The sequence below is a fragment of the Kocuria sediminis genome, assembly GCF_009735315.1.
In the GTDB taxonomy this organism is placed as follows: domain Bacteria; phylum Actinomycetota; class Actinomycetes; order Actinomycetales; family Micrococcaceae; genus Kocuria; species Kocuria turfanensis.
This window is the reverse complement of sequence record NZ_WOGU01000006.1, coordinates 54,480-110,834: the sequence shown is the minus strand read 5'-3', so window position 1 is coordinate 110,834 and position 56,355 is coordinate 54,480. Positions and strand designations below refer to the sequence as shown.

The following is a 56,355-nucleotide window of genomic DNA, read 5'->3' as shown; positions in this document are numbered from 1 at the left end:
GCGAGGCGGACCCGTGCAGATGCGTGGAGGTGTCCAGGCTGTGCCCCCCGAGGGCGTGCCTGGCCGGCAGCTGATTGATCACGGTGAGCTCGACCTTCGTACCCTGGTAGACGTCGATCGTGGGTCCGGGGAAGATGCCGTTGTAGCCGAGGATGGGCGTGAGCAGACCCGCCTTCGGCAGGATCTGCGCCGAGGCGGCCTTCTCCACCACCGTGTAGTGGCGCACGGTCTTGCCGTCAGCGGGATCGACGGTGTCCGGCGACGAGGGCGCGAGTACCGGCGCCTGGATGAAGTCCGTCCGGAACGGCCGGGGCATCAAGGAGTCGTCGAGCGCGCTCGCCGACTTGGCGTTGACCGCCGTGGTCGGCACGCCCAGGGCCGCACCCGCGACCCCCAGCCCCCCCAGCAGCAGGACGTTTCTTCTCGAGACAGCCATGATGTCGTTCCCCCTTGGACCGGGGCCGCTGCGCTGAGCGTGACCCCGTGTGCTTGGACAGTGCGTGTGGGGGACGGCCCGGCCCCCGGACGGGCCGTCCCCTGCGGTCTGCGTCCTCAGCCGCCGCTGTGGTGATCGGTGCCCATCGAGAGACGGACGTCGCCGGCGCCTTCGAGGGTCAGCTCGAGGGCCTTGTCGGGCACCTCGAAGACCAGCTCCGTCTGCATCGTCTCGCCCTGCGCGAGCGAGGCCGCCGCCGACGACGCCCAGACCACCGGCGCGCGGCGGCCTCCGAGCCGGTCCACCGCGTAGTCGTCCGCGGTGAACTCGAGCCCGTCCGGATCCATGGCGGTGAGCTCCAGCAGTACGACCACCTGGTGGGCGCCGCGCGGGACGTCGCCGGCGAGCTCCGCGGGAACCTCGCGGCCCTCCAGAGCGGCGAACTCCGTGTACGGCATCACACCGTGCAGGCGTGCGAGCCCGCCCGGCACGGTGCCGGAGGCGCCGAGCATCGTGCTCGGCTCGTCCTCCGCGGAGAGGAGACCTCGCCCCAGCACCAGGAGGAGCGCCAGCAGGAACAGTGCCGGCGGCATCCACCGCCGGCGGCGCCGCCGGGCCGGCGGCGCCGCCGTGGTGGTCGATGCTTCCTGAGTGGTCATGGCACCACGCTCGGGACACGACCTTGGAGAAACGTTGCGGTGACGGCTGCCGGCCCGGGAGCACCGCCCGTCGGGCCGGCACCCCGGGCGTTCATGACGTTTCGTGGCGTCGTGCGCGGGGTTCCCGCCGGATCTGCGGGTGCACGCGCTCGCCCGACGCGCGTCGTTCCCGGGCGCCCGGACCCGTGCTTCCGGGACCGGCGGTCCCCATCCCCCTCGGATTGGGGGGTGCGCACCCCCCTGTTCGAGGCTGACGGACAGCGGCGGCCGCCCACCACACTGAGGCCACTTCGGGGGGAGTGATCATCGTGAACATGTCAGCCGTCAACGTACGATCCGCAGCCGGGACCACGAAGGCCCGGCTGGCGGTGCAGGTCATCGGACCGCTCGCGGTCCGGCAGGGGAACCGGGTCCTGACGTCCAGGGAACTGGGCGGGCCCCGGCAGCGGCAGATCCTGGAGATCCTGCTCCTGCAGCTGGGTACACCTGTGTCGAAGCACCGGCTCGTCGACCTGCTCTGGGGCGGGCGGGCGCCGGCCGCGGCGCTGACGACCCTGGAGAGCTATGTCAGCGTTCTGCGCCGGCACCTCCAGCCCGGGGAGTGCAGGAGCGGCCCGCTGAAGACCACGAACGGCGGGTACGTCATGGACGCCTCCATGGTGGAGCTGGACCTGTCCCGGTTCGACCGCCTGCTGGAGGCGGCCCGGCAGGCCGCGGCACCGGAGGCGCACTCCCTGCTCCGGCGGGCCCTGGACATGGCCTCCGCACCGCTTCTCGGGGACGAACCGGACTCGGAGTGGCTCGAATGCCAGCGCAACGCCTACACGGCCCGCGTGACCGAGGCCCGCGTGCTGTCGGCCGAGACCGGCCTGGAGCTGGGCCGCTGCCCGGAGTCCGTCGCCCAGGCGCGGAGGGTGCTCGCGGGCGATCCGCTGCACGAACGCGCCTGGACCGTGCTCGTGCTGGGCCTGGAGCGCTCGGGCCGCCATGTGGAGGGCCTGCAGGAGTACGACCGCTGCCGCCGGATCCTCGGCGAGGAGCTGGGGTGCGCTCCGGCTCCTGCCGTGCAGGCCGCCTACGGGCGCATGCTGCAGGCGACGGCGACGACGGGCAGCGAGCTGGGACTGGCCCTGTCCGCCCTCCTGGTGCTGCACGGCCCCTGCGGTGACACGGAGTGGTTGCCGGGCGCACCGCCTCCGCTGGCGCGCGAGGAGGCCGCCACGGTCCTCCAGGCCTTCCTGGGGCGCACCCTCGCCCCCGCCGGCTGAGGCGGGCGGCACGGTGGACCGGTGCGCCGGGGGATCGCCCCGGAGAGCATGCCCCCTTGTCAAGCGCCGAAATGAGGACAGGTGCCCAGCTGGCGGCAGGGATTTGCGATCGGCATACTACCCGTACGTAATGCACGGGTTGCCGGGGGGCTGGTCCGCGATGGACGCTGGAAGCGAAGAGGGGTGCGTCACGCGCACCTCGATACTGGTGGTCGACGACCACACCACGTTCGCGGAGCTGCTGACCGGCGCGCTGAGCCAGGAGCCGGATCTGCACAGCGTCGGCGTGGCCGGCGACGTCGAGTCGAGCGTCCGCCTGTGCGCCGCGCTGCGGCCCGACGTCGTGGTCATGGACTACCACCTCTCCGGCGGCAACGGCGTGACGGCCTCGGCCCGGATCCTCGCCGAGGCACCGGCGACACGGATCGTCATGCTGACCGGCGATCCGTCCCAGCACCTCATGGAGACCGCCGCCGGCACGGGCATCTGCGCTTTCCTCCCCAAGGACGGCTCCCTCGCCACGCTGCTGCAGACCATCCGCAGTGCGCGCGTCGGCACCATGATCGTGCACCCGTCGCTGCTCACCGCGGCCCACGCCTGCCGCCGCCCCGACCACACCGCGCACGTGCCCGCACTGACCCAGCGGGAGATGGAGGTGCTGCGGCTCATGGCCCAGGGGCGCAGCGTGGGCCAGAACGCGAAGCTGCTGAGCATCACGCCGAACACCTGCCGCGGGTACGTGAAGGCCATCCTCGCCAAGCTGGGCGCGCACTCCCAGCTCGAGGCGGTCGCCGAGGCGTCCAGGCTGGGACTGCTGGGGGACGGCCGATGAGACGCACCCTGCCCCGCGGGGGCCGCACCGCCCCGGAGGTCGAGACCCTGTTCCCGTCCTGGCCGGTCACCGCCCCGGAGTCCCTGTCCCGGCACTCGGAGGTCCGGGGGGCGATCGCGCGGTTCCTGCTGGCCGGGCTGGTGGTGCTGCTCGTGACCGCCCTGCCGGCGGCCTGGTGGATCCGGTCCGTCGCCGAGGAGCACGCCGTGGACCACGTCCTGCGCACCACCCAGAGGCTCACCAGCTACGCCGTCGCGCCTCTGATCACCGACGACCTCCTGTCCGGCGGAACCGCCGACGCGGCTCAGCTGGACAAGCGCCTGCAGCCCTGGCTCCAGGACGGCACCATTCACCGCATCAAGATCTGGGACGAGGACGGCACGATCCTCTACTCCGACGAGCGCTCTCTGGTCGGTCAGAACTTCGGGCCCCCGCCCTGGGACGCGGACCTGGTCGCCCGGGGCGAGGGGGTCGCCACCATCGAGCACCAGGAGGGCTCGGAGAACACCCATGAGTCCCGCGCCGGCCAGCTGGTCGAGGTCTATGTCGGCTTCGTCCCCGCCAGCGGCGAGCAGCTGGTCTTCGAGGCCTACTACGACGACGCGATCGTGCGAGAGGAGGAGCGGTCGGTGCTCCTGAGCATGGCCCCCGCGCTGCTGCTGACCCTGGTGCTGTTCCAGCTCGCCCAGCTCGGTCCTGCGATCGGCCTGGCCCGGCGGATCCAGGACCAGCGGGCAACCCGGGCCCGGCTGCTCCAGCACGCCGTGGACGCGGCCGAGCTGGAGCGGGTCCGGGTCGCCCGGGACCTGCACGACGACGTGATCCAGGACCTGGCGGGCCTGTCCTACGCCCTGGAGGCCCAGGAGATGCAGGCCGCCCCCGAGCAGCGCGGCATGCTCGGCCGGACCCGCTCGATCCTGCAGGGCAGCCTGCGCACGCTGCGCGGGATCACGACCGCCCTCTACTCGCCGGACCTGCTGACCCTGGGCCTGCCGAAGGCCATGACGAACCTGGCGGAGCCGCTCGCCCAGCGGGGCGTCGACACCAGTGTGCAGATCGATCCCGCCGTGTTCCTCACCCCGGAGCAGGAGGGCATGTTCCTGAAGGTGGCGCGGGAGGCCCTTGCGAACATCTCCAAGCACGCCCACGCGTCCACGGTCACCGTGCACCTCGGTGTGGAGCACGGGGCGACCGTGATGACCATCAGCGACGACGGCACCGGCTTCGACGACTCCCGCTCGTCGCCGGAGGGCCATCTCGGGCTGCGCATCATGCGGGACATCGCCGACGCCGCGGGGGCCGAGCTCTCGATCCGGTCCCGGCCGGGAGTGGGGACCACCGTGCTGACGACCCTGCCCCACGACGCCGTCACCGTCCGGCTCTGACCGTCCCGTGCCCGACCGGCGGGGACGGCCGGGCCGCCGGGTCCCGGCCCGGGGAAGCTCAGTCTGGAAGGCCCGCCGGCAGATCGGCGGTCATGTCCTCGACGTAGCGGCGCACCTCGGTGCCGAACAGCTCGATGCTGCGCGTCATCCGGGCGTGGTCCAGGGTGCCCACGGCGTACTTGAGGTCGAAGCGTGCAGCACCCAGCGCCGCCGAGGAGCGCACGATCTTGCGGGCCACGGTCTCGGGGGAGCCCACGAAGTAGGCGCCCTCCGGGCCGCACATCGCGTCGAACTCCGCGCGGGTCAGCGGACCCCAGCCGCGCTCCCGGCCGATCCGGGCGTGCGTGTAGGCCTGGTGCGGGAAGAACTCCTCGCGGGCCTGCTCGTCGGTCTCCGCCACGTAGCCCGGGGAGTGGAAGGCCACCGGCTGCGCCTCCTTGCCGAAGTGCTCGAGGGCCTGGCGGTAGTAGTCCGCGAAGGGCGCGAAGGCGGCGGGGCTTCCACCGATGATCGCGAAGATCACGGGCAGCCCGTAGTGGGCGGCGCGCACCACCGACTGCGGCGAGCCCCCCACGGCGATCCACGTCGGCAGCGACCCGGACTCGGTCTTGGGGTGGACCTCCAGCCCCCGGACGGGCGCGCGCAGCCGGCCCTCCCAGTCGATGACGCCCTCGGTGCGCAGCCGGTCGAACAGCTGCAGCTTCTCCTCGAACAGGGCCTCGTACTGGTCGAGCGGATAGCCGAAGAGCGGGAAGGACTCGGTGAAGGACCCGCGGCCGAGGATGACCTCGGCGCGGCCGGAGGAGAGGGCGTCCACGGTGGCGAAGCGCTGGTAGACGCGCACCGGGTCGTCGGAGCTGAGCACGGTCACGGCCGAGCCCAGGCGGATCCGCTCGGTCACCGTGGCGATGCCCGCCAGGACCGTCTCGGGCGAGGAGACCGCGAAGTCCTCCCGGTGGTGCTCGCCGATGCCGAAGAAGTCCAGGCCCACCCGGTCGGCCAGCGCGGCCTCGGCGACGACGTTGCGGATGACCTGGGCACCGCTGAGCATCTGCCCGTCCGGGCCGGGATAGAGGTCGCCGAAGGTGTTGAGGCCGAGCTGGAGGGTCATGGCGGTGCTCCTGGTCGTGATTTTGTGGATGCATCCATGAAAGTCGTGGCCGGACCGTTCTATTCCGGTGCTGTCCCGGCCGGCGCGTCCCGGCCCGCTGACTGGGCCGGCGGGCCCGGTCAGCGGGTGAGCCACTCCCAGGCGGTGTGCTTCTCGGGGCCCGGGACGCCGCTGACGATCCAGGCGATGTCGTCCGTGGAGAGCGGGAACGGCGGCGCGGCGTCCTGCTCGTCGGCCGGTTCCAGCTCGTCCTCGTGCTCGAGGCTCCACAGCTCCGCGAACAGCTGCGTCGGCCCGCGCCGGTCCACCAGCTGCTCGCGCACCTCCTCGGCGAGCTCGTCCAGGTGGTCCTGCAGGAATCCGGAGAGCTCCGCCGCGAAGCCGTCCGTGCCGGCGTCCGCCGGGTCGATCTCCCACGTCCGGCGCACCACCGCCAGAGCCTCGTCCTCGTCCAGGGCGGCGCCCTCCAGGCGGGGGTCGGGCACCTCGGTCGGCACCGGCTCGCCGGCGGCCACGGCCAGGAACCGCTCCTGGAGGGCCAGCAGCGCGGCCACCGTCAGGAGGTCGTCCACCCGGTGTCCGGACCCCGTGCCGGAGCGGCCCGGAGCGCCGGCGCCGGCCACCGGCCCGTCGTCGTCGCCCCCGGCCGGAGGGGCCACGAGGGCCTCCCAGGCGTGGCGCACCCAGGCCCAGACGCGCTCGGCGCCGGCGGAGCGGATCGAGGACGGACGCCACCCGGCGGTGGCGGCGCGCCACCGCCGGTCGAGGGCGGGCTCCCCGGGGGCTGCTGCGGAGGGACCGGTGGGCTCGACGGGCTCGGGGGCGGGATGGCTGAACACGTGCTGCTCCTGGGTCGGGCGGGCGCGGCGGTCGCGGCTCCCGGCCCAGCCTAGGCCGCGGGCGCGTGCGCGGACGACGCCCCCGCCCGGCCCGGGCCCCGCGCGCACAGCGCACGGGGCCCGCAGCTCACGGCTCGGGGTCCACCACCATGGCCGATCCGCCGTAGCCGCGCTCGGTCTCGGCCGCCGCGACGAAGCGCCCGTCCCCGAGGACGCGGATCGCCGAGGCGTTGCCGATCCAGCGCACGTCCTCCAGCTCGTGGCCGAGCTCGCGCAGCTGCGCGCCGGTGGGTGAGCCGGCGAGGCCCAGGTCGGCGCCCTCGGTCCCGTTGCGGGAGCTCAGCCGCGGAGCGGCCACGGCGTCGACGAGGGCGAGGTCCCGGTCGACGTGCCCGGTGAGGATCTGCGCCACGGTGGTGATGATCGTGGCCCCGCCGGGGGTGCCGGCCGACATCCACGGCTCCCCGTCCCGGAGCACGATCGTGGGGCTCATCGACGAGCGGGGCCGCTTGCCCGGCCCCGGAAGGTTCGGATCGGGCACGCCCTCGGTCAGGGGCGCGAAGTTGAAGTCGGTGAGCTCGTTGTTGAGCAGGAACCCGTGTCCCGGGACCGTGATCCCGGAGCCGCCGGTCTGCTCGATGGTGAGGGTGTAGGAGACCACGTTGCCCCAGCGGTCGGCCACGTTGAGGTGGGTGGTCGAGACCCCGCCGGCGGGCTCGGGCTGGCGGGCCTGCCCCGTCCCGCACGCGGCGTAGTCCCCGTCGGGCTCCCCGAAGGCGACGGGCCGGGGCTGGGCGGCCCCCTCGTCGAAGAGGCAGGCGCGCTCGTCGGCGAACTCCTGGCTCGTCAGCTCCTCCACGGGCACGCCCTCGACGTCCCCGATCCACCGGTTGCGGTCGGCGAAGGCGGTGGCCGTGGCCTCCGAGAAGCGGTGCAGGTACTGGGCCTCGGGGACGTCCGCGAGGGCGGTGCCGGTCCGCTCGTCGTAGGCCTCCAGCAGGTTGAGGGTCTCGGCCACCGTGATCCCCCCGGAGCTGGGCAGGCCCATGCCGTAGACCTCCAGGCCGCGGTACTCGGTGGAGACCGGGTCCTTGAGCAGGGCCTCGTAGGAGCCGAGGTCCTCGCGGGTCAGCTCCCCGGGCAGGACGGTCACGCCCTCGGCGGTGGTGGGCTCGCGGCTCTCGTCCACGATCGCCGCCGCGATCGACCCGTCGTAGAAGGCGCCGGTGCCCTCCTGCCGGATGGTGCGGTAGGTCCGGGCCAGGTCCGGGTTGCGGAACACGTCCCCGACCGCCGGGGCCTCGCCGTCGCGCAGGAAGAGCTCGGCCGTCGCGGGGAACTTCCGGAAGCGCTCGGCGTTCTCCGCGGTCTGCTCCCGGAAGTTCTCGTCCACCGTGAAGCCGCGGGCGGCGATCCGCTCGGCGGGGCGCAGCAGCCGGCGCAGGTCCATCGTGCCGAACTCCTCGGCGGCGGTCTCCCAGGTGGCCAGCGTCCCCGGCACGCCCACGGACGCCCCGGAGCTGACCACGGTGTCGAAGTCCAGCGGCCGGCCGTCCTCGCCCAGGAACTCGTCCTCGGTGTAGGTGGCCGGGGCGGTCTCGCGCCCGTCGACCGTGCGGACCTCGCCGGTCGCGGCGTCGTAGTGCACGAAGAAGCCGCCGCCGCCGATGCCCGCGGAGTACGGTTCGGTGACGCCCAGGGTGGCGGCGGCGGCCACGGCGGCGTCCGCGGCGTTGCCGCCGCGCTCGAGGACGTCGATGCCCACCTGGCTCGCCAGGGGGTCCACCGAGGAGACCGCCCCGCCGCCGCCGGTCATGGTGGGGACCTTGGGCAGCTCCGCGGTGACGGGCGAGCCCGGCCCCCCGCGCTGCCGATCCTCCTGCGCGACGGCCGCGGAGCCGCCGAGCACGGTGCCGGAGACGCCGAGCGCTCCGGCCAGACCCAGTGCGAGGTACCTCAGGGATGCGCGCATGGGCTCATGCTGGCACCGGATCCCGGCCCCCACCAGGGCTGACGCTCAGATGTCCGCGGGTTGCGCGGGGGCCTCCGCCGGCTGGGAGGCCGTCACCAGCCGGTGCACCACCGTCTCGGCGTCCGCCGAGGGGTTGCCGAAGCGGTGCATCGTGACGGCGACGGCCTGCTCGGCGAGCATCGGGAGCATCTCCACGCGGGAGGCGCCGACCACCGGATCCGCGAGCACGTCGATCTCGGGCCGCTCCGCGAGCGCCTCGGCCAGCCCGTGCGCGGTCCCCACCACCCGGATCCGGCCGGACCCGCTGGGGTCCGACCAGTCCGCGGCCACCCGGGCGAAGGCCTCGTCCCCGCACGGGTCCAGCACGGAGCGGAACAGCTCGCGCACCTCCCCCGGCACCTCGGCCGCCGGGACGAGGACCGCGCGGGAGCAGGAGCGCACGGCGGCCAGCCCCACCCGGATCACGTCGGTCAGCGGGGCGTCCTCCGCGGCGCGCACCACGACGTCGCGGGGGCGGTAGCGGAACAGGTTCGCCTCGCACGCCAGGCCGGTGGCGTCGTGGACGCGGCCGAACTCCCGCTCCCACCAGGCCTGGTCCTGCTCGGCGCAGGCGGTGAGCCAGGCCGCGTCGGCCTCCGGGACCAGGGGGCGCAGGGCCTCGAGGTGGCGGGCGATCGGCGCGGCGGGGCGCGCCCCGGTGCCGCTCTGCCCGGCCGGGACCTCCGCGAAGGGGGCCTTCTGCCAGGAGCCGAGCTGGACGAGGTAGTTGGGTCCGCCGGCCTTGGCGCCCAGCCCCACCGAGGACCTCTTCCAGCCGCCGAAGGGCTGGCGCTGGACGACGGCGCCCGTGATGCCGCGGTTGACGTAGAGATTGCCCGCCTGGACCAGGTCCACCCACGTGCTGATCTCCTCGGGGTCCAGGGAGTGCAGCCCGGCGGTGAGGCCGTAGTCCACGGCGTTCTGCAGCTCGAGCGCCTCGTGCAGGTCGGAGGCCTCCATCAGCCCCAGGACCGGGCCGAAGCACTCGGTGCGGTGGTAGAAGGAGCCCGGGGCCACCCCGGTCTTGATGCCGGGCCGCCACAGCCGGCCGGTGTCGTCGAGCTGCCGGGGTTCGAGCAGCCACTCCTCCCCCGGGTCGAGCCGGGTCAGGGCCCGGCGCAGCTTCCCGCCCGGCTCGTCGATGGTCGGGCCGACGGTCGCCTGCAGGTTCTGCGGCCAGTCCACCACCATCGAGGACGCGGCGTCGAGCAGCTGGCGGCGGAACCGCGGGGAGCCCGCCACGCTGCCCACGAGGATCCCGAGGGAGGCCGCCGAGCACTTCTGCCCGGCGTGGCCGAAGGCGCTGGTGACGAGGTCCCACACCGCCCGGTCCCGGTCGGCGCTGGGGGTGATCACCATGGCGTTCTTGCCGGAGGTCTCGGCGGTGAGGGGGCGGCCCGGGCGCCAGGAGCCGAACAGCCGGGCCGTCTCGTAGGCGCCCGTGAGGACGATCCGGTCCACCCCGGGGTGGGAGACGAGCGCCTGACCGACCTCCCCCTCCACGGAGTCCACGAGCTGGAGCACGTCCCGCGGCACCCCGGCCTCCCACAGGGCCTCCACCACGGCGGTCGAGCAGCGGCGCACCTCGGGGGCGGGCTTGTGCAGCACCGCGGCCCCGGCGGCCAGGGCCGCCACGGTGGAGCCGGTGGGGATGGCCAGCGGGAAGTTCCACGGCGGGGTGACCAGCACCAGCCGGTCGGGGACGAACCGGGCGCCGTCGACGGTCTCGAGCTCGAGGGCCCGGCGGGCGTACCAGCGGCAGAAGTCGACCGCCTCGGAGACCTCCGGGTCGGACTGCCCCAGGGTCTTGCCCGCCTCCGCGCCGGCCACGGCGAGCAGGTGGCCGCGGCGGGCGGCCAGCACGTCGGCGGCCCGGTTGAGGATCTCCGCGCGCTCTCGGGCGCCGCGGCCGTGCCAGTCCTCGGCCGCGGCCCGGCCGGTGGCCACGAGCCGCTCCACGTCGGCCGCGTCCACCGGTTCGGGCACGGGCAGCTCCTCGTACCAGCGGCGGTCGGTGATCCGGGCGGCGATGCCCTCGGCCCACGCCTGGTTCGCCGGGAGCGCGACGTCGGTGTCGGGCTCGTTGCGGAAGGCCTCGTCCAGGGGCAGGTGCTCCGAGCCGGCGCCGGGGGCGCTGCGGTCCTGGGCGCGGGCGGGCACCGGGTCGGTGTCCTGCCGCGGGTCCAGGGCCTCGAGCGCCGCGCGGAAGCGGCGCTCCTCCCGGGCGAAGACCTCGTTGTCCGGGGCCAGGTCGAAGATCCCCGACATGAAGTTCTCGTGCGAGGCGTTCTCCTCGAGCCGGCGCACGAGGTAGGACACCGCGACGTCGAACTCGGCGGGACGCACGGCGGGCACGTAGAGCAGCAGCTCGCCGACGTCCGCGCTGACCGCCCGCGCCTGTTCCACCGCCATGCCCTGGAGCATCTCGAACTCGATCCGCTCCGTCACGCCGCGGCGCTGCGCGAGCAGGTGGGCGAAGGCGATGTCGAAGAGGTTGTGCCCGGCCACGCCGAGCCGCAGCCCCGTCATCCGCTCGGGACGGAAGACCCAGTCCAGGACCCGCTTGTAGTTGGTGTCGGTGTCCTGCTTGGTGCCCCACGTGGCCAGGGGCCAGCCGTGCAGCTCGGCGTCCACCCGTTCCATGGGCAGGTTCGCGCCCTTGACCAGACGCACCTTGATCCCGGCTCCGCCGGCCGCGACCCGCTCGGCGGACCAGGCGGAGAGCCGCCGGACCACCGCGAGCGCGTCCGGCAGGTAGGCCTGGACCACGATCCCTGCCTCGAGCCCGCGCAGCTCCGGATGCTCGAGCAGCCGGGTGAACACCTCGGTGGTCAGGTGCAGGTCGGAGTAGACCTCCATGTCGAGGTTGATGAACTTGCTCCCGGCCGGGGCCTGGGCCGCTGCCCGGTAGACGGGCAGCAGCCGCTCGATCACCGCCGCCACGGTGCCCTCGAAGCCCCAGTGGGACAGCTGCGGCACCACCGAGGAGACCTTGAGGGACACGTAGTCGACGTCGTCGCGCTCCAGCAGCGCGGCGGCGTCGGCGAGGTGCTTGTCCGCCTCCTCCCGGCCGAGGACCTCTTCGCCCAGCAGGTTGATGTTGAGCCGGTGCCCCTGGGCGGTCAGCCTCCGCACGGCCTGCCCGAACGGCTTGGGCCGGGCGTCGACGATCATGTGGCCCACGAGCCGGCGCAGCCGGGCGCGCGCGGCGGGGACGACGACCTGCGGGGCCGCGGACGCCATGGCGGCCCCGGCCCGGATCTGGGCGCGGTCCGCGGCCGGCATGGTGCGCGGGACGATCTCCGCGACCGAGCGCAGGGCCCGGGCCGCCGCGCGGACGTCCTCGGTGCGCACCACCCTGTCGACGAAGCCCACGGTGAACTCGAGCCCGTGGGGGTCCTGCAGGACGGTGGCGAGGCGGTCGGCGGCACCGTCCCGGTGCTTCCGGCCGTCGGCGGCGCGGGTGAGCCACTCGCGGACCAGGGCGACGGCCTCGTCGGCCAGCGCGCGGGAGTCGGGAACGGACGGGGCGTCGGCGGACATGGCGGCACTCTCCTGGGAGCTCCGCCCGGCAGCGGTGCCGAGGCACTCCCTCGGCCACCGGCCGCATCCACCGGGCGTCACGGTGGCCGGTGAGACCACGCTACGGCCGCAGGACCGCCGGCGGAAGAGTCGCTGCGGAAGAGGCCGCGCAGTCCCTGACCGCACGGCACCTAGCCGCTCGCGTGCTCCAGGATGTCCGAGGCGAGCCGGCCCATGACCGCCTTGTGCGGGGCGAGCATGGCGTACCAGTAGGCGCGGCCGGCGGCGCCCGCGGGCCGGAAGACCGTGGTCTGGCGGTAGAGGCAGCCACCGTCCGCTCGGGGTTCCAGGAAGATGTCCAGCCAGGCCTCCCCGGGCATCCGCACGAGGGCGCGCAGCCGCAGCCGCCGTGACGGCTCGAGGGCCTCGACCGTCCACCAGTCCAGGCGCTGTCCGGGCGCCAGCCGGTCCGGGTCCTCGCGGTGGCGCAGCCGCCCGGGCGGCAGGCCCAGGCGGTTGGCGGTGGCGCGGGCCGCCCAGAGGCGGTCGGTGCTGTACCAGCCGCGCTCCCCGCCGAGGCCCTCGACCACCGCCCACACCGCGTCCCGGTCCGCCGAGCTGGTGCGCTGCACCGTGTCGACGTAGAAGCCCTGTGTCCGTCCCATGCGCCTATCCAAGCACGCGGGCGCCGGGGCCGGGAGGGCGGGGTCAGCGCACCGGGATCCCGAAGCGCGCGAGGTGCTCGAGCAGCCCGTCGGTGGTGGGCAGCGCAGAGAGCTCCGCCGGGGCGACCCACCGGACCTCGTCGGCGTCGTCACCGGGGCGCAGCGTCCCGCCGAGGTAGGTGGCCGCGACGTCGTGCACCTCGTACACCACGTCCGGCCCGCCGGGGACGCGCACCATCCCGAGCTCGCGCCCGGCGCGCACCCGGGCACCGGTCTCCTCGAAGGCCTCCCGGACGGCGGCCTCGGCCACCGTCTCGCCGGGCTCCACCCGGCCGCCCGGCACGCTCCAGCGCCCGCGCTGGGGGTCCGTGCCCCGGCGGATCAGCAGCAGCCGGCCGTCCGCGCCGACGACCACCGCCGCGGCGGCCCGGACGATGCGCATGCCCCGACACTACCGGCGACAGGTCCGCGCCTGCCGCCCTTTTACAGACAAATTCATTGAATTGCGCGCCGTGCGGTCCTACCCTGGGAGCACCCCCCAGCGGGCCGGACTCGTCAGGATGCGAACGAGGAGGTGCCACCGTGACGTCGTCGACGCGGCGCTCCCGTGCCGCCGCCCTGCGCCTGGCGCTCCTCTCCGCACTGACCGCCCTCGGCTGGCTCCTGCTCGGAGCGACCGGGGCGAGCGCCGCGGAGGGCCCCGTCAGCGGGCTCGGCCACCACCTCGGCGGCACGGTCCGCGACGTCCTGCAGCCGGCACCCCCCGCGGACCCGCAGGCCCCCGCACCCGTGCCACCGGTCGAGCTCCGCACCGGCCTGCTCCTCGAGGAGGTCACCGGCACCGTCGGCAGCCTGACGGGGGCGGTCGAGGAACTCGCCGTCCCGGTCGCCGACGCGGCGGACCGCACTGTCGCCGCGGTGCCCGTGGTCGGCGGGATCGTGCCGCAGGGCACCCTGGGCACCGCCACCCGGGAGACCACCGGGCTGGTCGAGGGCCTCACCGGCACGGTGGGCGCGGTGGCCCGGCCCGTCACCGGGACCGTGGACGACGTGCTCGTCCGGGCCCCCGTCGTCGGGCAGGACCCGGTCGCCGTGCCCGGTCTTCCACCCCTCGTCCCTGCCCCGGGCGTCACGCCCGTTCCGTCCGCCCCGCAGACGGCTCCGCCCGACGCCGGGTCGCCGGCCGAGGCGCCGGGGGCCCCGGCGCCTGCGGTCCCCGGCCCGTCGCAGGACGGCCTGCCGGAGAGTCCGGCCCTCGACGGCGCCGTTCCTGCTCCTGCAGACCGCACGCCGGGCGCACTCGCCGAGCGTGCTGCGCTCGCCGGGCCTGCCCCGGGCGCCGAGCGCCCGCGCGGGGCGACGGTGACCCCGGCAGCGGCGACCCTCCCGCGGACGGGTATTGCCTCCCCCGCTGATCTCCTCCGCGGACCGGCCGTTGCCCAGAGCGGCGGCGGTGCCGTGGCGGCGGCCCCGGCTCCGGTCGACGCCGGTGTCCACGCGGGTGCTCAGGGGGTCGGCACGACCGGCACGAGCTCCTCGTCGTCCGGCACCGGCGGCACCGGCGGCACCGGGTCACCGTTCGGCGACGCCGGGTCCGGCGCCTGGCCCGGCATGCCCGGGGAGGTCCTCGTCCTGGACCTGACGGCTCGGTCGACGGCCGACGGCACCGAGCTGCCGCGCGGTGCCGCGGAGGATCTCCCGGCGCCCCCGGCGTTCGACCCCGGTTCCACACCTGATTGATGAGGCCTGTCCTGCCCGTTCCCGGGCAGACGCAGCCCTTTCCGGCCGTTCTGCGGTCACCCGTCATCACATCAGGAGAACAGTCATGCATCAGGACATTCGTCGCGGCCTGTACGGCCTCGTCCTCGCCGCCGGCATCGCCGCCATCGGCTCGTCGGAGGCATCCGCGGCCGAGACCTCGGGCCAGGACGGCCTGCTCGCGGGCAACCAGATCATTCCCGTGGTCACCGCCCCCGTCACCGTCGAGGGCAACCCCATCACTCTCATCGGCGACCCCACCACCGCCACCGGCACCGGAACTGGCAGTGCCCCAGCCACCCCGGGCACGGCCCCGGCCGCCCAGACCACCGGCCAGGACAGCCTCGCCGGCGGCAACCAGATCACCCCCGTGATCACCGCCCCCGTCAGCGCCGAGGGCAATGCCATCACCCTCATCGGCGACCCCACCACCGGCACCAGCACCAACACCGGCACCGGCACCGGCGGTGACGGCACCACCCCGGCCACCACCACCGGCCAGGACAGCCTCGCCGGCGGCAACCAGATCACCCCCGTGATCACCGCCCCCGTCACCGTCGAGGGCAACCCCATCACCCTCATCGGCGACCCCACCACCGGCACCAGCCAGAACAGCTCCGGCACCGGCGGTGACGGCACCACCCCGGCCACCACCACCACCGGTCAGGACAGCCTCGCCGGCGGCAACCAGATCACCCCCGTGATCACCGCCCCCGTCACCGTCGAGGGCAACCCCATCACCCTCATCGGCGACCCCACCACCGGCACCAGCCAGAACAACTCCGGAGGAACGGTTCCGGACGCGGGCACGGCCCCGGTGGACGAGGCCGTTCCCGCCGGCCCCGGCACCCCGGGCAGCACCGACGGCGGTGAGGAGTCCGCGGGGAACCCTGCTCACACCGGCACCGACACCGGCACCGACACCGGGGCCGAGGTCGGGGCCGAGGTCGGCAGCGCGAGCGGGGCTCCCGAAGACACCCCGGCCACGGCCGACGGCGACCCCGTCCCCGCCGGACTCGTCAGCGGGCCCACCGCTCCGGTGGCCTCCGGCGCGGGCCGCATCGTCGCCCTCGAGGCTCAGATCCAGGCCGAGGCGCAGTCGACGCGGGGCAACAGCGCGGTTCCGGCCACGGGGTCCGGTCAGGTGCACGACTGCCTGACGCCCGCGGCGCCCGGTGACGGGGCCGAGACCGGTGTCGCCGCCAGCTCCTCCACCACCGGCACCAGCACCAGCGCCGGCACCAGCACCAGCACCAGCACCAGCACCGATGTGGCGGCCTCCGCACGCCCGGCGGGGCCTGCCGCCGGAACTGCGGCACAGACGTGCAGCGCGGTGACGGTCTCCGCAGCGGCTCCTGCGGCGGCGACCACGGCGGCCGGGCTCCCGGGCCACACCCTCGGGGCGGCGCTGCTCGCCCTGATCGGCGGTGCGGCGGTGCACCGCTGGGACCGCCGGCGCGCGACGCGGCGGTAGCCACGGGCTGCGGCGCCCCGGGGCGGGGTCCTGAGCACCTCGCCCCGGGGCACCGGCCTGCCCGCGACCTCGGCGCCGCACCCGGACGGCGCGAGTAGAGTGCGGAATCGGCCCACCACGCCGTCGACCCACCGGAAAGGCCCACCGTGATCGAGACCGCCCTGACCCGCCTGCACGACCCCGCCCGCAAGGGATTCGCCAGCGACAACTACGCCGGGGTCCACCCCGAGGTGCTCCAGGCGCTGGCGACCGTCAACGGAGGCCACGTCGGTGCCTACGGCGCCGATCCGTACACGGAGGCCCTCCAGGACGTGGTCCGGCACCACTTCGGGGAGCAGGCGGAGTGCTTCCCGGTGTTCAATGGGACCGGAGCCAACGTCGTCGCGCTCTCGGCGATGACGGACCGCTGGGACGCGGTGATCTGCACGTCCACGGCCCACGCGCACGTCGACGAGTGCGGGGCGCCGGAGAAGGTCGCCGGCGTGAAGATGCTCCCGGTCCCCACGCCCGACGGCAAGCTCACCCCGGAGCTGGTCGACAGGGAGGCCCACGGCTTCGGCTTCGAGCACCACGCCCAGCCGCGCGTGGTCACGGTGACCCAGTCGACGGAGCTCGGCACGGTCTACACCCCCGAGCAGCTGCGCGCGGTGTGCGAGCACGCGCACGGGCTGGGCCTGACCGTCCACCTCGACGGCGCCCGCCTGGCCAACGCGGCCGCGGCGCTCGACCTGCCGCTGCGGGCGCTGACCACGGACGTGGGGGTGGACGTGGTCTCGTGGGGCGGGACCAAGAACGGTCTGATGGGGGCGGAGGCCGTCGTCGTGCTCACCCCCGAGGCCGTGCGCCAGCCCCGCTTCGTGCGCAAGCTCTCGACCCAGCTGGCCTCGAAGATGCGCTTCGTCTCCGCCCAGCTCCTGGCGCTGCACGCCGGGGACCTCTGGCTCACCGCCGCCGGCCGGGCGAACGCCATGGCGCAGCGGCTGGCCGCCGGCCTCGCCGCCGTCCCCGGGGTCACGGTGACGCAGCTGCCCGACGCGAACGCGGTGTTCGCGCTGCTTCCTCCGGGGGCCACCGCACGGCTGCAGGAGCGCTGGCCGTTCTACGTGTGGAACGCGGCCACCGGGGAGGTCCGGCTGATGTGCTCGTGGGACACCACGGAGCAGGACGTCGACGGGTTCGTGGCGGCCCTGCGCGAGCAGACGGTCGGCGCCGGCCACTGACCACGCGATCCCCGGCTGACCACGGGAAGTCCTGGTCAGCCGGGGATCCCGGGGTCATTCGCGTGGCGGCGGGGCGGCGCGGGGCGGCGCGGGCGGGCTCAGACCGGGGTGACGTAGGCCCCGGCGATCCCTCCGTCCACCAGGAACGTGGTGGCGTTGACGAAGGAGGCGTCGTCGCTGGCCAGGAACGCCACCGCGGCGGCGATCTCCTCCGGCTCCGCAAAGCGCCCCGCCGGGACGTGCACCAGCCGGCGCTGGGCCTGCTCGGGGTCCGCGGCGAACAGCTCCTGTAGCAGGGGGGTGTTGACCGGCCCGGGGCACAGGGCGTTGACCCGGATGCCCTCCCGGGCGAACTGCACGCCCAGCTCCCGGCTCATCGACAGCACCCCGCCCTTGGAGGCGCTGTAGGAGATCTGGGAGGTCGCCGCCCCCATGACCGCCACGAAGGACGCGGTGTTGACGATCGAGCCGCGGCCCTGCTCCCGCATGTAGGGCAGGGCGTGCTTGCAGCAGTGGAACACGCTCGTGAGGTTGACCTCCTGCACCCTGCGCCACGCGTCGAGGCCGGTGTCGAGGACCGACCCGTCGTCCGTCGGGTTGATCCCGGCGTTGTTGAAGGCGATGTCCACGGACCCGTAGGCCTCGTGCGTCGCCGCGTAGAGCGCGACCACGTCGTCCTCCTGCGTCACGTCGGTGCGCACGAACAGGCCCCCGACCGCGGCCGCGGCCGCCTCCCCGGCTGCCGCGTTCAGGTCCGCGACGACGACGCGGGCGCCCTCCGCGGCCAGACGGCGGGCCGCGGCGAGACCGATGCCGCTGGCGCCTCCGGTGATGACGGCGCTGCGGCCGACGAGGCGGCGGGCGTTGACCTCCATGGGTTCTCCTTCGGTGGTGGGGGCGGGGGAGCCGGACGGGCCGGCCGTCACGGCGTGGTGGCGAGGAAGACGTTCTTGGTCTCGGTGAACGCCTGCGGGGCGTCCGGGCCCAGCTCCCGGCCGAAGCCGGACTGCTTGAACCCGCCGAAGGGGGTCCAGTAGCGCACCGAGGCGTGCGAGTTGACCGAGAGGTTGCCCGCCTCGACGGCGCGGGAGACCCGCAGCGCCCGTCCGACGTCGCACGTCCAGATCGACCCGGACAGCCCGTACTCCGTGTCGTTGGCGATCCGGACCGCGTCCGCCTCGTCCTCGAAGGGCACCACGGCGATCACCGGGCCGAAGATCTCCTCCCGGAACACCCGGGAGTCGGGCGAGGGGGTGAGCACGGTCGGTGGGAACCACCAGCCGGGCCCGTCCGGGGCGCTCCCCCGGAAGGCGACCGGCGCGTCGTCGTCGAGGTACGCGGCCACCGCGTCCCGGTGGGCGGCGGAGACCAGCGGCCCCATCTGCGTGTCCTCGGCCCACGGGTCCCCGCAGGTGAAGTCCCGCACGGCCGGTTCGAGCAGCTCCAGGAAGCGGTCCAGCACGGAGCGCTGGACGAGCACGCGCGAGCGCGCGCAGCAGTCCTGGCCCGCGTTGTCGAGAGCCCCGGCGGGAGCGGTCGCGGCGGCCTGCTCGAGGTCGGCGTCGGCGAACACGATGTTGGAGTTCTTCCCGCCCAGCTCCAGGGTCAGGCGCTTGACCTGGTCGGCGCACCCGGCCATGATCCTCCGGCCGACCTCCGTGGAGCCGGTGAAGACGACCTTCCGGACGGCGGGGTGGGTCACGAACCGCTCCCCCACCACCGAGCCCTTGCCGGGCAGCACCGTGAGCACCCCCTCCGGGAGCCCGGCCTCGAGCGCGAGCTCCCCGAGCCGGACGGCGGTCAGCGGGGTGAGCTCGGCCGGCTTGAGCACCACCGTGTTGCCGGCGGCCAGCGCCGGGGCGAAGCCCCACCCGGCGATGGGCATGGGGAAGTTCCAGGGCACGATCACGCCCACGACGCCGAGCGGTTCGTGGAAGGTGAGGTTGACCCCGCCGGGCACCGGGATCTGGCGGCCCGAGAGCCGCTCCGGGGCGCCGGCGTAGTAGGCCAGCACGTCCCGGACGTTGCCGGCCTCCCACCGGGCGTTGCCGATGGTGTGCCCCGCGTTGCGCACCTCCAGGGCCGCGAGGTGCTCGCGGTCGGCGTCGACCGCGTCGGCGAAGCGGCGCAGCAGCCGCGCGCGGTCGCCCGGGTCCACGGCCCGCCAGGTCCGGAAGGCCCGGTGCGCCCGGTCGATGGCCGCGTCCGTCTCCTCGAGGGAGGTCAGCGCGACGGTGCCGACGACCTCCTCGGTGGCGGGGTCGATGATCTGTGTGCTGGTCATGGGGTGCAGGTGTCCTCTCGGTGCAGGGCCCCGGCGGGGCCGCCGGAGCGGGTGCGCCCGCGGGCGTGGTCGTGGGCCACCGCGACGAAGCCCTCGAACAGGCGGGGGTCCTTCCGGTTCTCCTCCGGGTGGAACTGGACGCCGAGGGCCCAGCCCCCGGCGGTGGTCTCGACGGCCTCGATCGTCCCGTCCTCGGCGCGGGCGGTGACGACCAGCCCCTCCGCCACCTCGTCCAGGGCCTGGTGGTGGTAGCAGGGGGACTCCGCCGTCACGCCCAGCAGCTCCCGGCAGCGGCTGCCGGGCTCGGTGCGGAAGGCGACCCGCCCGTAGCGGCCGGGCTCGGGCTGGTACCGGACCGCGTTCTCGTTGACGTCCGGCAGGTGCTGGATCAGCGTGCCGCCCAGGGCGACGTTGAGGATCTGGGCGCCTCGGCAGATGGCGAACAGCGGCAGCCCGCGCTCGAGCGCGGCCCGGGTCAGGGCGAGGTCGTGCTCGTCCCGGGAGGGCTGCGAGGAGGTCAGCTCGTGCCGCTCGGCGCCGTAGAACCGCGGGTCCACGTCGACGCCGCCGATCACGATCAGCCCGTCCACGAGCTCCAGCACCCCCGCGTCCGTGCCGACCGGGGGCAGCAGCAGGGGCGTGCCGCCGGCGGCGGAGACGGCCTCCACGTAGGCGCCCGGGACGATCGCGGCCACCGAGTTCCAGACCCCCCACGAGCCCTCCTGGTAGTAGGTGGTCAGGGCGATCCGGGGGCGGTACCCGGCGCGGAACGGCTCAGAGGCGCTCGAAGCCACGGCGCAGCTCCCAGTCGGTGACGGCGGACTCGAAGGCGTCCAGCTCCACGTCCGCGTAGTGCACGTAGTGCTCGACGACGTCCTCGCCGAACAGCTCGCGGGCGAGCCCCGAGCCGGCCAGCAGGTCCCGGGCCTCGCGCATGGTCGAGGGCACCACCGGGGCGTCGGACTCGTAGGCGTTGCCCTCGGTCATCGGCTCCAGCTCGAGCTCCTGCTCGATGCCGTGCAGCCCGGAGGCCAGCATCGCGGCCAGCGCCAGGTAGGGGTTGACGTCCCCGCCGGGCACCCGGTTCTCCATCCGGGCGCTCGCGCCGCTGCCGACGAGGCGCACGGCGCAGGAGCGGTTGTCGATGCCCCAGGCCACCGCGGTGGGGGCGAAGCTGCCCTTGGCGAAGCGCTTGTAGGAGTTGATGGTGGGGGCGTAGAACAGCGCGAACTCCCGCATGGTGCGCAGCACCCCGGCGATGAACCGGTCGTAGGTCGCGCTGCGCGCACCGCGTTCCTCGTCCCAGAAGACGAGTTCTCCGTCGGTGCCGCGCAGGGACATGTGGATGTGGCAGGAGCTGCCCTCGCGCTCGTTGGGCTTGGCCATGAAGGTGATCGACTTCCCCTGCTGGTGGGCGATCTGCTTCGACGCGAGCTTGTAGACCACGTGGTTGTCCGCGGTGACCAACCCGTCGTCGTAGCGGAAGGCGATCTCGTGCTGGCCGAGGTTGCACTCGCCCTTGGCCGACTCCACCGTCATGCCGGCCGCGTACATCGCGTTGCGGATCTCCCGCAGCAGTGGCTCGACGCGCTGGGAGCCGAGCACCGAGTAGTCCACGTTGTACTGGTTGGCCGGCGTCAGCCGCTGGTAGTTGGACGCCCACGCGTCCTCGTAGCTGGTGTTGTACACGCAGAACTCCAGCTCGGTGCCGGTGACCATCCGGAAGCCCAGGTCCCGGGCGCGGTCGAGCTGGCGGCGCAGCATGGCCCGCGGGGACATGGGGATCGGCCGGCCGTCGTGGCCGGTGAGGTCGCACTGGATCATGACCTGCCCCGGGTTGTGGGGCATCAGCCGGATGGTGTCCAGGTCCATGTCGAACTCCATGTCCCCGTAGCCGGAGGACCAGCTGCTGATCGAGTAGCCGCCCACGGTGTTCATCTCCGTGTCCACGGCGAGCAGGTAGTTGCAGCCCTCGGCGCCCTCGCCCAGCACGGAGTCCAGGAAGAACTGCGCGTGGTTGAGCTTGCCCTGCAGCCGGCCCTGCATGTCGGTGAAGGCGAGCACCACGGTGTCCACCAGCCCGTCGGCGACGTGCCGGCGCAGCTGCTCGACGGTGAGCATCCTGGCGTTGCGGGGGTGCTGGGGCGTCTCGGTCATGGGTCCGGTCCTTCGTCGCTGGAGTGGTGGGAGGGTGCGCCGCGTGCCGCGCCCGGGTGGTCAGTGCAGGTCGGCCTCGGCGGTGCGGATCTGCGCGAACTCCTCCTCGGGGGCGTGGCCCACGAGGCGGTGCCGGCTGTAGAACCAGTAGTAGGCGAGGAAGACCACGAAGACGAGGGCGGTGATGGAGGCCGCGACCACGTCGACCAGGAAGGTGGCGACCACCGCCACGAGAGCCAGCACCAGGGCGATGCCGGTGGTGACCGTGCCGCCCGGGGTGCGGTAGCCGCGCGGGAGGTCGGGCTCCCGCAGCCGCAGCACGATGTGGGAGAGGTTGAGCAGCACGTAGGAGACGGTGGCGCCGAACACCGCGATGTTGATGAGCAGCCCGCCGTCGCCGGTCGCGGCGGCGAGCACGAAGCCGATGGTGCCCGGCACGATGAGCGCCACCCAGGGGGTCTTGCGCTTGCCGGTCAGCGAGAGCCAGCGGGGCAGGTAGCCGGCCCGGGAGAGGGCGAACAGCTGCCGGGAGTAGGCGAACATGATGGAGAAGAAGCTCGCCACCAGCCCGGCGAGGCCGGCGTAGTTGACGATGCTCGCCATCACGCTGTCCTGCCCGGCGACCGTGCGGATGGCCTCCGGCAGCGGGTTGTCCGAGGTGCTCATCGCCTCCGAGCCCGCGGCCCCGGGCACCAGGACGAGCATCAGCGCCCCGGAGACCAGCAGGAAGGCCATGGCCACGATGATCCCGCGCGGCATGTCCCGGCGGGGGTCGGCGGTCTCCTCGGCGGCCAGCGGCACGCCCTCGATCGCCAGGAAGAACCAGATGCCGTAGACGAGCGCCGCCATCGCCCCACCCCAGCCCATGGGCAGGAACGCGCTCGCCCCCGCGGCGTCGTTCGGGACGATGTCGAAGAGGTTCGCGGCGTCGAAGTGCGGTACGAGCGCGACGACGGTCACCCCCAGCGCGAGGACCGCGATCACCGTGATGCCGAACATCAGCTTGAGCGCCTCGCCGACCCCGTACATGTGGATGCCCATGAACACGAGGTAGGTGACCAGGTAGACGGGCCAGGAGTTGGTGATCCCGAACAGGCCGAGGGCCTCGATGTAGCCGCCGATGAAGGTCGCGATCGCCGCCGGGGCCACGGCGTACTCGATGAGCACGGCCATCCCGGTGGCGAACCCGCCCAGCGGGCCGAGGGCGCGGCGGGCGAAGCCGTAGCCGGCGCCCGCCGTGGGCAGCGTGGAGGAGAGCTCGGCGAGGCCGAAGACCATGCAGGTGTACATCAGGCCCATGAGCACGAAGGCGATCAGCAGCCCGCCCCACCCGCCCTGGGACAGTCCGATGTTCCAGCCGGAGAAGTCCCCGGAGATGACGTAGGCGATGCCCAGGCCCGCCAGCAGGACCCAGCCCGCCGCCCCGGACCGGAGCTGGCGGTGCTGGAAGTACTCGTCGGTGCGCGTCGGCTGTGCTGGGGAGTCGGGCATGGGACGATCCCTCCGGATTCCGCAAAGGTCTGAAAACAGACATATGGCGTCAGTGCTGACAGTCTGTGGGGTGGCCCGGGGGCCGTCAAGACCCTGCGCGCGGTGACCGCCCACCGCCGGGGGCCACCGGCCGGGCCGGTGCGGCCGTGGCACGATGGGCGCAGGACCGAGCGCGAGGAGGTGCACGACCGTGAGCGACCCCGTCCAGCACCCGCTGATCCGGCCCGTCCGGCAGGGCAACGCCTTCGAGGAGGCCGTCGAGCGGATCCTGGACTCGATCCGGCTCGGCCTGTTCCGCCGGGGCGAGCGGCTGCCGCCGGAGCGGGAGACGGCCGCCCTGCTGGGCATCTCGCGCGCCACGCTGCGGGAGGCCCTGCGGGAGCTCCAGACGGCGGGCGTGCTGGAGGTGGTGCGCGGCCGGTACGGGGGGACCTTCGTCACCGGGCGGACCGCCCTGCCGGACGAGGACCTCCCCCGCGTGGACCCCGCGGAGGTCGAGGACGTGATCGTCTTCCGCGCCGTGGTGGAGCCCGCCGCGGCCGAGCTCGCCGCCCGGGCAGCGCTGAGCGCCGCCGCGCGCGGCCACCTGCGGGCCTGCCTCCGCCAGGTCGAGGAGAGCGCCCCGGAGGACTACCGCCCGGCCGACGCGCGCTTCCACATCGCCGTGGCCGAGCTCGGCGGCTGCCCCAGCCTGGTCCGGGCGGTCGCGGAGGTCCGCTCGCGGGCGAGCGACCTGCTGGACCGCATCCCGGTGCTGCCGGTCAACCTGGAGCACTCCGACCGCCAGCACCGGCAGATCGCCGACGCGATCCTCACCGGCGACGAGACCGCCGCCCGGGCCGCGGCCCTCGCCCACCTGGAGGGCACCGCCGCGCTGCTGCGGGGCTTCCTCGGCCACGGGGCCGGGGAACGGGTCTCGCCCCGGGGCGAGACCGCGAACCGGGGAGAGACCGCGAACCGGGGAGAGGCCCCGGACCGGGGCGGTGCCGAGGTCGAGCAGCGGCCCGAGGACGCCGGCGGTGGTCCGCCGGAGGACCGGGGCGGCGGCGGAGCCTGAGCCGCTTCAGGCGCCGGCGCCGGGCCCCCCGCCGCCCGGCCCCGCGTCCTCGGCCCGGCGCCGGCGGTAGGCCGTCATGTTGGTGCGGTTGGCGCAGCGCTGGCTGCAGAAGCGCTTGGAGCGGTTGCGGGACAGGTCCAGGAGCACTCCCTCGCAGTCCTCGGCCTCGCACACCCGCAGCCGGTCCGTCTCGTCCGCGCGGATCACGTCCACCAGGGCGAAGGCCGACTCCAGGCGCAGCCGGGTGGCCAGGGGCGCGTGGGACGGGGAGGCGTGCAGGTGCCAGTCCTTGCCGTCGTGCCGCGCGAGCTGCGGGGCGACGGCGTCGGTGTCCAGGACGGCGTTGACCGCCGCCACCATGGCGTCCCGCTCCAGGGCCCAGATCCGCCGCAGGTCGTGGCGCACCCCCAGCACGTCGGACAGCTCCTGCTCGTCCCGGTCGAACCGGCCCGACCAGCCGTGCTCCTCGAGGAGGACCCGCAGCCGCTCGGTGCTCACCAGCTCCTCCTCCCCGGAGCGGGAGGCGCCGGGAGCGGTGTTGAGCAGCGCCACGTCGAACTCGAGGACATCCTCGGTGTCATAGGCAAAATGCACTTGACTACTTATCCTTTCCGGATCTAGCGTGAGTGGCGTAGTGCTATTAGACCATTACGCGACATCGGTCGCGAGAAGGAGCCCCCCATGGCCGGCGGAGTCTACGTCCTGATGCTGCTCGTCCTCCTCGCCACCGTGGGGAGACTGTCCGTGCCGCGGCGGGAGCGCACGCCCCTGCGCACCTGGACGCTGCGGGACGGGTACTACAACGTCCGGCGCGGGCTGGCCGTGCTCGGCGCGCACGGGCCGTCCTACCCGGCCCTGCAGGAGGCCGCCCGGCCGGTGGCGCAGCGGTCGCGCTGATCCCGCGGACCGTGCCGCCGACGGCGGGGCACGGGTCCACGTCCGGCACCCCGGAGGGTCGCTCAGCCGTCGAAGTGGGTTCTGGTCGGCCCCTTGGACACGGTGGCGACCAGCTCGGCCGCCAGGTCGCGCAGCTTCACGTTGCGGTGGCTGGAGGCGGCCCGGAGGATCTCCACGGCCCGGTCCTGGCTGCAGCGGTTCTGGGCCATGACGATGCCCACGGCCAGGTCGATGGTGGTGCGCGAGCTCATCGCCGCCCGCAGGTCGGTCTCGGTGTCGCGGTGGCGGGCCAGGCGCACGGCCAGGGCCAGCGACGCCGACACGGAGGCCACCTGGCGGGTGACGACGTCGATGGTGGCCGCGTCGAAGGTCCCGGGGCGCTCGGCGTAGACGTTCAGCCCGGCGGCCGCCTCTCCCCCGAGCTCCAGGGGCACGCCCAGGGCGGCGCCGATCCCGGCCGCGGCCGCGGCCTGCCCGTAGGCCGGCCAGCGGGGGTCGGTGCCGGTGTCGGCCACGTGCACCACCCGGTGCTCGCGGGCGGCCGCCAGGCAGGGCCCGTCGCCGTAGTGGTACTGGATCTCGTCCAGGGCCTCCGCGCGCGGGCTCGAGGAGGCCACCGTGGCCGAGCGCCGCGGCCGCAGCAGCGTCACCGCGCACCACACCTCGTCCCCGTCGGTGGACAGGGCCTGGGCCATGGTGGCGGTGAACTCGTCGAGGAACGCGGTGATGTCCTCGGACTCCAGCAGTAGCTCCTGCAGCTGGGCCACCGGGGCCCCGCTCGGGTCGCGCTCGGTCATGGGGTCCCCTGTCGTCGGTCATGCGCTGGATCGGCGGTCGCCCCGGAGGTCCCGGACGTCCTGGGACCATCGTGCCAGGGATCCGGAACGGCGCGGACGGCCGGCGGGTGCGCACGCGGTGGAGCGCACCCGCCGGCCGTCCGTGCGGCGGCTCAGACGAAGAGGGCGGTGACCTTCAGGGCGGTCTGGGTGATCCCGTAGACCAGCGGGACCCCGACGAGGACCCAGCCGAGGGCCAGTCGTGCACGGCTCATGTCATGCCTCCTTCGCGAGGACCTTGGTGTCGGACGGGGCGGTGGCGGGCTCGTGGTAGCGGGCGTCCACGGGCCGGACCAGGAGGTTGGCGACGAAGCCGACGACCAGCAGGCCGACCATCGTCAGCAGCGCGGGCTGGTAGGCCTGCGCGGTGAGCTCCCCGGGGGTGCCCTGGGCGTCGAGGAACGCGTTGACGATGAGGGGTCCGGCGATGCCGGCGGCGGACCAGGCCGTGAGCAGCCGGCCGTGGATGGCCCCGACCTGGAACGTCCCGAAGAGGTCCCGCAGGTAGGCCGGCACCGTGGCGAAGCCGCCGCCGTAGAACGAGATGATGACGAAGGCCAGCAGCACGAACAGGATCGTGGAGCTCGACCCGAACAGGGCCAGCACGGTGTAGAGGACGGCCCCCACGCCCAGGTAGATCATGTAGATGCGCTTGCGCCCCACGACGTCCGAGGTGGTCGACCACACGAAGCGCCCGCCCATGTTGCCGATGGACAGCAGCCCCACGAAGCCGCCGGCCACCCCGGCGGTCACGAGGGACGCCCCGTCGGCCTGGCGGAAGAAGTCCTGGATCATGGGGGCGGCCTGCTCGAGGATGCCGATGCCCGCCGTGACGTTGCAGAACAGCACGATCCACACGAGCCAGAACTGCCGGGTCCGGATCGCGTTGTTCGCGGAGACGTGGTTCGTGGTGACGAGCGCCTTCTTCGCGACCGTCGACGGGTCGAAGCCCTCGGGCTTCCAGCCCTCGGCGGGGACCTTGATGGTGAACGCCCCGAAGAGCATGTAGGCGAGGTAGACGACCGCGAGGGTCAGGAAGAGCTTGCCCACGGCGTCCCCGCTCGCCACCCCTCCCTGGCCGCCCGACTCCGAGTCGTAGAGGTTGAGCAGCGCCGCGGAGAGCGGGCTGGCGATCAGCGCCCCGCCGCCGAAGCCCATGATCGCCATGCCCGTGGCGAGTCCCGGGCGGTCGGGGAACCACTTGATCAGCGTGGAGACGGGCGAGATGTAGCCGATGCCCAGGCCGATCCCGCCGATCACGCCGTAGCCGAGGTAGACCAGCCACAGCTGCTCCGTGAAGATCCCGGCCGCGCCCACCAGGAACCCGCCGGACCACAGCAGGGCGGCGGTGAACATCGCCTTGCGCGGCCCGTTGGTGTCCACCCACGTGCCGAAGACGGCCGCGGACAGGCCCAGCATGACGATCGCGATGGAGAAGATGATGCCGATCTCCGTCAGGCTCGCGTCGAAGTGCTCCACCAGCGCGGTCTTGTACACGCTCGTGGCGTAGGCCTGGCCGATGCACAGGTGCACCGCCAGGGCCGCGGGGGGAATGAGCCAGCGGTTGAAGCCGGGGGGCGCCACCGTGTGCTCTCGATCCAGCCAGCCCATGCCTCGACTCCTTCTCTGCTGCGGACATGCCGTGGCAGGACGGGCCCGGGACGGCCTGGGGGCACGGGACCGGGCGCACCCGCTGCGGCGCACGAGGGTGAATCATGTCACACAGAGGTCACGAGTGGAAAGCACCCTGTCGACCGCCGGCGCAGCCCACCCGGCTTCACCGCCCCCGCAGGGCCCGCCACGCGCGCCGCCAGAACGCGGCGAAGCCCCGCTCCGCGACCGTCCGCTCCAGCTGCTCGATCCGGGCCGACTGCGCGCGGACGAGCTCGAGGAGCTCGCGAGCGAGGGCCTCGGAGCCGTCCAGGCGCACGTGCAGCCCCTCCGCCTGCGTGCGGACCTCCTGGCCGAGGTACAGCGGCAGGCCGATGCCGTTCTCGGCGGTCCACTGCCTGAGGTGGCGCTCGCGCACGAGCAGCTCGTCCCGGCGGCGGAGCTCCGGGCCCGATGCACCGCCCCGCCGGGCCCGGACGGGGCGCGGAGGGCCCTCGACGAGACCCGCGGTGAAGGTCTCGAGGAAGCGCAGGCGGAACTCCCAGTCCGCGGCGGCGGAGAGGGTCTCGTCGTAGTCGCCGAGCACCCCGTGCACCGCGCGCCGGTACACGAACGCCCCGGACGCCGTGCGGTCGCCGCCGAGCGCGCCGGTGAGACTGGGGGCCGCGGGAGCCGGCGAGGCGGCGTCCGGACTGCGCTCGAGGACCACCACGCCGTCGTCCGTGGCCAGCGGGTCCTCGAGCCGGGCCACGGCCCGCTGCAGGACCGTGGGGAACCATGCGTCATGGTCGTCGCGGAGCACCACGAGCTCCGAGTCGCCCGCGCGCAGCCCGCGGTTGGCCGTGGCCCCCGGGGGCAGGCCGCGATGGTGGTGCAGGACCGCCGCCCGCCCCGCGAGCTCCTCCTGCCGCGCGGCGAGGATCTCGTCGACCTCGCTGGGATCGGCTCCGCCGTCCACCACGACCAGCCGCCAGTCGGTGAAGGTCTGCTCCAGGACGCCGTCGAGGGCGCGGGCCAGCTCCGCGGACCGTCCGCGGGCCCGGAGCACGACGGCGACCGTGGGACGAGCGGGCGGCACCGCGGGGACGACGTACCGGCGCCGGAGGGAGCGCACCACCGGGGCCCCGACCCCGCGCGGCGCGACGACCGTCGCGGGCGGCGGCTGGGGCTGCCCGCCGCCGAGCGCCTCGGCCACGCCGTCCCACCAGCGCTCCCCCGCGGCGCGCAGGGCCGGCACCGCGTCGGCCAGCGCCGAGTGGACCGCCGCGCGGTGCTCGACGGCCTCCGAGGCCCACTGCTGGACGGCGGCCCGGGTGTCCCACGCCGCGTCGCCGGGAGTGAGCAGCGCGGCCAGCGGCACCACGTGCTCGGCCAGCCCCCACCGGTGCAGCACGGCGTCTATGCGTGCAGTGGCATATGCGTCCGTGCCGACGGCGAGGACGTCCGCGCCGCCGGCGAGCCCGAGGGCGACCGCACGGGGACAGGTGGTCACGACGTGCTCGGCCGCGCCCACCAGCGCGTCCGCCGCCCCCGGCGCCGGCAGGAGCCGCCGGACGTCCTGCGGCAGGTGCGCGGCGACGGCCGCGGCGAAGTCGGCGTCCTCCGCACGGCACGGCAGGACGGCGACCGTCCCGGGCGCCCGGTGCACCAGGGCGTCCAGCAGGGCGGCGAGCACCGGTGCGGCCTCCTCCGGGTCGATCGGCCCCGTGGGGCGTTCGAGGACCGCGACGACCGACGGCGGCCCCTGCTCCGGCGCGTGCTCCGGGACGGAACCGGGGGCGGCGCCCGGTGCGGCGGCATCCGAGGCGGCGACGGGATCCGGTGCGGCAGCGGGATCAGGGAGGAAGAGGGTGTCGTCCCAGCCGAGGTGCAGACCGGGATGCTCCGGGCAGAGCCGGGAGGCCAGGGCCGAGGAGGGCTCGTCCCGCAGCCCCACGAGCGAGGCCGCGGCCAGCAGCTCGCGCAGGACGTCCGCCGGAGCGTCGCGGACGTCGAGGGCCAGGCCGCTGAGCACGACCGGCCGGCCGTGCCGCACCGCGGCCCGCGCCGCCGCGAGCCAGCCGGTGAGCAGCTCCGGGTCGGCGGGGCGCTCGGTCCCGACCAGCAGGAGCCCCTCCGCGGCCGGCGGCGCCTCCCCCGTGACCCCCGGCGCCGCGGCACCCGGTGCCGCGGCGTCCTCCGCTCCCGACTCCGCCCCCGTGGAGAGCCGTGGGGCACCCGGCGACGCGAGCACCGCCTCGACCCCGCGCGCCGCGAGCTGCTGGAGCAGGCGGTCCAGCCCGGCCTCCTGGCCGAGGTGCGGCTCCCGGCCGCTGGTGCTGCTCAGGACGTCGATGCGCATGACGGGACAGGCCTTTCCTCGGGCGGCTCGTGCGCCACCAGTCTTCCAGGCGGCCCCTCGCCGGGGCACCCACGGCGGGGTCCGACCCCGGACTGTCCCTCGCAGGGTGTACGAAGTTGCAGGTCCGTACGGATCTGCCTTGTCCGCGTGCGAGCGGGTCCGTCATCGTGGAAGCACCACAGAGCACCGTCTCCACCGGCAGCGACCACGTCGAGGACCGTTGCCCGAGCAGCTCTCCATCGACTCCCCATGTATGCCTGTTTCGGCATATCACTGTGGGGGATGGAGGGCGGCCCGGGCCGTCGACCGCCCGTCGCCGGTCCGGGCCGGACCGGCCCCGGAGAGCCCGCGCACCTCGTCGCGGGAGAAGTCGAGGAGTTCCCAGCATGTTGACCGCCGCCGTCGTCAGCCCCCAGCCCATGACCCGCATCGCGATGCAGCGGGAGTCCCTGGAGCACCCCGAGCACGGGGTGCGGGTCGGCACCGTGGCGGGGACCGTTCCGGAGTTCCTGGCCCAGAACGCGGCGGAGGCCGCCGTGGTGCTGCTGAGCCTCAACACCCAGGACGGCCGCAGCCTGGTGCAGAACATCACCGACCTCGTCGCGCACGAGCACACCGTGGTGGTCCTCGCGCCGCCGGACGAGCTCGTCCGCGTCCGCTCGGCCTTCACGTGCGGGGCCTCGGGGGCCGTGGGCAAGTGCGAACCCATCAAGGCGGTCTTCCGGACCATGCGGCTGGCCAAGCAGCTGGGCCACTTCGTGAGCGACGACCTCCAGGCCTCCCTCGCCGAGCTGCCCAGCCGACTCCCGGCCAAGCTGTCCGCCCGGGAGCGCGAGGTGCTCGCGCTCTACGTGGACGGCCTCCAGGAGCAGGAGGTGGCCGCCCGGCTGCGGATCGCGGAGTCCACGGTCGAGGAGCACCTCAAGCGGATCCGGCGCAAGTACGCCCTCGTGGAGCGCCCGGCGCGCACCAAGCTCGAGCTGTACAAGCGGGCCATCGAGGACGGCATCATCCCGCCCGTCCTGCCCCTCGCCTGAGGGCCGGCGCACCGGGACGGACACCGCCGCGGGCGGGCCGGCCCCGGGCTGGGCCCACCGTGACCGCCCTGTTGCGCGCTGTCCGTTGTGGCCCCCGAGAGCCCGTTCCTAGACTGGGACCAGCACCATCGTGCGCGGTCCGTGTCCTGCACCGGACCCGCGTTCCCGGCCCGGCCCACGCGCACGACCAGGACGGCCCGGCCCGGCGTCGTCGGCGGTGGCGTGCGCGCCGCCGATCGAAGGAGTTCGTCCGGGGGCGAGCGCCTCCGCACACAGGAAGCCAGTCCGATGGGGATCGTGGACCGTGGGGAGCATGACGACGAGGTCGCGCGGGCGCTCGAGGCGCTGCGGACCCGACTGACCGGGACACTGGTCGAGCCCGACGACCCGCTCTACGACGAGGCACGGCAGGTCTGGAACGGCATGATCGACGTGCGGCCGCGCGCCGTCGCCCGGGTGGGTTCGGTGGCCGACATCGACCCGGTGCTGGCCACGGCCCAGCACACGGGCCTGCCGCTGGCCGTGCGCGGCGGAGGGCACAACGTGGCCGGGCACGGCACGGTGGAGGGCGGGCTGGTCCTGGACCTGAGCGCGCTGCGCCGGGTGGACGTGGACCCCGGGACCCGGCACGTCACGGTGGAGCCCGGCGCGACCCTCGCCGACGTCGACCGCGCCACCGTCCCGCACGGGCTGGCCGTGCCCGTCGGCGTGGTGAGCGCCACCGGTGTCGCCGGCCTCACGGTGGGCGGCGGCGTGGGCTGGCTGACCCGCAGCAACGGCCTCACCCTCGACAACCTCGTCGGCGCCGAGGTGATCACCGGGACCCGGGAGCACCTGCACGTCGACGCGGAGCACAACCCGGACCTGTTCTGGGGGATCCGCGGCGGGGGCGGGAACTTCGGTGTGGTGACCTCCTTCACCTTCCTCGCCCGGCGGCTGCCGCCGTCCGTGCTGGGCGGGAACCTGGTCTACCGGCGAGCGCAGTGGCGGACCGCGCTGCAGGCCTACGCCCGCTGGACCGCGGACCTGCCGGACGAGATGAACAGCATCGTCTCGATCCTGCGCCTGCCGCCCAGCTTCGGCATGGGCGAGGAGCCGCTGCTGATCGTCGGCTTCGCCTGGATGTCGCCCGACCACGAGGACGGCCTGGGCCTGGTCGAGCGCCTGCGCGCGGACGCGCCGCCCGACGAGGAGGAGGTCGGCCCGGTGCAGTGGCTCGAGTGGCAGTCGGCCATGGACGAGCTCTTCCCCCGGGGCGCGCGCGGCTACTGGAAGAACGCCTCCTTCTCCCGCCTGGACGACGAGGTGATCGACGCCCTGCTCGGCTTCGCCACCGAGGTCACCTGGTTCGGCACCGGCATCGACATCCACCACATGGGGGGCTTCTTCGGCCGGGTGCCCGCCGGGGCGACCGCCTTCCCCAACCGGTCGTCGCGGTACTGGCTCAACGTCTACGGCTACTGGCAGGACCCGGCCGAGGACGCCCGCCTGACCGCCTTCGCCCGGAAGGCCCACGCCGCCATGGCGCCGTTCGCCGAGCTCGGCCAGTACGTGAACTTCCTCGGCGCCGAGCAGGGACCCGTCACCCCCGAGGCGGCGCGGCAGGCCTACGGGGAGCGGACGCACCGGCGACTCGTGGAGCTGAAGGACCGCTACGACCCGGGCAACATCTTCCGGCTCAACCACAACATCGTGCCGAGCGCCGCCTGACGGGCGCGGCGGAGGAGGCAGACCCGTGGGACAGCACGTGCGCGCCGGAGGGCTCGAGATCTGGACGGAACAGGTGGGCAGCGGACCCGACGTCCTGCTGATCGGAGGACTGGGCGACACCGTCGAGTCCTGGCAGTTCCAGTTGGACGGGCTGGCCGACCGGTACCGGCTCACCGCGTTCGACAACCGCGGGGCGGGACGCACCGCCATGCCCGACGGCCCCGTGTCGGTGGCGGACATGGCCGACGACGCCGCCGGGGTGCTCCGGGCCCTCGACATCCCTGCCTCCCACGTGGCCGGCTTCTCCGGGGGCAGCATCATTGCGCAGGAGCTGGCGCTGCGCCACCCGGAGCTGGTCCGGAGCCTCGTGCTGCAGAGCACCTGGTCGGTCCCGGACCCCTACCTCCGGTCCTGGGGTCGCTTCGTCCGCTGGCTGGTCGGGGCCGCCCCCGGGGAGCGCGAGTTCCTGGAGTGGTTCTTCCTGTTCATCTACACGCCGCGGGCGCACAACGACGGCACCGTGGGCCGGTTCATCGACGAGGTGCTCGCCTTCCCGTACCCGCAGCCGGCGGAAAACGTGCAGCGCCACATGGATGCGTTCCTCCGCCACGAGACCACCGACCGTCTGCCCCGGATCGCGGTCCCGACCTACGTCCTGGCCGGTGGTCTGGACGTCACGGCCCGGCCCGAGCTCTGCAGAGCCGTCGCGGACCTCATCCCCGGCGCCCGGTTCCAGGTGCTCGAGGAGGAGTCCCATCAGCCCTTCCAGGAGGTCCCGGAGCAGTGGAACGCGCTGGTCGACGCCTTCTGGCGGGAGCTCGACGCACCGGCCGCCCCGGGCCGCGGCTGAGGACGCGGCTCAGGCCGCACCGAGCAGCCGCAGCACGGCCGCGGCGGCCGCGCCCAGGAGGACGACCAGCAGGAACGGCGCCCGCAGCATCAGGGCGACCCCCGCCACCAGCAGGGCCCCGAGCCGGGCGTCGAGCACCAGCGCCTGGCCGGAGCCGAAGGCGTTCATCACCACGAGGGCGGCCAGCAGGCCCACCGTGACGGTGCCCGCCATCCGGCCCACCCGGGGGTCGTCCAGCACCCGGTCCGGCACGAGGTAGCCCACGAGCTTCAGCCCGTAGGCGAGCGCGCACGCCGCGAGGACCCAGAACCACATGCTCATGCCCCGGCCTCCGTCCGGCCGGACGCGGCCCCTGCCGCGTCGGTCCCCCGGCGGCGGGAGCAGCCGAGGAGCGCGGCGACCACCGCGGCCACCAGGATCGGCAGCCCGGGCGGCAGCACCGGGATGGTCAGCGCCGTGACGAGGGCGCACACCACCGCGACGGCCACGGGCTCCCGGGCGCTGAGCCGGGGCCACAGCAGGCCGAGGAAGGCCGCCACGGCGGCGCCGTCCAGGCCCCAGCGGGCGGGATCGCCGAGGGCGTTGCCGAGCAGCGCGCCGACCACGGTGAACAGGTTCCAGAGCAGGAACACCCCGACCCCCGCGGTCCAGAACCCCCGCTTCTCCTCCAGAGGGTGGGTCTGGGAGGACGCCGCCGCATTGGACTCGTCGATGGTCACGTGCGCGGCGAGGAGCCGGAGCCCGCCGCGCGGACGGACCAGGGCGTTCATGCTCATGCCGTAGACGGCGTTGCGCACCCCGAGCAGCGTCGCGGCGCCCAGGGCCGAAGCCCCGGCCCCGCCGCCCGAGACCACCCCGATGAAGGCGAACTGGGACCCGCCCGTGAACATGAGCGCGGACAGGGCCACCGTCTGCCAGAAGCTCAGGCCCGCCGCCACGGACAGGGCGCCGAAGGAGATCCCGTACAGCCCGGTGGCCACGGACAGGGACAGCCCGATCCGCACCGCCGGCGAGCTCCGCCAGTCGACGGGGAGGGCAGGGCTCACGGGGCGATCCCCGTGGCCTGCCGGGGCGCCGGCGCGCTCCGGCGTCCCTGCGCGGCGTCGAGGGCGTCCATAGCCTGGACGAGGGCCAGGTGGGTGAAGGTCTGGGGGAAGTTGCCGGTCATCCGCCGCCGGTCGGGCGACCACTCGGTGGACAGCAGGCCGAGGTCGTTGGCGCGGGAGAGGACCAGGTCCACGAGTTTGCGGGCGCTGTCGGTGCGCCCGGAGCGGGCGTACTGGGCGGCCAGCCACAGGGACGCGCCGAGGTGCGGGTTGTCCTGGCCCGAGAACCCGTCCACGCCGATCACCCCGGCGTAGGCGTCGGGGTCCTCGGGGTCCACGGGTCCCAGGACGTTGCGGTAGCGGTGGATCAGCCCGCACGGGTGCCGCAGCTCCTCCTCGATCCGCCGCACGGTGCCCAGCATCCGCTCGTCGTCGTGGGCCACGAAGCCCACCTGCGGCAGCTGGAGCAGGGAGGCGTCCACGGTCTTCGACCCGTAGTACTGCACGAAGGAGCCGACCTCGGGGTCGTAGCCGCTCGTCCAGATCTCCTCGGCCAGGGCGTCCCGCAGCTGCTCCCACACCGGGGCGTCCCCGGGCAGCCCGTGCAGGCGCACGGCGTCCACCCCGGACTGCAGGGCCGCCCACATGAGCACCCGGGAGTGCGTGTAGTACTGCCGCTCGCCGCGCATCTCCCACAGGCCTTGGTCCTTGACCTCGTAGTTTTCCACCACCGAGCGCAGCATCGCCTGCTGGAGCGGCCAGGAGAGGTGGTCCTCCGGCGCCCCGCGCCGGCGCAGCTTCTCGAACACGACCATGACGTGGCCCACGGCGTCCGTCTGGTGCTGGCCCGCCGCGCCGTTGCCCTCGCGGACCGGGCGGGAGCGCTCGTAGCCGGGCAGGTCCAGCTGGTGCTCGCGGCCGCGGCGCTCCCCGGCGACGCCGTAGATGTTCTGCAGGTCGTGGGGATCCCCGGCCACGGCCCGCAGCAGCCAGTTGCGCAGCTGCACGGCCTCCCGGTCGTGGTCGTGGTCGAGCATGACCTCCAGGGCCATCGCCGCGTCCCGCAGCCAGGAGAAGCGGTGGTCCCAGTTGCGCTCGCCGCCCACCACGTCCGGCAGCGAGGTGGTGGGCGCGGCCACCAGCCCGCCCGTCTCCTGGTGCATCAGGGCCCGCACCACGAGCAGCGAGCGCCGGACCACGTCCGAGCGCCGGGCCACGGCGTGGCCGCGGACCGGGACGATGTGCACCGGCTCGTCCTGCTCGGTGGCGGGCGGGGTGTAGAGCCCGGACCAGTCCTGCCACAGCTCCACGGTGCGGGTGAGCTGCTCGTTGACGTCCACCGGCGCCGGCGGTGTGCGGTGGGACGGGAAGTGGGTCAGCACGAAGTCCCGGGCCTGGCCGGCGGAGACCGTGAAGGTCCCGCGGTGGCGGCGTTCGTCGTCGTCGGAGGACTCGGGCAGGGGCTCGCCGCGCAGCACGAGCGCGTCCGGCCCGGCCATGGCCACGAGCATGGGCGGGGCGGGGTCCCCGCCCTCGGGGTCCTCCTCCCCCTCGAAGCGGCTGACCCAGGGCACCACGGCGCCGTAGCCGAAGCGGACCCGCAGCTCCTGGTACATCTCGACCTCCCCGGTGAGGCCCTCCACGCGGCGGATCAGGTCCGTGCGGGAGGTCAGCGGGAGGAAGTCGGTGACGCGCACGGAGCCGGAGTCCGTCACCCACACGGTCTGCAGCACGAAGGTGTTCTCCACGTAGAACCGCTCCGCGACCTGGGCCCCGCTCTCCTCCTCGTCGAGGACCTCACCGCCGGCCTCGTCGGCGACCGTGCAGGAGGGGGCGAGCAGCCAGCGCCCGTGGTCGGCCTCGCCCAGCAGGGCGCCGAAGACCGAGGGGGAGTCGAAGCGCGGGGCGCACAGCCAGTCGACCGAGCCGGTGCGGGAGACGAGCGGGCCCGTGCGCATGTTCGAGAGCAGGGCGTAGTCCTCGATCAGTGAAGCCATGCCTCAAGATTGGCACATCGGCGCGGTGCCCCCGGCCCGGCCCTTGAAGCATACCCCGGTGGGGTATACAGTGTTCGCAGGACGACCGAGGAGGACCCATGACCCAGACCCTGCCGCCGCACGGGTACACCCAGGACAAGGACGCGTACCTCAAGCGCCTGCGGCGCATCGAGGGCCAGGTCCGCGGCATCCACCGGATGGTCGAGGAGGACAAGTACTGCATCGACATCCTCACCCAGATCTCCGCGATCCAGTCGGCGCTCAAGGCCGTGAGCCTCGGCCTGCTGGACGAGCACCTCAACCACTGCGTCGTGGGCGCCGTCGAGGCCGCCCAGGAGTCCGGGGACGTCGCCAGCGTGGACGACAAGCTCCAGGAGGCGTCCGCGGCCATCGCGCGTCTGCTCAAGAGCTGACCCGACCCGCCCCCGCTCCCCGACCCGCACTCACCGATACCCCAGAGGAGACCACCGTGCAGACCACCGTCAACGTGTCCGGAATGACCTGCGGGCACTGCGTCATGTCCGTCACCGAGGAGCTGACCGAGCTGGACGGCGTCGAGTCCGTCGACGTCGACCTGGTCGCCGGCGGCGTGTCCCCCGTCGTCGTCACCGCCTCCCGCGAGCTGACGCCCGAGGAGATCGCCGCGGCCGTCGAGGAAGCGGGGTACTCGGTTGCCTGAGACCCGCACGCGCGCGGCGGCGCCCGACCGGGTGGCCGGGCCCCTGCGCACCCTCGAGCTGGAGATCACCGGCATGACGTGCTCCTCGTGCGTGAGCCGGGTCGAGAAGAAGCTCGGCAGAATCGACGGCGTGGCCGCCTCCGTGAACCTCGCCCTGGAGACCGCCACGGTCCGTGTCCCGGAGGGCGTGAGCGACGAGCAGATCCTCGGGACGGTCGAGAACGCCGGCTACGGGGCCGTCGTCAAGAGGGCGCCCCGCCCCGGGCCCGACGACGGCGGGAGCGGCGGAGGGTCCGTCTCCGCGATGGAGCGGGTGTCCGGCCGGGAGGCCTCCTCGCTGCGCTCCCCCGAGTCCCTGCGCCGGCGCCTGGTCGTGGCCGGCACCCTCTCCCTGCCGGTGGTCGTGATCTCGATGCTGCCCGGCTTCCAGTTCCCGCACTGGGGCTGGGTGGCCGCGCTGCTGAGCCTGCCGGTCGTGACCTGGGCCGCCTGGCCGTTCCACCGCTCGGCCGCCGTCAACGCCCGGCACCTCACCTCCACCATGGACACCCTCGTCTCCCTGGGCGTCTCCGCCGCGTACCTGTTCTCGCTGTGGAACCTGCTGCGCGACCCGGCCATGACGGCCGGGGCGATGCTCGGGCACACCATGGACATGAGCGGGCACCAGCTGTACTTCGAGACCGGCGCCCTGGTGACCGCCTTCCTGCTGCTGGGCCGCTACCTCGAGGCGCGGGCTAAGGCCCGCTCCGGGGAGGCGCTGCGCGCGCTGCTCGAGCTGGGCGCCAAGGACGCCGTCGTCCTGCGGGACGGCGTCGAGACGAGCGTGCCGGCCGAGCAGCTGCAGCCCGGGGACCGGATCGTGGTGCGCCCCGGGGAGAAGATCGCCACCGACGGCGTGGTCCTCGAGGGCCGCTCGGCCGTGGACACCTCCCTGCTCACCGGCGAGTCCCTGCCGGTGGAGGTGGGCGTCGGCGACGCCGTGACCGGGGCGACGATCAACACGAACGGCCGGCTGCTGGTCGAGGCGACCCGTGTGGGCGCCGACACGACCCTGGCCCAGATGGGCCGGGCGGTGGCCCGGGCGCAGACGAGCAAGGCGCCCGTGGCCCGGCTCGCAGACCGGATCTCCGGGGTCTTCGTCCCGGTCGTGCTCGTGCTGGCCCTGCTCACGCTGGTGGGCTGGCTGGTGCTGACCGGCGACGTCGACGCCGCGTTCGTGGCGGCGGTCTCCGTCCTCGTCATCGCCTGCCCGTGCGCCCTCGGCCTGGCCACGCCCACGGCCCTGCTCACCGGCACCGGCCGCGGCGCGCAGCTGGGGATCCTCATCAAGGGCGCCGAGGTGCTCGAGGACACCCGCACCGTGGACACCGTGGTGCTGGACAAGACCGGCACCGTGACCAGCGGTCGGCTCTCCGTGGTCGCGGTGACCCCGGTGGGCGCCTGCTCCCGGGACCAGGTGCTGGACCTCGCCGCCTCGGTGGAGCAGCACTCCGAGCACCCGATCGCCCGGGCCGTGGCTGAGGCCACCCCGCACCGGTTCCCGCTCTCCGGCTTCGTCTCGGCCCCCGGCGGCGGCGTCCGCGCGCACGTGGCGGACGGGATGCACTCCCGCTCGGTGGTGGTCGGGCGCACCACCTGGCTCGCCGAGAACGGCGTGCGCCTCGACGCCGCCCAGCTGGAGGCGCTGCGGCGCGCCCAGGAGGGCGGGTTCACCACGATCCTCGTGGCCGTCGACGGGGCCCTCGCCGGGTTCGTGGACCTGCGCGACACCGTGAAGGACGACGCCCGGGAGGCGATCGCGCGGCTCCAGGGCCTGGGGCTGCGTCCCCTGCTGCTGACCGGGGACAACGAGCCGGTGGCCCGCGCGGTCGCGGCCGAGGCCGGCATCCCCGCCGAGGACGTCGTCGCCGACGTCAGCCCGGAGGGCAAGGTCGCGGTGGTCCGCGACCTGCAGGACGACGGGCGCGTGGTCGCCATGGTGGGCGACGGCGTCAACGACGCCGCCGCGCTGGCCCAGGCCGACCTCGGGATCGCGATGGGCTCGGGCACGGACGCGGCCATCGAGGCCGCGGACATCACCATCGTGCGCAGCGACGTGGGATCGGTGCCCACGGCCATCGCACTGTCCCGCCGCACCCTGTCGGTGATCAAGTCCAACCTGTTCTGGGCCTTCGCCTACAACACGGTGGCCATCCCGGTGGCGGCCGCCGGGCTGCTCAACCCGGTGATCGCGGGCGCGGCCATGGCCTTCAGCTCCGTGTTCGTGGTGCTGAACTCCCTGCGGCTGCGCGGCTTCGGCCGCTGAGCCGGACCCCGGCCCGCACGCGCGGACGCCCCGGGAGGGCCGATGTCCTCCCGGGGCGTCGTCGCGTGCGGCACGCGCCGGTCAGGCGTCGCTGCTGCCCGGGGTGGCCACGCTCTCCTCGTCCTCCTCGAGGACCGGCAGCTCGCTCTTCTGCTCCTCCTGCGGGGCGTTCGAGTAGCTGTCCTCCGGATCGGCGCCCGGTGCGGCCGCCATCCGCTGCTCGACCTTCTTCTCGAACTCCGCGTCGCCCTCGGTGGGCGGCTCCGGCTGCTGGCTCATGCTGTCTCCCGTCCTTGCGTCTGGAGCGGGGGCGCGGGTCGGCCCGGCTGCTCAGGTGGTGTCCAATCTACTGAGCGCGCGGACGGCGGCCAAGCACGCGGGTCCGGGGACCCGCAGCCGGCCGCCGGGGCTCAGGAGCGGGGCGCTCCGTCGTCGCCGTGCGTGCTCTGGCCGGTGTCCCTCGTCGTGTCCCCGCCCGCGTCCCGGGCCGGGCCCTCGGCAGGGCGCCGGCCGAGCAGGTCCTCGCCCCGGGTGTCGGGACGGACGCGCTGGCCGAACTCGGCCTCGCCGGCCGGCCGTGCGGCGGCCTCGCGGCGGGCGCGGGCCTCGGCGTAGAGCTTGGCCGAGGAGCGGTTGACGCCGGTGCCCTCCCCCAGATGGGGGTCGTTGGGCTTCTCGACGATCATGAGGGTGGCGCTGACCACCAGGGCCACGATGAACACGATGCCGGCCGCGATGAAGGCCAGGTCCAGGCGCAGCTGGTTCTCGGTCCCGCCGCTGGCGAAGATCGCGACGCCGCCGAAGGCCACGGCCGCGAGCACGGCGGACAGGATCAGGGGGCCCTTGACGTCGGCCCGGAAGCCGCCTCGCGAGCCCTTGCGCTGTGCCACTCGTCCTCCTCGTGAAACCGGTGTGGTGGGCAGGCCGGGGCCTGCCGTGCGGTTGTCCAGTCTACGCCGTTCCGGCGGAGGCCCGTCCCCGGCGGTCCTCGTGCCGCAGGCTCAGCGCGGCGAGCAGGTGGGTGACGCCGATGACCACCGCGGCGGCGCCCACCACGCCGAACAGGGCCTTGGCGCCGAGGTCGGCCACCAGCACCAGGCCCGTGGCGGCGAGGACCGTGACGAGCCCGGCGATGGTCCAGTCCCGGCCCAGCGGGAAGGTGGTGCGGGACGTCAGCCCGAGCGCGAGCTCGGTGACCCCGGCGACGCCCATGACGAGCCCGGCGTAGAGCACGAGGCCGCCGGGGCTGTCCGCGCCGAGGACCGTGAGCACCCCGCCCACGGCGTAGAGCAGGCCGTAGGACTGCGGGACCTGCCGGCTGCGGCCCAGGTCCACGTGGTCGTTGCCGTTGAGCCGCAGCTGCAGCAGGATGCTCGCCGCGCCCGTCAGCAGGAGGTAGAGGCCCACGCCCCAGACCACCACGCCCATCGACGGCTCCTGCCAGAAGATGGTCACGGCGGCGAAGCACAGGGCCACGAGCGCGCGCAGCAGCGTGGGCGCGAACAGGTCGCGGTGTATGCCGGTGCTCGGTTCGGGGTTCACGGTGAGGCCTTTCGGGGACGGCTCGGCGGGAGGGCCCTGGTGCGGCGGCCCGGGCGGGGCCCGCGGGCCACGGCACAGTCTAGCGAGCGGCCCCGGTTGCCGGTCCGGGTGTCGGTCCGGGCGTCGGTCCGGGCGTCGGTCCGGGCGCCGAGAGCACCCGGGCCAGCACCGCGAGGGCGTCCGGCAGGGCGTCCCCCTCCGGGGCGGCGCCGGTGGCGCCGAAGCCCACGACGACACCGCGGCGCCCACCCCGCGCGCCCTCCGCCCAGTAGGAGCCCAGGGCGGCGACCCGCACGCCCGCCGCCGCGGCACGGGCCACGACGTCCTGCTCGTCGAAGGCCACCTCCCCGGTGAACTCCAGGACCGCGTGCAGCCCGCCGTCCATGGGCACGGCCCGCACCCCGCGGACGCCGGCGAGCGCGGCGCCGAGCAGGTCCCGCCGGCGCCGGTACTCCCGCCGCATCCGGGCGGTGTGCCGGCGCAGCCCGCCGTCGGCCAGGAAGCGGGCCATGGCGTCCTGGGCCACCGCCGAGGCGGGGTTGCCGAGGTCGGTGCGCAGCCGCAGCAGCTCCTCCCGCAGGGCCGGCGGGGCGACCAGGTAGCCGACCCCCAGTCCGGGTGCGAGGACCTTGGTGAAGGAGCCCAGCGTGGCCACGTGCCCGCCGCCGCCGAGCCGCCGGCCCGGGGCGGGCGGGCGCGCGGCGGCGCCGGGCCCGTGGTCGAGGGCGGACAGCGCCGGGAGGGGCTCGCCGACGTAGCGCAGCTCCGAGTCGTAGTCGTCCTCCACGATCAGGGCGTCGTGGGCGCGGGCCCAGTCGAGCAGCTCGAGGCGGCGGGCCGCGGGCATCGAGGCCCCGAGGGGGTACTGGTGGCTGGGGGTCACCACCACGGCGTCGGGGGCCCGGTCGACCTCCCAGTCCTCCGACCACGCGCCCGACCACGTGCCGGACGGCAGCCGGGCGGGGTCGAGGCCGTGGTCGTCGATCGGCACGGGCAGCACCCGGTGGCCGAGCCGTTCCGGCACCCGGCGCAGGGAGGGGTAGCCGGGGTCCTCCACGGCCACGCGCAGCGGGCGGCCGGCGAGCCCGCCCAGGGCGGCGAGCAGCAGCTGGAGGCCGTCCCGGGCGCCGGCCGTGACGAAGAGGTCCTGCGGGTCCCGGACCACGCCGCGCATCAGCCGCAGGTGCTCGGCGATCTGCTCGCGCAGCGGCTCCGCGCCCTGGGCCGGGGGCGCCGCGGCCCCCGCGGCGGCGGCCGCGGCGTCCCGCCACGCGGCCCGCCAGCCGGGGGTGGCCAGCCGCGCGGTGTCGGGGCGGCCGGGGGTGAGGTCGATCATGGGCCGGTCCCGGCCCCGCCGCGGCGGCGGCGCCGACGGCCGGGCCCCGGACCGGTCGCCCGGCCGGGGCCCGGCCCGCTCGACGCGGGAGCGGGCGAGGTCGGGATGGACGACGGTGGCCCCGTTGGTCGCGTGCAGATAGCCCTCGCCGTGGAGCTGGTCGTAGGCGGTCACCACGGAGCCCCGGGAGATGCCGAGCCGGGCGGCGAGCCCGCGCGTGGAGGGCAGCGGGTCCCCGGGGCGCAGCGCGCCGGAGACCACCAGGTCCCGCAGCTGCTGGACGAGCTGGGCGGGCAGCGGGGCGGGATCGGCGCGGTCGACGCGCACGGGCACGTCGACGTCGTGGGGGTGGCGCACGGGCACCTCGTTCCCGGGTCGTGGTCCGGGCGGCGCCGGACCGGAAGTGGTCCAACAGATTCTACCGTTGGTGGACCTGTTGATGGACCACTCATGGGCGGAAGATGGACGCATGACCGATCTGCAGACCACCCCTGCCCAGAACTCCGCCCGGACGACCTCCCCCGCGGACGCCACCCCGCTTACCGGCTCCCCGCTGGTCAAGCGCGGGCTCGCCGACATGCTCAAGGGCGGCGTCATCATGGACGTCGTCACCGCCGAGCAGGCCCGCATCGCCGAGGACGCCGGCGCCGTGGCCGTCATGGCCCTCGAGCGGGTGCCCGCCGACATCCGCGCCCAGGGCGGCGTGGCCCGCATGTCCGACCCGGACCTGATCGAGGGCATCCAGGCCGCCGTGTCGATCCCCGTGATGGCCAAGGTCCGCATCGGCCACTTCGTGGAGGCCCAGGTCCTGGAGCACCTGAAGGTCGACTACATCGACGAGTCCGAGGTCCTCTCCCCCGCCGACTACGTCAACCACATCGACAAGCAGCGCTTCACCGTCCCGTTCGTGTGCGGCGCCACCAACCTGGGCGAGGCCCTGCGCCGGCTCGCCGAGGGCGCCGCCATGATCCGCTCCAAGGGCGAGGCCGGCACCGGGGACGTCTCCGAGGCCACCAAGCACATCCGCACCATCCGCGGCCAGATCGCGGAGCTGCAGGCCCTCCACGCCGTCTCCCCCGACGCCCTCTACGTGAAGGCCAAGGAGCTCGCCGCCCCGTACGACATCGTCCTGGAGGTCGCCCGCACCGGGAAGCTGCCGGTCGTGCTGTTCACCGCCGGGGGCGTGGCCACCCCCGCGGACGCCGCCATGATGATGCAGCTCGGCGCGGACGGCGTGTTCGTGGGCTCGGGCATCTTCAAGTCCGGCAACCCCGCCGCCCGCGCGCAGGCCATCGTGAAGGCCACCGCCTACTACGACGACCCCGAGAAGATCGCCGAGGCCTCCCGCGGGCTCGGCGAGGCGATGGTCGGGATCAACGTGGGCGACCTCCCCGCCCCGCACCGGCTCGCGGAGCGCGGCTGGTGAGCTCCGCGCCCCGGGTCGGGGTCCTCGCCCTGCAGGGCGGGGTCGCCGAGCACGCCGCGATGCTGCAGCAGCTCGGCGCCGAGCCCGTGCTGGTGAAGACGGCCGAGCAGCTCACCGGGCTGGACGCGATCGTGCTGCCCGGCGGGGAGTCCTCCACGATGGACCGGCTGCTGCGCCTGTTCGGGCTGCGCGATCCGCTGCGCGACGCCGTACTGGGCGGCCTGCCGACCCTGGGCACGTGCGCCGGGCTGATCCTGCTCTCCTCCGGCATCGAGGACCCGGCCCCCGGCCAGCGCACCCTCGAGGTCCTGGACGTCACGGTGGCCCGCAACGCCTTCGGCTCCCAGACGGCCTCCGAGGAGGCCCAGCTCGCCTGGGGCGACGACGGGGCCACCGTGCGCGCGGCCTTCATCCGCGCCCCCGTGGTGACCCGCGTGGGCGAGGACGTCACGGTGCTGGCCCGGCACCGCGGCGAGGTGGTCGCGGTGTCGAGCGGCAGCGTCGTCGGCATCTCCTTCCACCCCGAGCTGACCGGGGAGACCACGGTGCACCGGCACCTGCTCTCCCTCGTCGCCGCCCGGCGGGCCCTGCCCGCCTGACCGGGCCCGGCGCGGCGCCGTCCACGCGACGGTGCCGCGCGGGCGGGCGCCGGGTCAGTAGCTGCCGGAGGCCCCGCCGCCGGTGAAGCCGCCGCCCCCGCCGAAGGACGACCCGCCCGCGCTGCCGCCCGCGCCGCCGCCCGAGCCGCCGGAGTACAGTCCCGGGTTGGCCAGGTAGAGCGGCAGCCATACCGCGGGGTTCGTCACGGCGTCGTCCGTGCGGTGGTGGTAGCGGTACGTCCGGTACGCCTTCTGCTGCTCCTCGGTGAGCCGCAGGTCCGGGTCCCGCTGCCGGGCCGCCCGCAGCTCCTCGTCGGCGATCCGCCGCCGGCGGCGCAGGTCCGCGGCGATCCACCAGGCCACCAGCACACCGACCAGGCCGGCCCCGCCCACGATCCAGCCGAGCAGGACCCAGTCGAAGGGCTCCTGCGGGGGCTCCTCGCCCTGCGCGTAGACGTAGATCTGCTCCACCGCCTCGGCCAGGCCCTCCGCGTAGCGCTCGTCCGCGAAGGCGGGCTCCAGCACGTCCTCCACGACCCGCTCCGCCTCGTCGTCCGTGAACTGCTCCCGCACCCCGTCCGCCGACTCGATCCGCAGCTCCCGGTCCCCGGTGGCCGCGAGCACGAGCACGCCGTTGTCCGCCCCGGCGTCGCCCACCTCCCACGCGGTGGCGATCTCGCGGGCACGGTCCTCGATCGACCCGTCCGTCTCCTCCACCGTCAGCACCGCGACCCGCGCGGCGTCCGTGGCCGTGTTGCGCTCCTCGATCAGGGCGTCGATCTCCCGCTCCTGCGCGTCGGTGAGGACGTCGGCGGCGTCCAGGACGGCGGAGTCGACGGGGGGCGCGGGAACTCCCGGCGCCGGGGCGGAGCACGCGGTGAGAACGGCGCCGCCCAGAGCGAGCACGGCCAGTGTCCGACGGCGCACAGTCCTCCTCCCCGGCACCCCGGGCGGTCCGGGGTCCGGTTCCACCGTGGCAGGTCGCGGCCGCGAGCGGATCCGCCTGCAGGGCGAGCTCCGGCGCCGCGGGACCGGAAGGACTCCGCCTGCGGGCGGACGGCGCCGGACCGGCTCAGCCCTTCCGGCGGGTGGGGACGACCATCACCGGGCAGCCGCCCTCGTTGAGCACGGCCTGGGAGACGGAGCCCATGAGCAGCCCCCGGAACCCGCCGTAGCCGCGGCTGCCGACCACCACGAGGTCCGCCGTCCGCCCCGCCTGCACCAGCTGGTCCGCGGGCGTGCCCGAGAACACGTACGTCTCGACGTCCAGTCCCGGGTGGTCCTCCCGCACGCCCGCGGCAACCTGGTCCACCAGGGCCTGCGCGGGCTCGGTGAGCTGCTCGCGCACCGCCCGGTCCAGGTCCGCGGAGCCGGTGGGCATGCTCGCGGCCTCCGGCACCACCGTGACCAGGGTCAGTCCCGTGCCGTGCCGCTCCGCGTACCGCGCGGCCGCGATGACGGCCGGGTTGTCCCGCCCCAGCCGGTCCACGCCGACGAGCACCCGGCCCCGGAACGGACCTCCGGCCCCGCGGTCCGCCCGCGGGTCCCAGCGCTCCGGGAGCACGATCACCGGGCACCGGGCGTGCGCCGAGGCCGCGGCCGATACCGAGCCCAGGCGTCCGCGCACGCCGCGGCGGCCGCGGCGGCCGAGCACCAGCGCCGCGGCGTGCTCGGACTCCTGCACCAGCACGCCCGCCGCGTCACCGCGCTCGACGACGCCGACGGCCGGAACACCGGCCTCCCGGGCCCTCGCGACGGCGGCGCCGGCGACCTGGTCGGCCTCCGACTCGATCGCCTCCAGGAACGGCCCGTACAGGCTGGGGTCCACGGCCACGGGCCGGCCCATGGAGACCACCACCCTCAGCTCGGACCCGAGGGACCTCGCCTCCTGGATCGCCCAGTCGAGGGCGCGGTCACTGTTCTCGGAGCCGTCGTAGCCGACGACGATCTGCTCTGCCATGGACGGCTGCTTCCTGTTCTCGCGGCCGGCGCTCCCGGAGGCGCCGCTCAGGCGGGGTGGGCGGGCACGATCATGACCGGTCCGGCGGCGTTCTCCAGCACGGCCTGGGAGACCGAGCCGAGCAGCAGTCCGCGGAACCCGCCGATGCCGCGGGAGCCGACCACGACCAGGTCCGCGGAGTGCGTGGCGTTCATCAGGATGCGCCCCGGGCGGCCGACGAAGATGTGGTGCTCCACGGTGAGGCCGGGGTGCTCGGACGCGATCTCCTGCGAGATCTCCTCGAGCTTGCGCTCGGCCTCGCGGAAGTACCGGGCCTGGTTGAACTCGTCCTGGAACCAGGAGGGCGTGCCGGACAGGGCCCCGTTGACGGACACGAGCGCCAGGGGCTTGCCGTGCTCCTCGGCGTAGCGCACGGCCTGCCACAGCGCCGGGTTGCGCGAGCCGAGGGCGTCGAGACCCACGACCACCCGCCCGGAGAAGTCGACCTCCTCCGCCTTGACCGGCCCCTGGTCCTCGAGCGCGTAGTCGGTGCCGCCGCGGCTGCGCTCGCTGTGCCGCTTCTCGGCCGGCTCCGGGACGACCACGACCGGGCACTTGGCGTGCGCGGCGACCGCCGCGGACACCGAGCCGAGCCGGCCGCGCAGGGCCCCGCCGCGACCGCGCTTGCCCATGACGACGAGCGCGGCCCGGCCGGACTGCTCCACGACGGCCTTGGCGGCGTCCCCGGCGGCCTCGACGGTCTCCACGGGCAGCCCCGCGTCCTCCACGACCCGCCGGGCCTCGGCGAGGTGCTCCGCGTTCTCCTTGGTCACCGCCTCGGTGAAGCGCTGCTCGAGCCCGGGGTCGCCCACCCCGATGACCGGATAGGCGCCGACCAGGCGGACCGACAGGTTGTGCGCCCGGGCCTCCTCGACCGCCCGGTCGAGGGCGTGCCGGGCCTGGTCCGACCCGTCGATCCCGACGAGCACGACATCGTGTCCGGCAGCGGGCTGGTTCTGCGTGCGGGAGTCGTTGTCCATGGTCGAAATCCTAGGTGATCCACCGCACATCGCCCCGTGGGTTCCCGGTTGTTACCGCGCGTTCCGGAGCAGCCAGGCGTCGCCGCGGGCGCGCAGCCCGAGGGTCAGCGCCCGGGCTCCCAGGTAGCCTCCGGCGTAGGCGATCCACAGCCACACGAGCCCGCCGGCGCCCGAGCCGCCGGAGCCGGCCACGACGGCCAGCAGCGGGGCGTAGACGGCGAGGTTGAGCACCCCGGCCACGGCGAGGTAGCGGGCGTCCCCGGCCCCGATGAGCACCCCGTCGAGGACGAAGACGTAGGCGGCCAGCGGCTGGCCGGCCGCGACCACGAGCAGGGCCGCCGCGAACAGGGCCTGCACGGCCGGGTCCGGGCTGAGCAGGAAGCCCAGGCGCGTCCCGAGCACGGCCACGGCCAGGCCGGTCACCACCCCGAAGCCGAGGCCCCAGAGCACCAGCCGGCGCATCAGGTCGCGGATCGCCTGCCGCTCGGCCGGCTCCGCCAGGTCCCGGGCCCCCATGTCCCGGCCCAGCAGCGCCTGCGCGGCGATGGCCAGGGCGTCGAGGGCGAAGGCGAGGAAGCTGAACACCGTCATCACGAGCTGGTGCGCGGCGAGGTTCTGGGCGCCCTGGGCCGTGACCACCAGGACGGTCGCGAGGATGGCCACCCGCAGGGACACCGTGCGGAGCATCAGCCAGGACCCCACGGCCAGGTGGGAGCGCAGCCGGGCCCACGAGGTCGCCGGTCCCACCCCGTGCCGGCGGGCCAGCCGGTGCACGATCCGCAGGTAGGCCAGGGCCATGGCCCACTGCACGGCGCTCGTGCCGATCGCGGCGCCGGCCACGCCCAGGCCGGCGCCGTGCACCAGCACGACGTTCAGCACCGCGTTGGCCGCCGCCCCGATCCCGGCGATGAGCAGAGGGGTCCTGGTGTCCTGCAGCCCGCGCAGCACGCCGGTGGCCGCGAGCACCACCAGCATGGCGGTCAGCCCGGGCAGGGACCAGTGCAGGTAGGCGACCGCGTGCTCCAGGACCTCCTCGCGGGCGCCCATCCGCTCCAGCAGGGGCCGGCCGAGCGCCCAGCCCGCCGCGGAGAGGAGCACGCCGAGCCCGGCGGCTACCCAGAGCCCGTCCCGGCCCACCGCCACGGCCTCGGGGAGCCGGCCGGCGCCGAGGTGCCGGGCCACCGCGGGCGTGGTGCTGTAGGCGAGGAAGACCATCAGCCCCACGACCGTCTGGACCAGGGCGGCGGCCACGCCCACCCCGGCCAGCTGCGGGGTGCCCAGGTGCCCGACGATCGCCGAGTCCGCCAGCAGGAACAGCGGCTCGGCCACGAGCGCGCCGAAGGCGGGCACCGCCAGGGCCAGGATCTGCCGGTTGAGCCCGCGCGGGCGTGCGGTGGTGGTGGTCACCGGACCAGGGTACCGACGACCCCGCACCCGCCGGTGCGGCCGGTCGTCCCGGCGCACCCGCTCACAGGCCCCGGAGGCGGTCCATCTCGCGGCGGTCCTTCTTGGTGGGCCGTCCGGCGCCCCGGTCCCGGCGCGGCACCGCCGCGTGCAGGGGCGGGGGCGGGGGCGGGCTGTGGTCCACGTAGGCGGCCGCGGCCACGGGCGCGCCGACGCGCTTGGTCAGCAGCTGCACGACCTCCAGGACCTGCTCGTGGCCGGGGCGCCGCACGGTCACCCGCTGGCCGGGCCGAACGGGCTGGGCCGCCTTGACCGAGGTGCCGTCGATCTTGACGTGGCCCGCCCGGCACGCCGCCGTGGCGGCGGAGCGGGTCTTGAACACGCGCACCGCCCACAGCCACGCGTCCACGCGCACGCTCGCCGGCGCGGCCGTCACCGGTGCCCCTCCGGGGCGAGGATGTGGTCCGTCCGAGTCATGAGCCCATTGTGCCGAAGACCGCGCGCCGGTGCGGACCGGGCCACCGGTCCGCGTGGACAGCAGTGGGGACAGCCGATGTGCTACTGACCAGTGGTGCGCAACACACCGGCAACCCCGGACGCCCTACACTGAGGCTCATTCAGCAGTGGCTCCCTCCCCGGCACGACGCCGCGCCCGGGGCGGACGAGCGAGCACCTCCCGAGGGAAGGAAAGATCCATGAAGAGCAGGTTCCACGGGGCAGCGGCCCTGTCCGTGCTGGCCGCCTCCGCGCTGGCGCTGAGCGCGTGCTCGAGCACGGGCGGCGGCGAGGAGGCCGGCGGCGAGGCGACCGGCGGGGAGATCAGCCTGATCAACCCGGGCACGCTCACCGTGTGCTCGGACATCCCCTACCGCCCCTTCGAGTACACGGAGAACGGGGAGACCGTCGGCTTCGACATCGACCTGGTCAACAACATCGCCGAGGACATGGGGGTGGAGACGGAGTTCATCCGCACCGCCTTCGAGGGCATCCAGTCGGGTGTGGCCCTGGACTCGGACCAGTGCGACCTCGCCGCCTCCGGGATGACCATCAACGAGGAGCGCGAGTCGGTCATGGACTTCTCGGAGCCCTACCTCGACGACAACCTCGCCCTGCTGGTGGCCCCGGACGCCGACATCGACTCCGTGGCCGACGTCGCGGGCAAGCGCGTGGGCGTGCAGCAGGCCACCACGGGCGAGACCCAGGCCCAGGAGAACAACGCCGAGGTCGTGCAGTACGAGGACTCCGCCCTGATGATCCAGGGACTCAACACCGGCGACGTCGAGGCTGTGATCGGCAACATCTCCGTGATGGGCCCGGCCATCACCGACAACCCGGACCTGCGCCTGGTCGAGGAGATCGAGACCGGCGAGCAGCTGGGCCTGGCCGTGAAGACCGGCAACACCGCTCTGCTCGAGCAGGTCAACGAGTCGCTGGCCACCATGAGGGAGGACGGCACCCTGGAGGAGCTCGAGGGCAAGTGGCTGGGCACCGGGGAGGCCGCCGGCTCCGCGAGCCCGGAGCCGTCCGCGAGCTGATCCCTCCCGCGCCCACCCGGGTGTGACGACCACCACGGACGCCGTGGCCCGCCGACCGCGGGCCACGGCGTTCCCGTCCGTAGGCTGGGACCGGGCGGGCGACGTCGTCGGCCCCGTGCGTTCCGACACGCCCCACGACCACGACAGGGATGCGCCCGTGACGACCGCCTCCGGCCTCGACCTGCAGCACCTCCACCCCGGCGTCCGCCCGCAGGACGACCTGCACCGGCACGTCAACGGCGGTTGGATCGACGCCCACGAGCTGCCCGAGGACCGCGCCTCCGACGGGGCCTCCGCGATCCTCACGGAGCTCAACGCCCGGCGGGTGCACGAGATCGTCCGGGCGGCCCCCGCCGGGTCGCGGATGGCGGTCCTGCACCGCTCCTTCCTCGACGAGGACGCCGTCGAGCGCCGCGGCCGGGCCGCCCTGGAGCCCGACCTCGAGCTGCTCGGCGCCGCGCGCGGCAAGGAGCAGCTCGCCGGGGCCTCGGCGGCCCTGCAGCGTACCGGGGTGGACGGCCTGCTGTCCTTCTTCGTGGAGAACGACTCCGGGGACTCCTCCCGCTACTCCTTCTTCCTGTGCCAGGACGGGCTGTCGCTGCCCACGCGGTCCTACTACACCGACGCCGTGCACGGGCCGCTGCGCGCGGCGTTCACCGACCACGTCGCGGCGATGCTCGAGCTCGCGGGCCTGCCGGCGCGGTGGGGCGTGACCGGCGCGGAGGCCGCCGGCACGGTGCTGGCCATGGAGGCCCAGCTGGCCGCCGCGCACTGGGACACCGTCGCGGCGCGGGACGTGGCGCAGATGCACAACCCCGTGGACGTGCCCGGCCTGGCGGCCATGGCCCCCGGCTTCCCCTGGGCGGCGTGGCTGGCCGGCATCGCCCCGCAGCGGGGCACGGGCGCCTTCGACCGGATCATCGTGCGCCAGCCCTCGTTCACGACCCGGCTCGGCGAGCTCTGGGAGGAGTGGTCGGAGCAGCAGATCCGGATCTGGCAGTCGTGGCGGATCGTGTCCCGGCGCGCCCCGTTCCTGCCCCGGTCCTTCGTGGCGGAGAACTTCCGCTTCTACAGCACCGCCCTGTCCGGGATCACCCGTCCCCGGGAGCGCTGGAAGCGCGCCGAGTTCCTGGTGACCCGGATCCTGGGCGACGACGTGGCCCGGGCCTACCTGGACCGCTGGTTCCCCCCGGCGCACCAGGCCCGGGTGGAGCAGCTCGTGGAGCACCTGCTGGCCGCCTACCGGGAGCGGATCGGCCGGCTGGAGTGGATGTCGGAGGCCACCCGGGCCCGGGCCCTGGAGAAGCTGTCCACGTTCACCGTCAAGGTCGGCTCTCCCCGCACCTGGCGGGACTACTCGGGCCTGGACCTGGACCCCGCGGACCTGCTCGGCAACGTCCGTGCCGGCCTGGCCCTGGAGCACGACCGCGCCGTGCGGAAGGTGGGCACGCCCGTGGACCGCGGCGAGTGGCTGCTCTACCCGCACTGGGTCAACGCCTACTTCCACCCCGTGCTCAACGAGGTGGTCTTCCCCGCCGGGATCCTGCAGCCGCCCTACTTCGACGCCGACGCCGACGACGCCGTGTGCTACGGCGCGATCGGGTCCGTGATCGGCCACGAGATCGGCCACGGCTTCGACGACCAGGGCGCCCGCTACGACGCCCGCGGGCACCTCGAGGACTGGTGGACCGACGAGGACCGCGCCGAGTTCGCCCGGCGCACCGCGGCACTCGTGGCCCAGTACGACCGCTTCACCCCGCGCGGGCTCTCCGCCGAGCACCACGTGGACGGGGCCTTCACCGTGGGCGAGAACATCGGGGACCTCGGCGGACTGGAGATCGCCCTGGTGGCCTACCGGATGGCGCTCGCGGACCAGGGCCTGGACCTGGCCACGGCGCCGGTGCTGGACGGGCTCACGGGAGCCGAGCGGTTCTTCTACGCCTACGCGGCGCTGTGGCGCTCGACCGCCCGGGAGCAGGAGCTGATCAACCGCCTGGCGGGCGATCCGCACGCCCCGGACGAGTTCCGCTGCAACGGCGTGGTCCGCAACATGGCCGCCTTCCACGAGACCTTCCGCACCCGCCCCGGCGACGGCCTGTGGCTCCCCCCGGAGTCGCGCGTCACCATCTGGTGACCGGCCCCTCCTCTCCCCCTGCCCGTGAGGTGGCACGTGGCGGGGACCGGAGCGCGCCACCTCGCGGGCAGGGGGAAGGCCGCGCGGGTCATGCCGGCAGGGGTGGGGTGCGCGGGGGGACGGTGCGGCGGGCGCCGGTGGCCTCGAACGCCGCGGCGAGGCGCAGCAGGGCGGTGTCGTCCCACGCGCGGCCGGCGAGCGTGAGACCCACGGGCATGCCGGTGTCGGCCATCGTGCCCATCGGCACGGTGACGGTCGGGATGCCCAGGTGCCGGGGCACGAGGTTGCCGTTGGCCACCCACACGCCGTTGCGCCAGGCCAGGTCCGCGGCGTCCGGGTTCACGTCGGCGTCGGCGGGCCCGACGTCCGCGACGGCGGGGAACACCACGGCGTCCAGGCCCAGCTCGTCCATCCACTGCTCCAGGTCCACGCGGCGGGTCTCCTCGAGCCCGCGCAGACCCTCCGCCAGGTGCGGGATCTGCGTCAGCACGGGCACGCCGTGCCGGCGCACGAAGTCCGGGTAGTCGACGATGTCGTCGTCGAACCCGTCGTAGCGGTCGGGCAGGGCGCCGGGCGGGTGCGGGAAGATCCGGGAACCGTCCACGTCGGCCAGCCGGTGCAGGGCGGGGTCCCCGTTGGCCTCGAGGAAGTCGTGCCACGCCCAGGCCGAGAGGTCCACGATCTCCCGCCGCAGGTACTCCGCGCTCACTAGTCCGCGGGTGGCGAGGGTGGGCGCTCCGGGCCGGTCGCCCTCGTAGTTGCTCACCACCGGGAAGTCGACCTCGACCACCGTGGCGCCGGCGGCCTCGAGGTCGCGGCGGGCGGCCTCCCACAGCGCGAGCACGGAGGGACGGGTCTCGATGCGCCGGCCGGTCGGGCCGCCGATGCCGGGGTGCTCGGCGGTCCCGGCCTCCGGGTCGGCGTTGACGTACATCCGCGGCACGCCCAGCCGCCGTCCCGCCAGGACGCCCGCGGCGGCGTCGGGCCCCGCGAGGGCCGGGTAGGAGGCCGGCCGCACCGCCGAGGCGGCCGGGATCTCGACCCAGGGCTGCACCCGCCAGAAGTCCCCGCGGGTCTCGGGGTCGTCGGCGACCACCACCTCGAGGACCTCGAGCAGGTCGGCCATGGTGCGGGTGTGCGGGACGACCACGTCCATGGTGGGCACCAGCGGCCAGTTGCCGCGCACCGAGATCACCCCGCGCGAGGGGGTGTAGGCGCACAGGGCGTTGTTGGACGCCGGGGCGCGGCCGGACGACCAGGTCTCCTCGCCGAGGCCGAACGCGGCGAAGCTGGCGGCGGTGGCGGTCCCGGAGCCGTTGGAGGAGCCGGATCCGAAGGCCGCGGTGAGGTACGCCCCGTTGTAGGGGCTCTCGGCCCGGCCGTAGACCCCGCGCTGCATGCCGCCGTTGGCCATCGGAGGCATGTTGGTCAGCCCGAGCAGCACCGCGCCCCCGGCGCGCAGACGCTCGATCGTGAAGGCGTCGCGCCGGGCCACGAGGTGCTCGAACGCCGGCGAGCCGGCCGCCACGGTGAGGCCGCGGACCTGGTAGCTGTCCTTGGCGGTGTACGGGATGCCGTCCAGGGGACCGAGCACCTCACCGCGGGCCCGGCGCGCGTCGGAGGCGCGGGCCTCCTCCAGCGCCGTGGGGTTGTCCACGACGACGGCGTTGAGCTCCGGGCCGCCGCGGTCGTAGGCCGCGATGCGGGCGAGGTAGGCGGTGACCAGCTCCTCGCTGGTGGTGCGTCCGGCCTCCAGGGCCGCGCGCAGCTGTGCGATGCTCGCCTCCACGACGTCGATCCCGCGGCCGGGCCTGCCGTCGATCGTGGTGCCGGGCGATCTCTCCGGGCCGCCGGAGGCGCTCATCGGGCGCTCCCGTCCGTGGCGGCGCCGCGGGGCGCCGGCTGCTGCTGGGTGATGCAGTGGATGCCGCCGCCGAAGGCGAAGATGTCGCGGGCGTCGACCAGCTCGACGACCCGGCCCGGATAGGCCTCGGCGAGGATCTGCGCGGCGACGGCGTCGTGCGGGTCGTCGAAGGCGCACAGCACGACCACGCCGTTGGCGACGTAGTGGTTGATGTAGGAGTAGTCCACGAACCCGTCGCCGGCGTCGAGCACGGTGGGCGCGGGGACGTCGACGACGCGCAGCCGGCGCCCGCGGGCGTCGGTGGCGGCCTCGAGCACCGCACGGATCTGCCGGGACACCTCGAAGTCCGGATGGGCGGGGTCGTCCTGCCGGTGCACCAGGACGGTCCCCGGCCCGGCGAAGGCGGCGACGATGTCCACGTGGCCGCGGGTGCCGAACTCGTCGTAGTCGCGGGTGAGACCGCGCGGCAGCCAGATGGCCCGGGACGTGCCCAGCCGGGCGTGGATCTCGGCCTCGACGTCCTCCCGGGCGGCCCCGGGGTTGCGGCCGGGGTCGAGCTGCACGGTCTCGGTGAGCAGGACGGTGCCCTCGCCGTCGACGTGGAACCCGCCGCCCTCGTTGACCAGGGTGCTGGCCAGCACCGCGGCCCCGGCCCGCGCGGCCACGAAGCGGCCCAGGTGCTGGTCGTGGCCCCAGGCGGCCCACTCCTGGGCGCCCCAGCCGTTGAACACCCAGTCCACGGCGACCACGTCCCCGGCCGGGTCGTGGGCGAAGGTGGGCCCGGAGTCGCGCAGCCACGCGTCGTCGAGCGGAGCCGTCACGACGTCGACGCCCTCTCCCAGCGCGGCGCGGGCGGCGTCGGCGTCGGCGGGTGCGGCCACCACGGTGACGGGCTCGTGGCGGGCGATCGTGCGGGCCACGGCGGCCCAGGCCTGCCGGGCGCGGGCGAGGGTCTCGCTGCCGGCCGGGCCGAAGGTGTCGTTGGGGGGCGGGAAGGCCATCCAGGTCCGCTCGTGCGGGGCCCACTCGGCGGGCATCACGGTGCGGGCCGCAGCGGTCGACGTGGCCTGGTCGGCGGCGGGACGGGTGAGAGGGGGCATGGTGGAGACTCCTCGGGTGCTCGGACGGACAGGGGCAGGTGATGTGGCGCTCACGACGCGGCAGCGGCGAGGGTCGCGGTCCCGGCGGCGTCGAAGACGACGCGGCCGCCGACGGCGGTCAGCAACGTGCGGATGCGCAGCAGCCGGGCGGCCTCGGCGGTGAAGGGGTCGGCGTCGAGAACGGCGAAGTCGGCCAGGTGCCCGGCGCGGATGCGGCCCTCGTGGTGCTCCGCGCGGCAGGAGTAGGCGGCGTCCCGGGTGGCGTGGCACAGGGCGTCGGCCAGGTCCAGGGCGTATCCCGGCAGGTTGGCGGGCAGCGACGGGTCCAGTGCCGAGCGGCGGGTGGTGGCCACGTACAGGTTGGGCAGCGGCGGGTGGGGGGCGGTGGGGGCGTCCGTGCTGATCGTCAGCGTGGCGCCGGCGGCGAGGAACTCGGTCCACGGATAGGCGCGCTCGACCCGGTGGTCGCCCAGCACCGCGCGCCAGTTGTCCTGGATGGCCGGGTCGGCGTGCACCGGCTGCACGGAGGCCACCACGCCCAGGGCGGCGAGGCGGCGCACGTTGGCCTCGGTGACCGACTCCAGGTGCTCGATCCGGTGCCGGCGGTCCCGGGGACCGTTGCTCCGGTGGGCCTGCTCGAGGGCGTCCAGGGCGATGTCGGAGGCCTCGTCCCCGATGGCGTGCAGGGCGATCTGCAGCCCCGCGGCGTCGGCGGCGACCACCACCGGCGTCAGCGACTCCCGGTCCCAGATCGGCTCGCACGTGCTGCCGTCGGCGTAGGGCTCCTTCATGGCCGCGGTGCAGCTGTCGATGACGCCGTCGACGACGATCTTGATCCCGCAGATGCGCAACCGGTCCCCGGCGTGCTCGTGCGCCAGCTGCGCGGCCCGGGCGACTTGGCCGAGGTTCTCCTCCGCCGTGTTGCGGCGGTGGACGAGCCAGTGGCCCCTGACCCGCA

At 74.6% G+C, this 56,355-nt stretch carries 51 protein-coding genes (2 of these 51 running past the window's edge); 18 read left to right on the top strand and 33 right to left on the bottom strand.

What is annotated here, in order from left to right:
- Positions 1–436, bottom strand: partial view of a multicopper oxidase family protein gene (locus tag GMA12_RS08720; RefSeq protein WP_156269133.1) — the 5' portion only. The gene continues 1,313 nt to the left of window position 1, outside the view; only the first 436 of its 1,749 coding nucleotides appear in the window; it begins with the start codon at positions 434–436; the stop codon falls past the left edge of the window.
- Positions 437–552: 116 nt separating this feature from the next.
- Positions 553–1,095, bottom strand: coding sequence for a hypothetical protein (locus GMA12_RS08715; RefSeq protein WP_156269132.1), 543 nt, complete (start codon positions 1,093–1,095; stop codon positions 553–555).
- A gap of 314 nt (positions 1,096–1,409) precedes the next feature.
- On the opposite strand from GMA12_RS08715, the gene GMA12_RS08710 reads away from it, so the two are divergent.
- The 3 genes from GMA12_RS08710 to GMA12_RS08700 all read left to right on the top strand — a co-directional run bounded on the left by GMA12_RS08710 (position 1,410) and on the right by GMA12_RS08700 (position 4,580).
- Positions 1,410–2,363, top strand: a complete 954-nt coding sequence (locus tag GMA12_RS08710) for an AfsR/SARP family transcriptional regulator (protein ID WP_156269131.1) — start codon at positions 1,410–1,412, stop codon at positions 2,361–2,363.
- A 160-nt stretch (positions 2,364–2,523) separates the two neighbouring features.
- A complete protein-coding gene (locus GMA12_RS18435; RefSeq protein ID WP_170301038.1) occupies positions 2,524–3,195 on the top strand; it encodes a response regulator transcription factor in 672 nt (223 codons plus the stop codon).
- Positions 3,192–4,580 (top strand): sensor histidine kinase, encoded by a 1,389-nt coding sequence (locus tag GMA12_RS08700; protein WP_156269129.1) that lies wholly within the window; start codon positions 3,192–3,194, stop codon positions 4,578–4,580. Before GMA12_RS18435 ends, GMA12_RS08700 begins: the two co-directional genes overlap by 4 nt.
- Before the next feature lie 58 nt (positions 4,581–4,638).
- On the opposite strand, the gene GMA12_RS08695 is transcribed toward GMA12_RS08700, so the two are convergent.
- The 6 genes from GMA12_RS08695 to GMA12_RS08670 form a co-directional block, all read right to left on the bottom strand.
- Positions 4,639–5,691 carry an LLM class flavin-dependent oxidoreductase gene (locus GMA12_RS08695; RefSeq protein ID WP_156269128.1) on the bottom strand — a complete coding sequence of 351 codons (1,053 nt, stop codon included), beginning with the start codon at positions 5,689–5,691 and terminating at the stop codon, positions 4,639–4,641.
- A gap of 119 nt (positions 5,692–5,810) precedes the next feature.
- Positions 5,811–6,530, bottom strand: coding sequence for a hypothetical protein (locus GMA12_RS08690; protein WP_156269127.1), 720 nt, complete (start codon positions 6,528–6,530; stop codon positions 5,811–5,813).
- Positions 6,531–6,657: 127 nt separating this feature from the next.
- Positions 6,658–8,502 (bottom strand): gamma-glutamyltransferase, encoded by a 1,845-nt coding sequence (gene ggt, locus GMA12_RS08685; RefSeq protein WP_156269126.1) that lies wholly within the window; start codon positions 8,500–8,502, stop codon positions 6,658–6,660.
- A 45-nt stretch (positions 8,503–8,547) separates the two neighbouring features.
- Positions 8,548–12,084 (bottom strand): proline dehydrogenase family protein, encoded by a 3,537-nt coding sequence (locus GMA12_RS08680; RefSeq protein WP_156269125.1) that lies wholly within the window; start codon positions 12,082–12,084, stop codon positions 8,548–8,550.
- A gap of 170 nt (positions 12,085–12,254) precedes the next feature.
- Positions 12,255–12,728, bottom strand: coding sequence for a DUF2867 domain-containing protein (locus tag GMA12_RS08675; RefSeq protein ID WP_156269124.1), 474 nt, complete (start codon positions 12,726–12,728; stop codon positions 12,255–12,257).
- Between the two features lie 43 nt (positions 12,729–12,771).
- A complete protein-coding gene (locus GMA12_RS08670; protein ID WP_156269123.1) occupies positions 12,772–13,170 on the bottom strand; it encodes an NUDIX hydrolase in 399 nt (132 codons plus the stop codon).
- A gap of 140 nt (positions 13,171–13,310) precedes the next feature.
- On the opposite strand from GMA12_RS08670, the gene GMA12_RS08665 reads away from it, so the two are divergent.
- The 3 genes from GMA12_RS08665 to GMA12_RS08655 all read left to right on the top strand — a co-directional run bounded on the left by GMA12_RS08665 (position 13,311) and on the right by GMA12_RS08655 (position 17,180).
- Positions 13,311–14,468, top strand: a complete 1,158-nt coding sequence (locus GMA12_RS08665; RefSeq protein WP_156269122.1) for a hypothetical protein — start codon at positions 13,311–13,313, stop codon at positions 14,466–14,468.
- An 85-nt stretch (positions 14,469–14,553) separates the two neighbouring features.
- On the top strand, positions 14,554–15,960 hold the full coding sequence (locus GMA12_RS08660) for a hypothetical protein (protein ID WP_156269121.1): 1,407 nt from the start codon (positions 14,554–14,556) through the stop codon (positions 15,958–15,960).
- A gap of 146 nt (positions 15,961–16,106) precedes the next feature.
- Complete coding sequence (locus GMA12_RS08655) at positions 16,107–17,180, top strand: threonine aldolase family protein (protein ID WP_162459657.1); 1,074 nt, start codon at positions 16,107–16,109, stop codon at positions 17,178–17,180.
- Between the two features lie 98 nt (positions 17,181–17,278).
- Here the strand turns inward: GMA12_RS08655 and GMA12_RS08650 are convergent, their stop codons facing one another.
- Genes GMA12_RS08650 through eat form a run of 5 tightly spaced genes read right to left on the bottom strand, consistent with a single transcriptional unit; the run spans position 17,279 to position 23,112 of the window.
- Complete coding sequence (locus GMA12_RS08650) at positions 17,279–18,055, bottom strand: 3-oxoacyl-ACP reductase (RefSeq protein ID WP_156269120.1); 777 nt, start codon at positions 18,053–18,055, stop codon at positions 17,279–17,281.
- Between the two features lie 47 nt (positions 18,056–18,102).
- Positions 18,103–19,464, bottom strand: a complete 1,362-nt coding sequence (locus GMA12_RS08645) for an aldehyde dehydrogenase family protein (protein WP_156269119.1) — start codon at positions 19,462–19,464, stop codon at positions 18,103–18,105.
- Positions 19,461–20,258, bottom strand: coding sequence for a gamma-glutamyl-gamma-aminobutyrate hydrolase family protein (locus GMA12_RS08640; protein ID WP_162459656.1), 798 nt, complete (start codon positions 20,256–20,258; stop codon positions 19,461–19,463). The genes GMA12_RS08645 and GMA12_RS08640 overlap by 4 nt, the downstream gene beginning before the upstream one ends.
- Entirely contained in the window at positions 20,239–21,621 is a 1,383-nt protein-coding gene (locus tag GMA12_RS08635) for a glutamine synthetase family protein (protein WP_156269118.1), read from the bottom strand. The genes GMA12_RS08640 and GMA12_RS08635 overlap by 20 nt, the downstream gene beginning before the upstream one ends.
- A gap of 60 nt (positions 21,622–21,681) precedes the next feature.
- A complete protein-coding gene (gene eat / locus GMA12_RS08630) occupies positions 21,682–23,112 on the bottom strand; it encodes an ethanolamine permease (protein ID WP_156269117.1) in 1,431 nt (476 codons plus the stop codon).
- A 190-nt stretch (positions 23,113–23,302) separates the two neighbouring features.
- Between eat and GMA12_RS08625 the strand changes: the two genes are divergently transcribed.
- Positions 23,303–24,169 (top strand): FadR/GntR family transcriptional regulator, encoded by an 867-nt coding sequence (locus GMA12_RS08625; RefSeq protein ID WP_370830892.1) that lies wholly within the window; start codon positions 23,303–23,305, stop codon positions 24,167–24,169.
- 6 nt (positions 24,170–24,175) lie between these two features.
- Here the strand turns inward: GMA12_RS08625 and GMA12_RS08620 are convergent, their stop codons facing one another.
- Entirely contained in the window at positions 24,176–24,763 is a 588-nt protein-coding gene (locus GMA12_RS08620; RefSeq protein ID WP_162459655.1) for a CGNR zinc finger domain-containing protein, read from the bottom strand.
- Positions 24,764–24,850: 87 nt separating this feature from the next.
- On the opposite strand from GMA12_RS08620, the gene GMA12_RS08615 reads away from it, so the two are divergent.
- The gene (locus GMA12_RS08615; RefSeq protein WP_156269115.1) at positions 24,851–25,066 is read left to right on the top strand and encodes a hypothetical protein; all 216 of its coding nucleotides are present in this window, start codon (positions 24,851–24,853) and stop codon (positions 25,064–25,066) included.
- A 62-nt stretch (positions 25,067–25,128) separates the two neighbouring features.
- On the opposite strand, the gene GMA12_RS08610 is transcribed toward GMA12_RS08615, so the two are convergent.
- The 4 genes from GMA12_RS08610 to GMA12_RS08600 all read right to left on the bottom strand — a co-directional run bounded on the left by GMA12_RS08610 (position 25,129) and on the right by GMA12_RS08600 (position 29,854).
- Positions 25,129–25,863, bottom strand: coding sequence for a GAF and ANTAR domain-containing protein (locus tag GMA12_RS08610; RefSeq protein ID WP_156269113.1), 735 nt, complete (start codon positions 25,861–25,863; stop codon positions 25,129–25,131).
- Between the two features lie 152 nt (positions 25,864–26,015).
- Complete coding sequence (locus tag GMA12_RS19685; RefSeq protein ID WP_442354865.1) at positions 26,016–26,117, bottom strand: MFS transporter small subunit; 102 nt, start codon at positions 26,115–26,117, stop codon at positions 26,016–26,018.
- A gap of 1 nt (position 26,118) precedes the next feature.
- Positions 26,119–27,513: an OFA family MFS transporter gene (locus GMA12_RS08605; protein ID WP_156269111.1), complete on the bottom strand. Its 1,395-nt coding sequence runs from the start codon at positions 27,511–27,513 to the stop codon at positions 26,119–26,121.
- Positions 27,514–27,679: 166 nt separating this feature from the next.
- Positions 27,680–29,854, bottom strand: a complete 2,175-nt coding sequence (locus GMA12_RS08600) for a glycosyltransferase family A protein (protein ID WP_156269109.1) — start codon at positions 29,852–29,854, stop codon at positions 27,680–27,682.
- Between the two features lie 386 nt (positions 29,855–30,240).
- On the opposite strand from GMA12_RS08600, the gene GMA12_RS08595 reads away from it, so the two are divergent.
- The 3 genes from GMA12_RS08595 (at position 30,241) to GMA12_RS08585 (ending at position 33,451) form a co-directional block, all read left to right on the top strand.
- The gene (locus GMA12_RS08595; protein WP_156269107.1) at positions 30,241–30,891 is read left to right on the top strand and encodes a helix-turn-helix transcriptional regulator; all 651 of its coding nucleotides are present in this window, start codon (positions 30,241–30,243) and stop codon (positions 30,889–30,891) included.
- 288 nt (positions 30,892–31,179) lie between these two features.
- Entirely contained in the window at positions 31,180–32,601 is a 1,422-nt protein-coding gene (locus GMA12_RS08590; RefSeq protein WP_156269105.1) for an FAD-binding oxidoreductase, read from the top strand.
- A gap of 25 nt (positions 32,602–32,626) precedes the next feature.
- Positions 32,627–33,451, top strand: a complete 825-nt coding sequence (locus GMA12_RS08585; protein ID WP_162459654.1) for an alpha/beta fold hydrolase — start codon at positions 32,627–32,629, stop codon at positions 33,449–33,451.
- A gap of 9 nt (positions 33,452–33,460) precedes the next feature.
- Here GMA12_RS08585 and GMA12_RS08580 read toward each other — a convergent pair whose 3' ends face one another.
- Genes GMA12_RS08580 through GMA12_RS08570 form a run of 3 tightly spaced genes read right to left on the bottom strand, consistent with a single transcriptional unit; the run spans position 33,461 to position 36,494 of the window.
- The gene (locus tag GMA12_RS08580) at positions 33,461–33,772 is read right to left on the bottom strand and encodes an AzlD domain-containing protein (protein WP_156269103.1); all 312 of its coding nucleotides are present in this window, start codon (positions 33,770–33,772) and stop codon (positions 33,461–33,463) included.
- Positions 33,769–34,497, bottom strand: a complete 729-nt coding sequence (locus GMA12_RS08575; protein ID WP_162459653.1) for an AzlC family ABC transporter permease — start codon at positions 34,495–34,497, stop codon at positions 33,769–33,771. Before GMA12_RS08575 ends, GMA12_RS08580 begins: the two co-directional genes overlap by 4 nt.
- On the bottom strand, positions 34,494–36,494 hold the full coding sequence (locus GMA12_RS08570) for a glycoside hydrolase family 15 protein (protein WP_156269101.1): 2,001 nt from the start codon (positions 36,492–36,494) through the stop codon (positions 34,494–34,496). The genes GMA12_RS08575 and GMA12_RS08570 overlap by 4 nt, the downstream gene beginning before the upstream one ends.
- Positions 36,495–36,592: 98 nt before the next feature.
- Here GMA12_RS08570 and GMA12_RS08565 point away from each other — a divergent pair, with 98 nt between their 5' ends.
- Genes GMA12_RS08565 through GMA12_RS08555 form a run of 3 tightly spaced genes read left to right on the top strand, consistent with a single transcriptional unit; the run spans position 36,593 to position 39,478 of the window.
- Positions 36,593–36,907, top strand: a complete 315-nt coding sequence (locus tag GMA12_RS08565) for a metal-sensitive transcriptional regulator (RefSeq protein ID WP_156269099.1) — start codon at positions 36,593–36,595, stop codon at positions 36,905–36,907.
- Between the two features lie 56 nt (positions 36,908–36,963).
- The gene (locus GMA12_RS08560) at positions 36,964–37,173 is read left to right on the top strand and encodes a cation transporter (RefSeq protein ID WP_084271531.1); all 210 of its coding nucleotides are present in this window, start codon (positions 36,964–36,966) and stop codon (positions 37,171–37,173) included.
- Complete coding sequence (locus tag GMA12_RS08555) at positions 37,166–39,478, top strand: heavy metal translocating P-type ATPase (RefSeq protein ID WP_156269097.1); 2,313 nt, start codon at positions 37,166–37,168, stop codon at positions 39,476–39,478. Before GMA12_RS08560 ends, GMA12_RS08555 begins: the two co-directional genes overlap by 8 nt.
- Before the next feature lie 81 nt (positions 39,479–39,559).
- On the opposite strand, the gene GMA12_RS08550 is transcribed toward GMA12_RS08555, so the two are convergent.
- From GMA12_RS08550 to pdxR, 4 genes are all read right to left on the bottom strand, one after another.
- Positions 39,560–39,757 carry a hypothetical protein gene (locus tag GMA12_RS08550; protein WP_156269095.1) on the bottom strand — a complete coding sequence of 66 codons (198 nt, stop codon included), beginning with the start codon at positions 39,755–39,757 and terminating at the stop codon, positions 39,560–39,562.
- 131 nt (positions 39,758–39,888) lie between these two features.
- Entirely contained in the window at positions 39,889–40,368 is a 480-nt protein-coding gene (locus GMA12_RS08545) for a hypothetical protein (RefSeq protein ID WP_370830882.1), read from the bottom strand.
- Positions 40,369–40,429: 61 nt separating this feature from the next.
- Positions 40,430–41,020, bottom strand: a complete 591-nt coding sequence (locus GMA12_RS08540; RefSeq protein ID WP_370830880.1) for a DUF308 domain-containing protein — start codon at positions 41,018–41,020, stop codon at positions 40,430–40,432.
- 79 nt (positions 41,021–41,099) lie between these two features.
- A complete protein-coding gene (gene pdxR / locus GMA12_RS08535; protein WP_162459652.1) occupies positions 41,100–42,713 on the bottom strand; it encodes a MocR-like pyridoxine biosynthesis transcription factor PdxR in 1,614 nt (537 codons plus the stop codon).
- Between the two features lie 112 nt (positions 42,714–42,825).
- On the opposite strand from pdxR, the gene pdxS reads away from it, so the two are divergent.
- Together pdxS and pdxT are read left to right on the top strand one after the other, a co-directional pair.
- Positions 42,826–43,782, top strand: coding sequence for a pyridoxal 5'-phosphate synthase lyase subunit PdxS (gene pdxS / locus GMA12_RS08530; protein WP_156269091.1), 957 nt, complete (start codon positions 42,826–42,828; stop codon positions 43,780–43,782).
- A complete protein-coding gene (gene pdxT, locus GMA12_RS08525) occupies positions 43,779–44,381 on the top strand; it encodes a pyridoxal 5'-phosphate synthase glutaminase subunit PdxT (RefSeq protein WP_162459651.1) in 603 nt (200 codons plus the stop codon). The genes pdxS and pdxT overlap by 4 nt, the downstream gene beginning before the upstream one ends.
- A gap of 54 nt (positions 44,382–44,435) precedes the next feature.
- On the opposite strand, the gene GMA12_RS08520 is transcribed toward pdxT, so the two are convergent.
- The 5 genes from GMA12_RS08520 to GMA12_RS08500 form a co-directional block, all read right to left on the bottom strand.
- Entirely contained in the window at positions 44,436–45,308 is an 873-nt protein-coding gene (locus tag GMA12_RS08520; RefSeq protein ID WP_156269089.1) for a TPM domain-containing protein, read from the bottom strand.
- A 145-nt stretch (positions 45,309–45,453) separates the two neighbouring features.
- Positions 45,454–46,341: a universal stress protein gene (locus GMA12_RS08515; protein ID WP_156269087.1), complete on the bottom strand. Its 888-nt coding sequence runs from the start codon at positions 46,339–46,341 to the stop codon at positions 45,454–45,456.
- 47 nt (positions 46,342–46,388) lie between these two features.
- A complete protein-coding gene (locus GMA12_RS08510) occupies positions 46,389–47,360 on the bottom strand; it encodes a universal stress protein (protein WP_156269085.1) in 972 nt (323 codons plus the stop codon).
- 51 nt (positions 47,361–47,411) lie between these two features.
- On the bottom strand, positions 47,412–48,767 hold the full coding sequence (locus tag GMA12_RS08505) for an MATE family efflux transporter (protein WP_162459650.1): 1,356 nt from the start codon (positions 48,765–48,767) through the stop codon (positions 47,412–47,414).
- A gap of 61 nt (positions 48,768–48,828) precedes the next feature.
- Complete coding sequence (locus GMA12_RS08500; RefSeq protein WP_162459649.1) at positions 48,829–49,200, bottom strand: RNA-binding S4 domain-containing protein; 372 nt, start codon at positions 49,198–49,200, stop codon at positions 48,829–48,831.
- Positions 49,201–49,459: 259 nt separating this feature from the next.
- Here GMA12_RS08500 and GMA12_RS08495 point away from each other — a divergent pair, with 259 nt between their 5' ends.
- Positions 49,460–50,299: an ABC transporter substrate-binding protein gene (locus GMA12_RS08495; RefSeq protein ID WP_156269083.1), complete on the top strand. Its 840-nt coding sequence runs from the start codon at positions 49,460–49,462 to the stop codon at positions 50,297–50,299.
- A gap of 157 nt (positions 50,300–50,456) precedes the next feature.
- A complete protein-coding gene (locus GMA12_RS08490) occupies positions 50,457–52,433 on the top strand; it encodes a M13 family metallopeptidase (protein WP_162459648.1) in 1,977 nt (658 codons plus the stop codon).
- 88 nt (positions 52,434–52,521) lie between these two features.
- On the opposite strand, the gene GMA12_RS08485 is transcribed toward GMA12_RS08490, so the two are convergent.
- The 3 genes in view from GMA12_RS08485 to GMA12_RS08475 are tightly spaced (at most 50 nt apart) and all read right to left on the bottom strand, a layout consistent with a single transcriptional unit that may run on beyond the window.
- Positions 52,522–54,297 carry an amidase gene (locus GMA12_RS08485; RefSeq protein ID WP_156269081.1) on the bottom strand — a complete coding sequence of 592 codons (1,776 nt, stop codon included), beginning with the start codon at positions 54,295–54,297 and terminating at the stop codon, positions 52,522–52,524.
- On the bottom strand, positions 54,294–55,397 hold the full coding sequence (locus GMA12_RS08480) for an agmatine deiminase family protein (RefSeq protein WP_156269079.1): 1,104 nt from the start codon (positions 55,395–55,397) through the stop codon (positions 54,294–54,296). Before GMA12_RS08480 ends, GMA12_RS08485 begins: the two co-directional genes overlap by 4 nt.
- Positions 55,398–55,447: 50 nt before the next feature.
- A protein-coding gene (locus GMA12_RS08475) for an amidohydrolase (RefSeq protein WP_370830871.1) crosses the window boundary here: on the bottom strand, positions 55,448–56,355 show its 3' portion. It continues 745 nt past the right edge of the window; only the last 908 of its 1,653 coding nucleotides appear in the window; its start codon lies off the right edge, out of view; its stop codon occupies positions 55,448–55,450.

Excerpts from the sequence above, each read along its gene's own strand:
- GMA12_RS08715 (WP_156269132.1), bottom strand. The coding sequence starts at position 1,095 with ATGACCACTCAGGAAGCATCGACCACCACGGCGGCGCCGCCGGCCCGG.
- GMA12_RS08710 (WP_156269131.1), top strand. The coding sequence starts at position 1,410 with ATGTCAGCCGTCAACGTACGATCCGCAGCCGGGACCACGAAGGCCCGG.
- GMA12_RS18435 (WP_170301038.1), top strand. The coding sequence starts at position 2,524 with ATGGACGCTGGAAGCGAAGAGGGGTGCGTCACGCGCACCTCGATACTG.
- GMA12_RS08700 (WP_156269129.1), top strand. The coding sequence starts at position 3,192 with ATGAGACGCACCCTGCCCCGCGGGGGCCGCACCGCCCCGGAGGTCGAG.
- GMA12_RS08695 (WP_156269128.1), bottom strand. The coding sequence starts at position 5,691 with ATGACCCTCCAGCTCGGCCTCAACACCTTCGGCGACCTCTATCCCGGC.
- ggt (WP_156269126.1), bottom strand. The coding sequence starts at position 8,502 with ATGCGCGCATCCCTGAGGTACCTCGCACTGGGTCTGGCCGGAGCGCTC.
- GMA12_RS08680 (WP_156269125.1), bottom strand. The coding sequence starts at position 12,084 with ATGTCCGCCGACGCCCCGTCCGTTCCCGACTCCCGCGCGCTGGCCGAC.
- GMA12_RS08675 (WP_156269124.1), bottom strand. The coding sequence starts at position 12,728 with ATGGGACGGACACAGGGCTTCTACGTCGACACGGTGCAGCGCACCAGC.
- GMA12_RS08670 (WP_156269123.1), bottom strand. The coding sequence starts at position 13,170 with ATGCGCATCGTCCGGGCCGCCGCGGCGGTGGTCGTCGGCGCGGACGGC.
- GMA12_RS08660 (WP_156269121.1), top strand. The coding sequence starts at position 14,554 with ATGCATCAGGACATTCGTCGCGGCCTGTACGGCCTCGTCCTCGCCGCC.
- GMA12_RS08650 (WP_156269120.1), bottom strand. The coding sequence starts at position 18,055 with ATGGAGGTCAACGCCCGCCGCCTCGTCGGCCGCAGCGCCGTCATCACC.
- GMA12_RS08645 (WP_156269119.1), bottom strand. The coding sequence starts at position 19,464 with ATGACCAGCACACAGATCATCGACCCCGCCACCGAGGAGGTCGTCGGC.
- GMA12_RS08635 (WP_156269118.1), bottom strand. The coding sequence starts at position 21,621 with ATGACCGAGACGCCCCAGCACCCCCGCAACGCCAGGATGCTCACCGTC.
- eat (WP_156269117.1), bottom strand. The coding sequence starts at position 23,112 with ATGCCCGACTCCCCAGCACAGCCGACGCGCACCGACGAGTACTTCCAG.
- GMA12_RS08615 (WP_156269115.1), top strand. The coding sequence starts at position 24,851 with ATGGCCGGCGGAGTCTACGTCCTGATGCTGCTCGTCCTCCTCGCCACC.
- GMA12_RS08610 (WP_156269113.1), bottom strand. The coding sequence starts at position 25,863 with ATGACCGAGCGCGACCCGAGCGGGGCCCCGGTGGCCCAGCTGCAGGAG.
- GMA12_RS19685 (WP_442354865.1), bottom strand. The coding sequence starts at position 26,117 with ATGAGCCGTGCACGACTGGCCCTCGGCTGGGTCCTCGTCGGGGTCCCG.
- GMA12_RS08605 (WP_156269111.1), bottom strand. The coding sequence starts at position 27,513 with ATGGGCTGGCTGGATCGAGAGCACACGGTGGCGCCCCCCGGCTTCAAC.
- GMA12_RS08600 (WP_156269109.1), bottom strand. The coding sequence starts at position 29,854 with ATGCGCATCGACGTCCTGAGCAGCACCAGCGGCCGGGAGCCGCACCTC.
- GMA12_RS08595 (WP_156269107.1), top strand. The coding sequence starts at position 30,241 with ATGTTGACCGCCGCCGTCGTCAGCCCCCAGCCCATGACCCGCATCGCG.
- GMA12_RS08590 (WP_156269105.1), top strand. The coding sequence starts at position 31,180 with ATGGGGATCGTGGACCGTGGGGAGCATGACGACGAGGTCGCGCGGGCG.
- GMA12_RS08580 (WP_156269103.1), bottom strand. The coding sequence starts at position 33,772 with ATGAGCATGTGGTTCTGGGTCCTCGCGGCGTGCGCGCTCGCCTACGGG.
- GMA12_RS08570 (WP_156269101.1), bottom strand. The coding sequence starts at position 36,494 with ATGGCTTCACTGATCGAGGACTACGCCCTGCTCTCGAACATGCGCACG.
- GMA12_RS08565 (WP_156269099.1), top strand. The coding sequence starts at position 36,593 with ATGACCCAGACCCTGCCGCCGCACGGGTACACCCAGGACAAGGACGCG.
- GMA12_RS08550 (WP_156269095.1), bottom strand. The coding sequence starts at position 39,757 with ATGAGCCAGCAGCCGGAGCCGCCCACCGAGGGCGACGCGGAGTTCGAG.
- pdxS (WP_156269091.1), top strand. The coding sequence starts at position 42,826 with ATGACCGATCTGCAGACCACCCCTGCCCAGAACTCCGCCCGGACGACC.
- GMA12_RS08515 (WP_156269087.1), bottom strand. The coding sequence starts at position 46,341 with ATGGCAGAGCAGATCGTCGTCGGCTACGACGGCTCCGAGAACAGTGAC.
- GMA12_RS08510 (WP_156269085.1), bottom strand. The coding sequence starts at position 47,360 with ATGGACAACGACTCCCGCACGCAGAACCAGCCCGCTGCCGGACACGAT.
- GMA12_RS08495 (WP_156269083.1), top strand. The coding sequence starts at position 49,460 with ATGAAGAGCAGGTTCCACGGGGCAGCGGCCCTGTCCGTGCTGGCCGCC.
- GMA12_RS08485 (WP_156269081.1), bottom strand. The coding sequence starts at position 54,297 with ATGAGCGCCTCCGGCGGCCCGGAGAGATCGCCCGGCACCACGATCGAC.
- GMA12_RS08480 (WP_156269079.1), bottom strand. The coding sequence starts at position 55,397 with ATGCCCCCTCTCACCCGTCCCGCCGCCGACCAGGCCACGTCGACCGCT.